Here is a 55,538-nt window from a genome sequence, read left to right as displayed (position 1 = left end):
TCGGCGGGGACTGCTGCATCCCCAGCGCCGTCCGCAGCAGGGACAGCACCACGACGATTCGCACGAAGCTGGTGGTCATGATGACGATGGACGGCGCCAGCGACAGCACGGTCATCAGCCCGACCAGCTGCACGACGCGCTGCGTCAGGCCCGCGCCGCTGCCCAGGTCGATGTTGATGGCCGATCCGCTCTGCGCCGCCTCCTGCGCCAGGGCGCCCAGCGGCCAGACCAGACACAGGGCGGTGGTGATCAGCGACAGCAGGGCCGCGCGCTTCAACTCGGCGCGGGTCGGCATGCCGAACAGGGCCGGGCGCTTCACTTCACGCCTCCCGGCTGGCGCGGCTCGATCAGCTCGCGGCCTTCGCCCAGCAGGATCAGGCGTTCTTCGTCATCGACGCGGATCAGCACCAGGCGGCGCGAGGGGTCCAGCATCAGGGTCTCGATGACCTTCATCCGCCGCACCTGGCCCTGCTGTCCCTGGAAGCGGGCCAGGAATTCGGGCGCATAGCGGCGCGCCGCCCAGGCGGCCAGGCCGATAATGCCCAGGGTGATGGCCAGGCCGAAGATCGCCCGGAACAGATCGAGGAAGTTCATGCGGATGCAGCCCCAGACGCATACGGCGGCGGCGCGCGGACGCGGCGCTTCGAGGGCATGTTTCAACGGACGTGGTTAACGGCGCGTTTAGGGATACGAGATATTAACCATGCAGGCGGCAAATTCTGCCGATCCGTTCGTCCGAGGGATTCGCGTGTCCGTCACCGACCTGCCGCTGCTGAATCAGATCAAGGGCCGCCTGGGCTGGCTGGACGACCGTCAACGGGTGATCGCCCAGAACGTCGCCAACTCCGATACCCCCGGCTATGTCGCGCGCGACCTGAAGACGCCGACCGACTTCGCCGAGGCGATGCGGACGGGCGGCGGGCTGCGCATGATGGCCACCAACGCCCGCCACATCTCGCCGCCCGGCCAGGCCGCGCGGTTCGAGGCGACCAACGCCCCGGATTCCGAGACCACGCTGGACGGCAATTCGGTCGTGGTCGAGGAGCAGATGCTCAAGATGGCCGAGAGCCGCATGGCTTATGACGCCGCCATCGGCTTCTACCAGAAGTCGATGCAGATGATCCGCCTGGCGGCCAAGAAGCCTGGCGCCTGAGGGGGACTGAATCATGCCTGACCCGATCAACGGCCGTCCCGTCACCCCACGCAACACCGCCATGGCCGTCGCCTCGAGCGCGCTGAAGGCGCAGCAGTCGCGGATGCGCATCATCGCCGAGAACATCGCCAACGCGGAATCGACGGCCAACGTCGCGGGCGGTCAGCCTTATCGCCGCCAGACGCCGGTGTTCCAGGCCCGCAACGTCGACGGCGCGACCGGCGTGGTCTTGGCCGAGGTGCGGCCGGACCAGAGCAACTTCCGCATGGACTACGACCCCTCGCACCCGGCGGCCAACGCGGAAGGCTATGTCCAGCGGCCTAACGTCGACACCCTGGTCGAGGCGATGGACATGCGCGAGGCGCAGCGCGCCTATGAGGCCAATCTGAACGTCATCGAGACGGCGCGGAACATGGAGTCCCGCACCCTCGACATCATCAAGAAATAGAGGGCTTAGGGCATGAACCCGATCATGGCCGCCCGCGCCTACGCCGCCGCACAGGGCGGGAGCGGCGTCAGCGTCACCACTTCGGCCAATGCGGCGGCCAGCACCGGCCCGAACGCGGCCGGGGGCTTCGCCGATCTGCTGCAGAACGTCATGACGCAGACGACGCAGCAGACCCGCGCGGCTGAAACCCAGATGGCCCAATCGGTCCAGGGGCAAGGCAATCTGATCGACGTCGTCACCGCCATCTCCTCGGCCGAGGCCTCGTTGGAGACGGTCATGGCCGTCCGCGACCAGGTCATCTCGGCCTATCAGGAAATCATGCGGATGCCGATCTGACGGCGGTTCGGTCTCAGAACCCCAGTTCCGCCCTCAGCGTTTCAGGCGTCAGGCCGCCCTCTCTCAGTTCAGCCAAGGTAACCGAGCGGTCGCGCTTGGCGTAGCGGCGGCCGTCAGGTCCGGCCAGCAGGCGGTGGTGGCGATAGACCGGCGCGGGCCAGTCCATCAGCGCCTGGATCAACCGCTGGATATGCGTCGCCTCGAACAGGTCCTGCCCCCGGATGACGTGGCTGATCGCCTGCAGGGCGTCGTCGTGCGTCACCGCCAGGTGGTAGGCGGTCCCGGCGTCCTTGCGCGCCAGCACCACGTCGCCCGCCGTCTCGGGCCGCGCCTTGACCACGCCGATCTCGCCCTTGGGGCCCGAGCCTTCCTCGACGAAACTCAGGGCGTCCCAGGCCGCGCCGCCCAGCGCCTCCTTGGCCCGATCCAGCGACAGCCGCCAGGCGAAGGGGCGCTCCTCGGCCAGCAGACGGGCCTCTTCCTCGAGCGGATGCGGACCGGGGCGCGCCGCTTCGGCGGGGCCATGGGGGGCGTCGCCGATGGCGTCCAATATCTCCTTGCGGGTACGGAAGCAGCGATAGAGCAGGCCGCGCCGGTCCAGCGCCTCGACCACGGCGGCGTAGTCGGCCAGGTGATCGGACTGACGCCGCACGGGCGTCTCCCAATCCAGCCCCAGCCAGGCGAGGTCTTCGTAGATCGCCGCCTCGAACTCGGGCCTGCAGCGCGTCGGGTCGATGTCCTCGATCCGCAGCACGAAGCGCCCGCCCGCCGCCTTCGCCGCCCGATATGCCGTCAGGGCCGAAAAGGCGTGCCCCTTGTGCAGGCGGCCGGTGGGCGAGGGGGCGAAGCGGGTGGCGAACATGGCGACAGACTAGCGGTTTCCGGCCGTGGTCAGAACCGGGCGGCGAACGGCTCTTTTCGAGGGATGGGGCGCAGGCCTAGCATGGCGTCATGGCCCTTGCTCCGTCACCCGCCTCCGTCGCCGCCGCCCGCGAGGCCCTGGCCGCCGCCGATCCGGCGCTGGCGCGCGCCCACGCCTCGACGCCCGTGTTCGAGTGGCGGCTGCGGCCCGGCGGCTATGAGGGCCTGTTCCGCATGATCGTCGAGCAGCAGGTGTCAGTGGCCGCCGCCGCCGCCATCTGGAAACGGGTGGTCGAGGGGCTGGACGGGCAGGTGACGCCCGACGCCGTGCTGGCGCGGGATGTCGAGACGCTGCGCACCTTCGGCCTGTCGGGCCAGAAGGCGAAATACGGTCATGAGATCGCCCGCGCCCATGCGGACGGCCATATCGACTTCGACCATCTGGAACGGCTGGACGACGCCGAGGCCATCGCCGCCCTGGTCGCCATCAAGGGGGTGGGCAAGTGGACGGCCGAGACCTTCCTGATGTTCTGCGAAGGGCGGGCGGATGTCTTTCCCGGCGGCGACGTGGCTTTGCAGGAGGCCATGCGTTGGGCCGACCGCGCCGAGGACCGCCCGAACGAGAAACAGGCCTATGCCCGCGCCGAGATCTGGCGGCCGCATCGCGCAGTGGCGGCGCATTTGCTCTGGGGGTGGTATGGTGGCGTTCGGCGCGGCGAAATCGCGCTGGACGAGGGCGTCTAGAGCGAAATCGGTTTAGTTGGACGCGGGTCCAACTAAACTCAGATATTCGCTCCAGATAATTCTGGACCATTGTTCTGGGTTCAGTCGATTCCGACTGAACCGAAAATGGTCTAGCCTTCGGCATTCATGAAGGCTGGGGGCGACCCCGAAGACGGCGCCGCACGGCGCCCTGGGGATGATGACGATGTTGGAGCCGATCGCGGGCGCAGACCTGGTTCGTCCGGCTGCGGTGTTGCCGTTGCTGGATTTTGCGGGGGTGGCCGTGTTCGCCGCCACCGGCGCCCTGGCCGCCGCGCGCGAGAAGCATGACGTCCTGACCTTCGCCTTCTTCGCCGCCGTGACCGGCATGGGCGGCGGCACCCTGCGCGACCTGCTGATCGGGGCGCCCGTCTTCTGGGTGCAGGACTGGCGCTATGTCGCCGTCTGCATGGTGGCGGCGGTCGGCTTCTGGATGCTGGGGTCGCGGTCATGGCGTTTCCGCGCCCTGCTGTGGCTGGATGCGGTGGGGCTGGCGGCCTATGGCGTCATGGGGGCGGCCAAGGCGGCCTCTTACGGCGTGACGCCGCTGATCTGCATTGTCATGGGCGTGCTGACGGCCTGCTTCGGCGGCATCGTGCGCGACGTGCTGGCGCACCAGCCCTCCATCCTGTTGCGGCGCGAACTGAACATCACCGCCGCCCTGGTGTCTGCGGCCCTGTTCGTCGGCCTGAAGGCGGTGAGCCTGCCCACATGGCCAGCCGTGGCGGTCGCCGTCGTGGCCGGGTTCGGCGTGCGCGCCGGCGCCCTGAAGTGGGGCTGGAGCCTGCCCGCCTTTCCAACCGCTGCTTCGCGTTATTAAGACCAGTTATTGAGGATGAAGATGAGCGACCTTCCCGCCGCCTATGCGGATGCGCCCCGTTGGCCCTTTGGCGACAGCCCCGAACTGGCTGATGAACTGCTGGCCCTGGTGCTGGCGGGCGGCAAGCGCGCGACCTGTTCGTCGCTGGCGTCATGCGAGGCCGACATCATGCCGACCGTGGGCGAGGTCAGCGTCATTCTGGACGGCGCCGGCGTCCCTCGCTGCGCGATCCGCACGACCGAGGTCGAGATCATGCCCTTCGGGCAGGTCAGCGAGGACTTCGCCCGCGCCGAGGGAGAAGGCGACCTGACCTACGAATGGTGGCGCGACGCCCATGAGGCCTATTACCGTCGCGAAGGCACATGGGCGCCGGGCATGAAGGTGGTCTGCGAGCGCTTTGAACTGGTCGAGGTCTTCTAAGGGCGCGTCACGAAAACGCGCCGTATCTGTCATGGCGATGCGGGAGAATCAGGCGTAGGGTTTCGCCATCAGACCAAGGAAGGAGACGTGTCTTCAGTCCTGTCGCGTCGATAACCCCCCGTATGAGCGGGAGGGCCTGATGCAGGTCCTGTCCCGCCCGCCGTCCGGCTTTCCAGCCTTGGTGCTGAACGCCGATTTCAGGCCCTTGTCCTATTTTCCTCTGTCGCTGTGGCCGTGGGAAGAGGTGGTCAAGGCCGTGTGGCAGGACCGCGTCGACGTGGTCGCCACCTATGACAAGGTCGTCCGCAGCCCCTCGCTGGAGATGCCGCTGCCGAGCGTGGTCTGCCTGAAGTCCTATGTGGACCAGGACCGCAAGCCGGCCTTCACCCGGTTCAACGTCTTCCTGCGCGACGGTTTCGCCTGCCAGTACTGCGGCGCGCCGGGTACGGCCCAGGATCTGACCTTCGACCACGTGATCCCCCGCTCGCGCGGCGGGCGCACGACGTGGCAGAACATTGTCGCGGCTTGCGGTCCCTGCAACCTGCGCAAGGGCGGCCGCACGCCCGGCCAGGCCCACATGCCCCTGCGCCGCACCGCTCACCAGCCCAGCGCCTGGCAGCTTCAGCAGGCGGGACGGCGCTTCCCGCCCCACTTCCTGCACCAGAGCTGGCTCGACTATCTCTACTGGGACATCGAACTGGAGCCGTAGTCGGTTCACCGGCGCTGTATGGTTGGATCAAATATGGTGAATTCTATGACGACGACATATTGTTCATGATGATGTTCGGCTGGTTATAGCTATCGTCATATTAATTTCGGCTCCGTTGTTGTCAGGGCGCGGCTACTTTCATCTATCCAGTATCTGTGTTTTGATTTTTGCTTGTCGTTCCGTGAATAACGCGCAAGGCTTCAATCCTTGGGCGTGGGTAGCGGGCGAGGATTGGAATGGGGTGGTTGCCCTTTGTCGCCGCTGTCGTCATGGGGCAGGGCGGCGCTTCGCTTGATGAGGCGACGAAAAAACCTGACCAGGTCGCACGCGTCGATCCTAGCTTGGGCGAGCCGGTTCAAGTCGAGGATGTCGAGGTGTTCGGGCGCCGTGGGGCGGCGCTGACGCCTCCGGAAATCGAGCTGGACGGTGCAGATATTGACGCCATGGACGCATGGAGCATCGATGATGTTCTGAAGCGGATGGATGAGACGCTGGCTATTGGCGGCCAACCTCTTGTTCTGATTAATGGGCGGCCGACGCCTAATGTCAGCGCCTATACGGGCTTTCCCCCTGATGCCCTGGTGCGGGCGGAAGTCCTGCCGCCCGAAGCGGCAGGACTCTATGGCGCTGCGCCCGGGCAACGCGTCGTCAATCTGGTGTTGCAGCGACAGTTCTCTAGCTACGACGGGCGAGTCGTGGGGTCTCGGCCAACCCAGGGCGGAACGTCGACGCTGTCTGGCGACCTGCGCCGTTCGGGCATAGCAGGACGAAATACGCACCAGCTTGGTTTGCGCGCGTCACGCGATACGGCGCTTCGCGCGAGGGAAAGGGATCGTGCCCTAGTGACAGATGGGCCGGAGGCGGATCGGGTGACGTTACGGCCGCAATCGGATGTCATTTCTGCGAACCTTAGCCTTACTAGGGGGCTCGGGGACTGGTCGGGAGTCTTCGGTCTGAATGGCCAGACTCAGGATAGTCGATCGGTGGCGCAGGTCGGCGTCGGCGTGGTGGAAAGCCGCCGACGTTCAAACAGCCTGGGGGTATCCGGCGGCGCCAGCGGCAATCTCATAGGATGGTTGGTGCAGACGAACCTAAACGGACAGATCGTCCGTAACCGGGAAGACGGCTTGCAGGACATGACGAGCGATACTCTGTCGCTCGGATTGACTGGTTCGGGGCAGCGTTCGCTGATTGAATTGCCGTCTGGGCCTGTAACCGCAAACGTGACTGCTAATTTCCAGGGCAGTCGGTCGACGGTTGAGCGCAACCAGGACAAGACGATCCGCAGTTTCCAGACGAATAGCGCCAGAGGCGCGCTGACCATTCCACTGTCGAGGTCGGGCGGCGCAGGTTGGGCGGACCGTCTGGGAGATGTCGCCGCGACCTTCGGCGCCGGGATGCGAGAGAGCGGCGGCGGTAGTGGCGAGGATGTGAGCGCGGGGCTTACCTGGACGCCGCGCAGAGGCGTGCGGCTGAACGGGGAATGGGCGGTGTCGACGGACAGCGTCCCGGATATTCAACGCTCTGAGCCTCAGTATTACGGAACCCCGATCGTGGTGTTCGACTTCCGAACCGGGGAGGCGGTTGAAGTCCTGCCGATCAGGGGCGGCAATCCAGATCTGACGCCGCCGGAATCTGAGCGGTGGACCGCTTCTGCATCATTGGGCCCTTTCACATCCTGGAAATTATCAGGAAACCTTGGCTACACGCGTGCCGAGTTCACCAATGGCATCGGCTCCCTGCCGGAACTGACCGAAGACGTGGAGGCGGCTTTTCCTGATCGGTTTCATAGGGATGTCGATGGCCGCTTGGTCAGTATCGACTATCGACCGCTGAACCTGAGTTCGACCCTGACCGAAAGCCTGAATACAGGTTTGAACTTCAATCTCCCGCGGCCTGCAGGTGCCGTCGGGCAAGAGGCGACGATCATGCGTGTCGCGCTAAATCATAGCCTCCAACTCTCTAACGTCGCCCGATTGCGTGCGGGGTTGCCTGAGATGGATCGCCTCAAGGGAGACGGTGGAGGGCTTTCGCGACAGAATGCGAGCGTTTTGGTCGACGCCAGGCGGGGGCGATGGGGCGCCAATATTTCGGCTCGCTGGCAGGAGGGCTATCGAACGCGACGGATCGGCGGACAAGATGGGCCGGACGACCTTGTCATGGCTCCCTTTACGACGGTCGACCTGAGGTTCAACTTCCAGATGATGTCCAGCCGCAGCAAGTCGGACGATGAAGCGGGTAATCCGCCGCGTCGCCGCAGTGAGGGCCTGCAGCTAAATCTGGACATCAGCAATCTGTTCGATGCGCGTCGTGAGGCGCGCCGGGGCGATGGATCGACGGCACAGGGCTATGGGCGCGACATGCAGGATCCGCTGGGCCGCACTGTGCGCCTGACGTTGCAGCGCCGCTTCTGATTTGACAGGGTGACTTGACGAAGTCGGCGTGCTTGGAGACAGTGACGGCTTAGCGAACAATGGTCTGGGGAGAGACCATGGTGGAGCGACCAGCACGCGCAACGAAGCCAGATAATCTGGATGAGACCTTTCGGTCGAGCGCCGAAGGCTTGCGCGCTATCACGCGTCGGGTGCATGGCGATGAGGCGGATCTCGCCCAGGACGCCTGTCTGAAGCTTGTTGAAACCGCTGAGCGTGAACCGATCGGCGCCCCGACGCATCTTCTTTTTCGGCTTGCGCGTAATCTGGTGATTGATCGGTTGCGCAGCCGATCGCGCACCATGCGACTGTTCCGTCCGGAAGGCCCCTATGAACAGCAGCCTTGTTCTTCTGCGGACCCGGAACGCGTTCTGCTCGCCACGGAACGGCTGCGCAGGGCCTTGGCGGTCATCGACACCATGCCGGGGCGGCGTCGCGAAGCCTTTCTTCTGCATCGCATAGACGGCCTCAGCTATCTTGAGATTGCGCGGGCAATGGGAATAGGCGTGAAGGCAGTAGAAAAGCACCTTTCGGCCGCCATGCTGGAATTGGTGCAAAAAATGCAGACAGATGAACTGGACGAGTAGGGAATAACGCCTTTCATTCGTCTATGGTGGTAATCGTTCGGTTTTAACACGCCGCCAGCATGCCGGTTCATGATCTTAAGCGACGAAATTCAGCAAGAGGCCGCGAGGTGGTTCGCCGCTCAGCGGAGAGGGCCCATGTCGCTGGACGAGCGACAGGCCTTTGACGCCTGGCGTTCGCATCCACTGCATCAGGCTGCCCTGAACCGCATGCATGAGGTGTGGGGCGAGCTTTCCACCGTCGGCGAAATGGTTCCGGCGCCCCGACGTAGAGCCCCTGTGGGAGGCCGCTGGGCCGCCATTGCGGCTGTGTTGGTGGTGGGCCTGACTGTGAGCTTGGGCGCGGGCGTTCTCTGGCGGCTGGATCGCACTTCCAGCGAGACTGGAGTGGGCGAGCAGCGTAGCCAGGAACTGCCGGACGGCAGCATTGTCGCGCTGAATGTCGTGACACGCGCCCGCTATGATCTCAACGACCGCGAGCGCGTGGTGAATTTGAAGGAAGGCGAGGCGACCTTTGTCGTCAGAAAAGACCCTGAGCGTCCCTTCCTGGTGCGTGCTGGCGGCTATGAGGTGCGGGCCATCGGCACGGCGTTTAATGTCCGTAATCGTGACCGCAGTCTGGACGTCGCCGTTAAGGAAGGCGTGGTCGAGGTGCGCCGAATGGCGAGGGGCGCTAAACCTGTTCTTCTACGCGCGGGGCAGAGATTTCAAGTTCAGGACACGACTGAGCACACCCTGAAGCAGGCGAAGATATCGAATATTCCAACCACATCAGTCGATGAATGGCGCCAGCGTGTTTTGACCTATGAGGACGCGCCGGTTGATCAGGTGATCCGCGACCTCAACCGCTTTTACGAGCGGCCTGTCTCTGCAGATCCGTCCTTGGGCCGTCGTCATGTGACATTGAGGCTGGTGATCGACGACCGTGCTGACACGGTGCAGCGGCTGGCGACCCTGCTCGACGCCCACATCCGCGATGTAGGGCGTGAGGATCGCCTCAAGCCTTCGGATTGAAGTCTCTTTACGATTTCTGAAAAAATGCGCCATAGAAGGTAGGGTATTCGCTGCCTGAAACGTCAATCCCTCAAAACAACCATCTCTTGGGAGGGAGAGGCCTATGGTATTGCAGCCTTCGCGCGCCGGTTTTTCGCGTTTGCGTATGTTGGCGGGGGCGGGATGCGCCGCCCTGATGATTGCGGCGACGCCCATGGGCGCTGCGGCGCAATCTGCGGTGACGTCGTTCAACATCCGCTCCGCTCCGCTGTCGCAAAGTCTGCTTGAGTTCGGTCGTCAGGCTGGAATCTCGATCGCCGCAGACCAATCCCTGACCTTGGGCCTGCGTGGTCGCGCCGTCTCGGGCGACCTGCCGGTGAATGAGGCCCTTGATCGGCTACTCGTCGGCACGGGCCTCAGCGCGGAGTTTGCGGGCCCTAGCGCCGTGCGCCTCGTGCGCGCGGGTCAAGGCGACGCGGGGGGAAACGACCTGCAACTGGCCAGCCAGGAAGCACAGGTTCAGGACGCGACGAGCGTCGCCGACGTGATCGTCACCGCCCAGAAGCGTGAAGAATCCATTCAGAGCGTTCCCATCGCTGTGTCAGCTTTTTCTGCTGAAAACCTCGATGCGATGAAGATCGAGGGCGGTTCGGAACTGATGCGCGCCATCCCGAACGTAGCCTTCTCTAAGGGCAACTTCAGCATGTACAACTTCTCGATCCGCGGGATCGGGACCAAGGCGGTTTCGGCATCGTCTGACCCTGCTGTCGCTGTCAGCTTCAACAACACGCCCCTGATCCGAAACCGCCTGTTCGAGCAGGAATATCTGGATGTGAACCGGGTCGAGGTTCTGCGCGGGCCGCAGGGAACGCTCTATGGCCGGAACGCTACAGCCGGCGTGGTCAACATGTTCCCCAAACTGCCCGGTCCGGACTTTGAGGCGATGCTGAAAGCTGAGACCGGCAATTTCGGAACGATGCGCGGTCAGATGATGGTCAATGTTCCGATCACCGACACCTTCTGGCTTCGGGCGGCTGCGGGCCTGACCAAGCGCGATGGATTTGACTACAACTCCTTCAACGATACGCACGTCAACGGTCGAGATCTGCATTCTGTGCGTCTGTCCGCGGCCTGGGAACCGACGGATCGCTTTCGCGCCAATCTGATCTGGGAACATTTCGGGGAAGACGACAACCGTTCCCGCACGGGCAAGCAACTGTGTACAACTGATGACGGCCCGACGCAGGTAGGAAATTTTACTCTCAAGAGTGAGTACTTGCAGGGGGTTTTAAGCCAGGGCTGTCTGCCAGGGAGCCTTTATGAAGATGCGGCCTATGGCACGCCCAATGGTACTAGTATGGGTCAAATCTGGGCGGCAGGTAGTGTCAGTTATGGGCAGCGTTTCGTAAATGGCGTCAAAATTTCAACACGTGGAGTTGATGTAGGGACAAACCCCTATGAAGGTGTCAGTCAATCAACGAATCTCCGTGAGATATCTACGAGCTATGATCCGAAATTTGTAGCCAATAATGATGTTTACCAGCTAAATATTGAGTACGACTTTACTCCCAATCTTACGTTTGTGTCTCAAACGACATATGCAAAAGACTATTTTTGGTCGACTCAAGATTATATGAGGTATGTTTCTAACGAAATTTTTAACAAGAGCAACTACAATGATATTGTAGATGCATGGGGAAATCCTACTCCTCTTCATAGCAGTATTTATAATGCGGCGCCGGATGGGGTGTATACGGACCCTCAACTTGGTCCATCTAAAAGAATGCTTGCTGTTGACCTCAGCAAGTCAAAAAATGAGCAATTTTTTCAAGAATTCAGGCTGCAGTCAAACTACTCAGGAAGATTTAATTTTAATCTCGGCGTAAACTACCTCAAATTCGATACAAAAGACGATTACTATGTATTCAATAATGTTTTCACGCTTATAGCTGAGTACTGGTATAATAGGATTCCTATAGATCCGTTAAAACCAACCGGCGGTGGCATGTCGATCCCCTGTGTGGATGGAAGCCGGAATGAATGTGTCTACGTTGATCGATCCTCAATAAACAATATTGCGGGCGACGGACATAATTATTTTAGAAGTAAAAATGAGGTAACAACAGAGTCTTATGGCATATTTGGTGAGGCGTATGTTGATCTGTCAGAAGAATTTCGCCTGACGGCTGGCCTGCGCTATACCGACGACAGCAAGACATCAACACCCTATCCGACGCAGCTGCTTTTAGGGACCAGGGATCTTTTTGGTTACGGTCATTTGACCGGAGGTTCGTACTCCAGGGGCTTTGAAGCCTTGCCGGACATTGAACAAAACTGGTCTGAGATGACGGGCCGACTTGTTCTGGATTGGAAGCCGTCTGACAATCTGATGGCTTATGCGTCCTACGCGCGCGGCTATAAAGGCGGGGGGACCAACCCTCCGCGTGCGGGCCTCGACCCGAGGGTGGTGCAGTATCTGCCGCAGTCGAGCATTTTCGATCCTGAGTTCCTGAACGCCTATGAGCTCGGGATAAAGACCAGTCTGTTGGACCGCCGTCTGCGCTTGAACGCAACGGCCTTCTATTACGACTACACCGACTATCAAGTGTCTCAGATCGTTGACCGTATTTCCCTGAATGAGAATTTCGATGCGGAAAGCATGGGGTTGGAGCTTGAGCTCAATTATCAGGTTACGCCACGGTTCCGGATTGATGGCAACTTCGGTTACCTGAAGACGCGGATCGCCGACGGTGAAGGCTCGATCGATGTCATGAACCGCACTCAGGGAAATCCCGACTGGATGGTGTTGAGGCCCTGGGTCCAGGTGCCGTCGAACTGTGTGGCGCCGACTGCGCTTGTCGAGAAGATCGTAAGCAGCAAATTCGGCGACAGCCTGAATCAGCTGGCTCTTCAAGTCCTGTGCGGCGGTTCAAAGAACTATGGTTCGTTCGATCCGAGCTTTGTGGGCGGCACGCCATTCTGGGCATTGTACGGCATTACCTATAATCCACTGACCGATGCGCCGAATAACGGCCGCGGCTTCCTGGCGGACCTCAGTGGAAACGAGCTGCCGAACTCGCCTCGATGGACGGCGAACATCGGCGCTCAATACGTCTGGGATATCGGTTCTTCAAGTATTACTTTCAGAGCTGATTACTATAGGCAAGCAGAAAGTTATTTCCGCGTCTATAATACTGAATATGATAGACTTAAGGGGTGGGGAAACGCGAATTTATCACTCGTTCTAGAGAATCCTTCAACTGGTTTAACTGTAAGTGCATACGTAAAGAATGTCTTTGACGATGCGCCTATTGTTGATGCTTTCACTAACAGTGATGATACTATGTTAACCACAAATGTGTTTACGCTTGATCCGAGAGTATTTGGTTTTTCTTTACAAAAAACCTTCTAAATTAAATTGAAGTATTGTGCTGTTAGGTGTAGTGTATTTCTTGCCAATTTGGGCGACTTATGAAAGATGGAGTTGTATGTTATGACTAAAATGCTTTCTGTAGTTTCCGTCGCTGCTGCGATGTCGATTTCTGGGTTTGGTGTTGCTAGTGCTCAATCTTTTCAAACTGCTCCAGGTACATATACTGCAAGCGGAAATTTAGTTCTTTATCAAACGATAGATGGCGTTGACTGTAATGTTGATGCAGTTATTGAGGTTGATGCTTCTGGTGAAGCCTATGTTACTAGCATGACTTTTTCTCCAGGCCACATGTATTGTGGAACGTTGATTCGCCCTCTTAGCCCGCCTCCTGCCCAGAAGATTAATTTTGTCTCCGGTGGTGTAGACGAGGCTTCTATTAGCATGAATGTCAACATTCAGGCTGGTGCTGGAACTTGCACTGGTGTTCTCGCGCCGTTGAAGCTTTACTGGGGTAGTAAGGGTCCTAATCGTATTGTAACTGATCCAACTGCTACCGTATCTGGTTCTCCGACGACTTGTTATGCAACTGGATACCTCAATATTTCTCCTGTTGCCCCCACTTCCGGTGAGCTTAGGCACTAAATTTAGTTTAAGTTCTTTGCAGGTCGAGTAATGATCTCGACCTGCAATACTTCCTCTATTTATTTCTGTTTTGGACTGGCCGGGTGATTCGCCCGGCCTCTTTTTCATATGTTTTGGAGCGGCAGGCGCATCCCCGCGACGATCAGGCAGGCGGTATCGGCGACGGCGGCGATGCGCTGGTTCAGGCGGCCGGCTTCATCGCGGAAGCGGCGGCCCAGCGGATTGTCGGGCACCAGGGACCAGCCGACCTCATTGCTGACGACCCACAACGCGGCGGGGCAGGCGACCAGGGCCTGTGTCAGGTCGTCGACGGCGGCGACCAGGTCGCGTTCGCCCAGCATCTGATTGCTGAGCCACAGCGTCAGGCAGTCGACCACCGCCACGTCCTCGGCTGACAAGGCGCGCACGGCCTCGGCCAGATCCAGCGGAGCCTCGACCCGGCGCCAGACATCGCCGCGCTCGGCCTGATGGCGGGCGATGCGGTCGCGCATCTCGTCGTCGAAGGCCTCGGCGGTGGCGATGAAGACGGGCGGGCGACGCGCCGCCTCTGCGGCCTGTTCGGCCTGTCGCTGGGCGTAGCCGCTCTTGCCGGAACGGGCGCCGCCGAGAACCAGGGTGAGGGCCATGCGAGGTCTCTCCGGTTGACCTGAACCACACGCGGTCCTACTGCCACGGTCGCGTCAGGTTCCCCGAAAGGGGATTGAAAGGGAACGGAGTGTGAAACTCCGGCTGTTCCCGCAACTGTAAGCGGCTAGCCCGCGCGTCATACGCCACTGGCGGTCCGGAAGGCCACGGCCTGAACGACTTCTGGGAAGGCGACGCGCACCGGCCTTGATCCGCGAGCCAGGAGACCTGCCTGTCGCCGTCGTTCTCCGTGCGGTCGGGATGTGCCGGGCGGTCGAGGCAACTCGTGTGACGACAGTCGTAAACCAGCCGCGTCAGCGGCCGCTTTCGCTCATCCGGGCGACGGGCGGTCCGGCGCGGCGTCGTCATATGGAGACCCGGAATGAACCGGACCGCATTCGCTACCCTGGCCGCCGCCAGCCTTCTGGCCGCCGCCCCCGCCTTCGCCGCTGAAGTCCTCGACCAGCAAGCCGCCGCTCCCGATGTGGCGGGCCGCGCCGGCGCCACCGCCGTCGAGGATGTGGTCGTCACCGCCAACCGTTCGGCCCAGCCGATCGAGCGCGTCGGCGCCTCGGTCACCGTCCTGACCCAGGCCGCCATCGAGGCGCGCCAGACCCCGGCCGTGGTCGAACTTCTGGCCCAGACGCCGGGCGTCAGCTTTACCCGCAACGGCGGCGTCGGCACGTCCACGGGCGTCAACATCCGCGGCGCCGAGAGCCAGCACACCGTCGTCCTGATCGACGGGGTCAAGCTGAACGACCCGTCCTCGACGCAGGGCGGCTTCAACTTCGGCAATCTGCTGGTCGGCGACACGGCGCGCATCGAGGTGCTGCGCGGCGCCCAGTCGACCCTGTGGGGCAGCCAGGCCATCGGCGGCGTGGTCAACATCGTCACGGCCGAACCGACTGAAGCCCTGCAAGGCAGCCTCGACGCCGAGGCCGGCGCGCGCGGCACGACCTATTTCCGCGGCGGGATCGGCGGCGCCAATGAACGTCTGAGCTGGCGCCTGGCGGCCAGCCGCTATGACACCGACGGCTTCTCGGCCTTCGCCAAGGGAACCGAGGACGACGGCTATACCAACACCGGCCTGTCGGGCCGCCTGAACGTCAAGGTGACGGACGCGGTCTCCCTGGATCTGCGTTCGGTCTGGTCCAGCGGTCGCAACGATTTCGACGCCTTCAACGGCGACAGCCGCGAATACGGCAAGACCCAGGAGCTTGTCGCCTACGCCGGCCTGAACTTCGACCTGCTGGACGGCCGTTTCCGCAACCGCATCGGCTACGCCCACACCGACACGGATCGCCGCAACTTCAACCCGGACAACAAGGTCCAGACCCTGACCTTCGACGCCGAGGGCCAGAACCGTCGCTGGGAGTATCAGGGCGCCTTCGCCGTCACCGAGGCGCTGAACGCGACCTTCGGCCTGGAGCACGAGAAGTCGGAGATGAAGACCCGCTCGCCCGGCGACTGGAACCCGAACCCGGCCTTCGGTCGCGGCGAGGCCGAGCTCAACAGCGCCTATGGCCAGGTTCAGTGGACGGTGCTGGACGGCCTGACCCTGACCGGCGGCCTGCGCTACGACGACCACGCCCAGTATGGCGACAACCTGCTGGGCCAGGTCGCGGCGGCCTGGGCCCTGAACGAGGGCGATACGGTGGTGCGCGCCAGCTGGGGCCAGGGCTTCCGCGCGCCGGGCCTGTATGAGCTGTACAGCGAGTACGGCAATCTGAACCTGCAGCCGGAAGAGTTCGACAGCTGGGAGATCGGCGTCGAGCAGCGCCTGTTCGACCGCGCTGTCGTCTCGGCGACCTACTTCAACCGCCAGGCGAACAATGAGATCCGCTACAACGGCTGCTCGACGCCCTCGACGGACCCGCTGTGCACCGTCAACGGCGTGGGCCGCTGGGGCTATTACCGCAACGTCCAGAAGACCGAGGCGCAAGGCGTCGAACTGGTCGGCCGCGTGGATGTGACGGAGCGCCTGAACGTCAGCGCCAACTACACCTGGACCGACGCCAAGAGCGCCTCGGGCGCCACGGACGGCAAGCGCCTGACGCGTCGTCCCGAGCACATGGCGAACTTCGCCGCCGACTACGCCTTCGCCTTCGGTCTGAAGACGGGCGTGGCGGTGCGTTACGTCGGCGAGACGTTCAACAACGACGCCAACACGGTGAAGGTCGATTCCTACACCCTGGTCGATCTGCGCGCCTCCTATCCGATCAACGACACCCTCGAAGTCTACGGTCGGATCGAGAACGCCTTCGACGAGGACTATCAGACGGTCCTGAACTACGGCGCGCCGGGCCGCGGCGTGTTCGGCGGCGTTCGCGTCCGGTTCTGATGTGATGAAGGACGCCGCGTTCCTGACGACGGCGACCCGGCACGGCGGCGGCCTGATGACGGCCGCCGCCGCCTATCCCGACGCGCCGCAGCCCTGGCTGGACCTGTCCACGGGGATTAATCCCGAACCGTGGCGGGGACCGCGCGCGTCGGAGGAGGCGCTGAACCGCCTGCCCGATCCCGCCGCCCTGGCGGCGCTGGAGGCCGTCGCTGCGGCTGCCTTCGGCGCTGCGCCTGAGCGGACGGCGGCGGTCGCGGGGGCCGAGGCGGCGATCCGTCTGCTGCCCCTGCTGCTGGGCGTGCGATCGGTTGAGGTCGTCGGCCCGACCTACGGCGCCCACGCCGAAGCCTGGCGGGCGGCGGGCGTGGCGACGCGCCTGATCGCGCCCGATCAGGCGGCGGCGTCGCAGGCGGGCGTGCTGGTCATCGTCAATCCGAACAACCCCGACGGCCGCCTGACCCGGCGGGCCGATCTGATCGCCATGGCGCGGGCGCGCTCCAAGGCGGGGCGCTGGCTGGTGGCGGACGAGTCCTTCATCGATTGCGCGCCCGGCGACAGCGTGTCGGATCTGGCCGAGCCGGGGCTGATCGTCCTGCGCTCCTTCGGCAAATTCTATGGTCTGGCCGGGGTGCGGCTGGGCTTCATGCTGGCCGCGCCCGAGCTGATCCGGCGTCTGCGCGCGTTTCAGGGCGACTGGCCGGTCGGCGCCGACGCCCTGGCGCTGGGGCGCGGCGCCTACGCCGACGAGGCCTGGCGGCGCCGGACTGAGGCGGCTTTGGCCGAGCGGGCTGACCGGCTGGACGACCTGCTGGCGCGGGCAGGGTTCCAGATTATCGGCGGGACCAGCCTGTTCCGCATGACGCGCACGCCCCATGCCGCGCGCTGGTTCCAGCACCTGTGTCGGGCGGGAATCCTGACCCGGCCGTTCGATCACACGCCCGACGCCCTGCGCTTCGGCGTCCCGGCCGAGCGCGATTTCCCTCGTCTTCAACGTGCGTTGGAGGCCTTCGCATGAGGGCGACCCGGCGACAGGCGTTGGCGGGCGCGGGGGCGATGCTGGTCGCCGGGCCGGCTGCGGCCGGCGCCGCCCCGCGTCGCGTGGTGTCGCTGAACGCCTGCCTCGACGCCATCCTGGTCCACGTCGCCGACCGGGGACAGATCGCGGCCCTCAGCCACTATGCGCGCGAGCCGGTCGGCTCGACCATTTCCGAGGTAGCCAAGACCTTGCCCTTCACCTGGGAGACGGCGGAGGAGGTCATCGCCCTGCGCCCCGACCTGGTGCTGACCAGCCGCCACAGCGCCCTGGCCACCCGCAACGCCCTGGGCCGCATGAACATTCAGACAGAGCTGTTCTCTGTGCCCGACAGCGTGGCGACCAGTCTGGACCAGGTGCGCGAGGTCGCCCGCCTGGTCGGCCGTCCGGCGCGGGGGCAGGCCCTGATCGCGCGCATCGAGGCCGCCATCGCCGCCTCGGCCCCGCCGCCGGGGGCGGCGCCGCTGACGGCCCTGATCTATCAGCCCAACGGCTTCTCCGCCGGGCGCGGCACCCTGATGGACGAGATGATGACCCGCGCCGGGTTCGAGAACGTCGCCGGCCGCTACGGCCTGGGCAAATGGGGCAATGTGCCGGTCGAGCGCCTGCTGGCCGACCCGCCCCAGGTGCTGCTCAGCGGCGTGCCGGTGCGCGGCTCGCGCACCTGGGCCGACCGGGTGATGCGCCATCCGGCGCTGAAGTCCCTGTCCGGCCGGATGGTGCAGGCGCAACTGGAAGAGAAGCTGCTCTATTGCGGCGGGCCGGTGCTGATCCAGACCGCCGCCGCCCTGGCGCGCGCGCGCCGCACGGCGCTGGAGGCCCTGACATGACCTTGCCGCGTCCCCTGGTGATGATCGGGCTGCTGCTCCTGATCGCCGCCCTGTCCGTGGCCAGCATGAGCGCGGGCCGCGTCTGGATTCCGTGGAGCGACTGGGCGAGCCAGCGCGGCGATCCCGCCTGGGCCATCCTGTTCGAGCTGCGCCTGCCGCGTACGGTGCTGGCCCTGATAGTCGGGGCGGTGCTGGGCCTGACCGGGGCGGCGTTGCAGGGTTACACCCGCAATCCTCTAGCCGATCCGACGATCCTGGGCGTCTCGACCATGGCGGCGCTGGGGGCGGTGCTTACCTTCTATCTGGGCGCGGCGGCCAGCGCGCCGTGGGTCTTGCCGGCCGCGGCCATGGTCGGGGCGGGCATCGGCGTGCTGTTGCTTCTGGCCCTGGCGGGCGCGACCAGCAGCGTCGTCACCTTCATCCTGGCCGGGGTGGTGATCCAGAGCATGGCGGGGGCAGGCGTCGCCCTGGCGCTGAACCTGGCGCCCAACCCCTGGGCGGTGAACGAGATCGTCAACTGGCTGATGGGGTCGCTGGCCGACCGCAGCGTGGTCGAACTGAGGCTGGCCGCGCCGGGCATGATCCTGGGCTGTCTGCTGTTGCTGACCCAAGGAAGGACGCTGGACGCCCTGACGCTGGGCGAGGCGGGCGCGCGGTCGCTGGGCGTGCGGCTGGATGCCGGGCGCATGATGCTGGCGCTGGGGGCGGCCCTGGCGGTCGGCTCGGCGGTGGCGGTGACGGGGTCGATCGGCTTCGTCGGCCTGATCGTGCCGCATCTGCTGCGGCCCCTGATCGGCGCCCGGCCCAGCGGTCTGTTGCTGCCCTCGGCCCTGGGCGGGGCGGCCCTGACGCTGGCGGCGGACATTCTGGTGCGGCTGGCGCCCGCCTCGACCGAGATCAAGCTGGGCGTGGCCATGGCGGCCTTGGGCGGCCCCTTCTTCCTGGCCCTGCTGATCAGCATGAGAAGGAAGCTGGCATGAGCATCCTGAGCGCGGAGAACCTGTCCGTCCGCCTGGGCGACAAGGCGGTGCTGAACGGCGTCGGCGCGGCCTTCGCGCCGGGGCTGGTGACGGCGATCGTCGGACCGAACGGGGCGGGCAAGTCGACGCTGCTGGACTGTCTGGCGGCGCTTCGGGCGCCCGACGCGGGCCGAGTGACGCTGGACGGGCGGCCGCTGCACGACCTGGCGCCGCGCGCGCGGGCGCGTCGCATCGCCTACCTGCCCCAGAACGCCGAGATCGCCTGGGCGGTCGAGGGGCGCACCTTCGTCGGCCTGGGCCGCACGCCCTACGTCGGCGCCTGGGGTTTGAGGGCGGACGACCGCGCCGCCGTGGCCCGCGCCATGGCTGTGACGGGGGTGGAGGCGTTCGCCGACCGTGTCGTCTCGACCCTGTCGGGCGGCGAGCGGGCGCGCGTCATGATCGCCCGCGCCCTGGCCGGAGAGCCGCAATGGCTTCTGGCGGACGAGCCGCTGGCGGGGCTCGATCCCGGCCATGTGCTGGACGCCTGCGACCTGTTTCGACGGTTGGCGGATGAAGAGGGGCGGGGCGTGGTCCTGACCCTGCATGACCTCGACGCCGCCCTGCGCGTGGCGGATCGGGTGATCGTTCTGGCCGAGGGGCGAGTGCTGGCCGACGCCGCCCCGGCCGAGGCCCTGTCGCCCGCGGTGCTGAAAGCCGCGTACGGCGTCGAGGCGCGCACCCTGGACGGCGTGCGCGGCCCGGTGCTGGAAATGGTCAGCCGTGCCCGTTAGCAGCCTGCCGCCGCCGTGGATCGTCGTGGGCGCCCTGCTGGTGGAAGGCGTCTTCGGCTGGCCGCGCCGCCTGTCGCACCCGGTGGCGTGGATCGGCGGCCTGATCGTGGTGCTGGAAAGATGGTGGAATAGGGCGGAACGGCCAGAGGGCGCGCGCCGCGCGCTGGGCGTCGTCACGGTGCTGATCCTGATCGCCGTTGCGGGCGGCGCGGGCTGGGGCGTGCAGGCTGTAGCCGTTCAAGCGTCGTTCTGGCCGGGGCTGGCGCTGCTTCTGGTCTGCGGCGCGACGGGGCTGGCGGCGCGTAGCCTGTTCGATCACGTCCGCGCCGTGGCCCTGCCGCTGAAGGCGGGCGACCTGCCCGCCGCGCGTCTGGCGGTCGGCATGATCGTCGGCCGGGACGTCGAGGCGATGGACGAGGGCGAGGTCGCGACCGCCGCCCTGGAAAGCCTGGCCGAGAGCTTCTGCGACGGCGTGGTCGCGCCGGTCTTCTGGTTCGTGATCGGCGGCCTGCCGGGGCTGTTCGTCTATAAGGCGATCAACACCGCTGACAGCATGATCGGCCATATGGAGCCGCGCTGGCGGGCCTTCGGCTGGGCGGCGGCGCGCACCGACGATGTGATGAACTGGATACCGGCGCGGATCGCGGGCGCCTTGATCGCCCTGGGCGGCGGGCAGGGCTGGCGCATCATGTGGCGCGACGCGGGCAAGCACGCCTCGCCCAACGCCGGATGGACCGAGGCGGCCATGGCGGGCGCTCTGCGGGTTCGACTGGGCGGGCCGGTCCGCTATGACGGCGTCATGACCGATCGACCTGTCTTCGGCGACTGGGCGCCGCCGTCCGCCCATGACCTGAAACGCGGGCTGAAGGTTTACGGCGTCGCCTGCGCCCTGTTGCTGATGCTGCTGATCGCCGGGGGCTTCGCATGGCCGCGCTGATGATCCAGGGCTGCGGCTCGGACGTGGGCAAGTCGGTGCTGGTCGCCGGGCTGTGTCGCGTCTTCGCCAATCGCGGTCTGACGGTACGGCCGTTCAAGCCGCAGAACATGTCCAACAACGCCGCCGTCACCGCGCCTGACCAAGCAGGCCGCACCGGCGAAATCGGCCGCGCTCAGGCGCTTCAGGCGCTGGCCTGCCGCACGCCGGCGACGGTCGACATGAACCCTGTCCTGCTGAAGCCGCAGAGCGACACCGGCGCCCAACTGGTCGTGCGCGGTCAGGTCGAGGGGGTGTGGCAGGCCAGAGGCTATCAGGATCGCAAGGCCGCCTTGCTGGACGTGGTGCTGGACAGCTTCCGCCGTCTTCAGGCCGAGGCCGATCTGGTGATCGTCGAGGGGGCGGGCAGTCCGGCCGAGACCAACCTGCGCGCCGGAGACATCGCCAACATGGGCTTCGCCCGCGCGGCGGACGTGCCTGTGGTGCTGGTCGGCGACATCGACCGGGGCCATGTGATCGCCTCTCTGGTCGGCGCCCATGCGGTGCTGGACGACGAGGACCGGGCCATGATCCGGGGCTTCATCATCAACAAGTTTCGCGGCGATCCGGCCCTTTTCGATCAGGGGCGGGCCGAGATCACGCGACGCACGGGCTGGGTCGATCTGGGCATGGCGCCATGGCTGGCGGACGCACGGGCGCTTCCGGCCGAGGACGCCGTGGTGCTGGAGCGTTCGGGCGGCGAGCGCGGGGGCAAGGTGCGGATCGCCGTGCCCATGCTGTCGCGCATCGCCAATTTCGACGACTTTGATCCGCTGAGGCATGAGCCGGGCGTGGATTTCGGCTTCGTGCCGCCGGGGCAGGCCCTGCCGGGCGATGCCGACCTGATCATCCTGCCGGGGACCAAGGCGACGCTGGCCGATCTGGCCTTCCTGCGCGCGCAGGGCTGGGACGTGGACATCGCCGCCCATGTGCGGCGCGGCGGGCGGGTGCTGGGCGTGTGCGGCGGCTATCAGATGCTGGGCCGGACGATCAGCGACTCTGACGGCGTCGAGGGCGTGGCGGGATCGGCGCCGGGGCTGGGCCTGCTAGACGTCGAGACGGTGCTGGCGGGGGCTAAGACCCTGCGCCGGGTCGCTGGAAGGCTGACGCCTTCGAGCGCGGCGATCGAAGGCTATGAGATTCACATCGGCCGCACCGACGGCCCGGACATGGCCCGCCCGGTCGCCATGATCGACGGGGCGGCGCACGGTGCACGCTCTGATGATGGACGGATCGCGGGCCTCTATGTCCACGGCCTGTTCGACCGGACCGAGGCGCGGGCGGCTCTGCTGGCGGAGGTTGGGGCCGTATCCGACGGCGTGGATCAGGGCGCGCGGGTGGATCAGGCGCTGGACCGCATCGCTGCCGTTCTGGAAACCCATTTCGACATTCCGGCGCTGGCCCGGATCGCAGGACTGACATGACCGAACTGACCGACCTTCTTTCCGTGCCGCTGCTGGATCAGGGGCTGCGCGCGCCGCTGCGGCAGGCGCTGGACGGCAAGGCCAAGCCGGTCGGCGCCCTGGGCCGGATCGAGGATCTGGCCCTGACGCTGGGTCTGATTCAGGGGGCGCTTCGCCCGGCCGTGAGCCAGCCGGTGCTACTGGTCTTCGCCGGGGATCACGGCCTGACGTGCTCGGGCGTGGCGGCCTATCCGGCGGGCGTGACCGTGGCCATGGTCGACACCCTGCTGACGGGGCGGGCCAGCGCCAACGCCTTCGCCAAGGTCGTCGGCGCGCAGGTGCAGGTGATCGACGCAGGCGTCGCCGCTGACCTGTCGGACCGCGCGGGGCTGATCCACGCCAAGGTCGCGCCGGGCACGAAAGACGCCTCGGTCGAACCGGCCATGACGCCCGATCAGGCCGAGGCCGCCCTGCTGGAAGGCGCCGCCATGGCGCGCGCCGCCATCGACGACGGCGCCGATGTGATCGCGCTCGGCGAAATGGGCATCGGCAACAGCGCCTCGGCCGCCCTGCTGATGCACCGGCTGGCGCCCGCGCCGCTGATCGACTGCGTGGGGCAGGGGGCGGGGCATTCGCCCGAGGGGCTGGCGCGCAAGCAGGCCGTGCTGGCCCAGGCCGCCGCCCGCTCGGACGCGACGGCGCCGCTGGAGGTGCTGAGCCAGTTCGGCGGCTTCGAGATCGCGATGATGGCTGGGGCCCTGCTGGGCGCGGCCAGGGCGGGCGTTCCGGTCATCGTCGACGGCTTCATCGGCTCGGCGGCGGCCCTGCTGGCGATCCGGTTGGCGCCGAACGCGCGCGACTACTGCATCTTCGCCCACGCTTCGGCCGAGGCGGGGCATCGTCGGATGCTGGAGGCCATGGAGGCGCAACCCCTGCTGGGCCTCGACATGCGGTTGGGCGAGGGGACGGGCGCGCTGCTGGCCGTGCCGCTGTTGAAGGCGGCCTGCGCCCTGCTGTCCGACGTGGCCGAGCTGAAGGACATATTGGAGGCCGCGCGATGATCGGGCGCGAGGCGCGGCTGTTCGTCTGCGCCCTGCAGTTCCTGACGCGCCTGCCGACGCCGCCGCTGCGCGACTTCCAGCCCGAATGGATCCAGCAGAGCGCGCGCTGGTTCCCGCTGGTCGGGCAGGTGGTGGGCCTGATCGCGGCGGCGATCCTGTATGGCGCGGCCCAGGTCTGGAGCCCGTGGATCGCGGCCCTGCTGGCCGTGGCGGCGGGCGTGGCGATGACCGGCGGCTTCCACGAGGACGGGCTGGCCGACACCGCCGACGGCCTCGGCGGCGGACAGACGCGGGCGCGGCGACTGGAGATCATGAAGGACAGCCGTCTCGGTTCTTATGGCGCGCTGACGCTGGGGCTTACGCTGGCGTTGCGGGTCGCGGCGCTGGCGATGCTGGTCGGCCTGTCGCCGTGGATGGCGGTTGTGGCGCTGGTCGCCTCGCATGGCTTGGGCCGGGCGGCGGCGGTCGGAGCGATGGCGCTGATGCCTTATGGCGGCGATCCCGGCATGGCCAAGGAGGGCAAGCCGGACCGCGCCTCGATGACGGGGCTGGCGGTCGCCGTTCTGGTCGCCCTGTGGCCGCTGGCCCTGCTGCCGGTCATGGCGGGCGCGGTCGGCGTGGCGGCGGGACTGGTCGTCGGCGCGGTTCCGGCCTGGCAGGCGCAGCGGCTGATCGGCGGGCGCACCGGCGACGTGTTGGGCGCGGTCGAACAGATGTTCGAGGTCGGCTTCCTGCTAGGCGTCGCGGCGTTGCTGGCGTCATGAGGTTGATCGTATCGCCCCTGCCGCAGGTCGAGCGGCTGTTGGTCGAGCATCGACCGTCGCATCTGGTGACGCTGGCCTCGCCGGGGGCTGACGCGGCCTTTGAGGCCGAGCATCGACTGGACCTACGCTTCAACGACATCGCCGTCCCGCGCGCGGGGCTGGTCGCGCCGTCTCTCGAACACGTCGAGGCCCTGCTTGCCTTTGCAGACGGGTGGAGCGGGGCGAGGCCCCTGCTGATCCATTGCTGGGCGGGGGTCAGCCGCTCGACGGCGGCGGCCTATGTCATCGCCTGCGCCCACACCGCGCCGGGGCGCGAGGAGGCGTGGGCCGCGCGTCTGCGAGACGCCGCGCCGACCGCCACGCCCAACGCCCTGATTGTCGCCCACGCCGACCGCCTGCTGGACCGCGACGGCGCCATGATCCGCGCTGTCGAGGCCATCGGCCGGGGCGCCGAGACCGACTGGGGCGCCCCCTTTGAACTGGACCTGACCGCTGAAGGAGACGACCGCCGATGAGCGATCCGCACGACGCCGAACTGAACGCCCGCCACGCCGAGAAGATGAAGCGCGTCCAGGCCGCCCGCGCCCGGATGATGCAGTCCAAGACGGTCGAGCGCGGCCTGGTCATCGTCCACACCGGGACGGGCAAGGGCAAGTCGACGGCGGCCATGGGCATGGTCTGTCGCATGATCGGCCACGGCATGAAGACCTCCATCATCCAGTTCATCAAGGGGGCGATGGAGACGGGCGAACAGACCCTGTTCGACAGCTTTCCCGATCTGGTCGAGATGCGGCCGATGGGCGAGGGCTTCACCTGGGACACCCAGGACCGCGCCGCCGACATCGCCAACGTCCGCCGCGCGTGGGAGGCCGCAAAGGCCCGCATCATGGACCCGGAATGGAAGATGGTCGTTTGCGACGAGCTGAACATCGCCCTGCGCTACGACTATCTGCCGGTTGAGGAGGTGCTGGAGGTTCTGGCCGCGCGCCCGACCGACACCCACGTCGTCATCACCGGCCGCAACGCTCCGGACGCCCTGATCGAGGCGGCCGACCTCGTCACCGACATGCAGATGGTCAAACACCCGTTCCGCGGCGGGGTGAAGGCTCAGGCCGGGGTGGAGTTCTGATGCGCCAGACGATGGCGCGACTGGTGGTCTGCACCACCTGCCGCCTGTCGCCGGACGAGCCGGTCGATGCGGACGGCGTCTCCGGCGGGCTGCGGCTGCTTCAGGCTGTGGCGGCGGCGGCGGAACGCGCGCCCGAACTGCGGATCGAGGAGCAGGCCTGCCTGTGGGCCTGCCGCAGTCACTGCACAGTCTATCTGGCGCAGGGCGGAAAGCCCGCCTACCTGGCCGGAACCTTCGCGCCGACCGCTGACGCCGCCGAGGCCATCGTCGACTTCGCGCGCCGTTACGCCGCCAGCCCGGACGGCGCCGTGCCGTATCGCGACTGGCCCGAGGGGATGAAGGGGCATTTCATCGCGCGCCTGCCCCAGGACGCCTGATTTAGTGCGCTTGACCTTCCCTTGATGGGAAGGTTTAGAGGTGTCGTCGTCAAAGGTTTACGAGGACGACGTCATGGCCGCCGAAGGCTTGAAAATACTGGATCTGCCCGTCCTGGGCATGACCTGCGCCAGCTGCGTGGGCCGGGTCGAAAAGGCCATCCGCGCCGTGCCGGGCGTGACCGAAGCGCAGGTCAATCTGGCCGCCGAGCGGGCGCAGGTGTCGCTGTCGCCCGACGGTTCCGCCGCCGCCGTCGCCGCCGCCATCAAGAGCGCGGGCTATGAACCGATGGAGGAGGAGGTCGTCTATCCCGTGCGGGAGATGACCTGCGCCTCCTGTGTCGGCCGGGTCGAAAAGGCGCTGGCCGCCGTGCCGGGCGTGCTGTCGGCCAGCGTCAATCTGGCGACCGAACGGGCGACGGTGCGCTTCCTGTCGGGAGCGACGACGTTCCAGGATCTGGCCGCCGCCGTCGAACAGGCCGGCTATGTGCTGGAGGCGCCCGAGGACGCCGGACCAGACGCCAGCGACCGCGAACAGGCCGCCCGCGACGCCGAGATCAAAAAGCTGGGCCGCGCCGTGCTGATCGCGGGCGCGGCGACCCTGCCGCTGTTCGTGCTGGAGATGGGCTCGCACTTCGTGCCGGGGATGCACCACTGGGTCAATGAGACGATCGGCGCCTTCAACTGGAAGGTCATCAGTTTCGTGCTGGCTACCTTCGTGCTGTTCGTGCCGGGGGCCGTTTTCTTCCGTAAAGGCGTGCCTGCCCTGCTGCGCGCGGCGCCGGATATGAACTCCCTCGTCGTGCTGGGCGCGACAGCGGCGTGGGCCTTCTCAAGCGTGGCGACCTTTGCGCCGCAGTGGCTGCCTGAAGGCACGGCCAACATCTATTTCGAGGCGGCGGCGGTGATCGTCACCCTGATCCTGGTCGGGCGCTGGATCGAGGCGCGGGCCAAGGGCCGCACGGGGCAAGCGATCCGTCGCCTGATGTCGCTGCAGGCCAAGACCGCCCGCGTGGTGCGCGATGGGGTCGAGCAGGACGTGGCCGTCGATGCGGTTAAGGTCGGCGACGTGGTCGTGGTGCGCCCCGGCGAGCGGGTGCCGGTCGACGGCGTGGTCACGGACGGCGCCTCCTTCGTCGATGAATCCATGCTGACGGGCGAGCCGATCCCGGTCGAGAAGACCGCCGGCGCTGAGGTCACGGGCGGCACGCTGAACACCACGGGCGCCTTCCGCTTCGAGGCGCGCCAGGTCGGCTCGCAGACCGTGCTGGCCCAGATCGTCAAGATGGTCGAGGCGGCGCAGGGGGCCAAGCTGCCGATCCAGGCGCTGGTGGACAAGGTGACGGGCTGGTTCGTGCCGGTGGTCATGGGCATCGCCGCCCTGACCTTCGCCGTGTGGTTCCTGTTCGGACCCGACCCGGCGCTGGGCATGGCCCTGGTCGCGACCGTGGCCGTGCTGATCATCGCCTGCCCGTGCGCCATGGGTCTGGCGACGCCGACCTCCATCATGGTGGGCGTGGGCCGGGCGGCGGAGCTGGGCGTACTGTTCCGCAAGGGCGAGGCGCTTCAGGCCCTGCAGGGCGTCGAGGTCGTCGCCTTCGACAAGACCGGCACCCTGACGGAAGGCAAGCCGACGCTGACCGATCTGGTCACGGCCGAGGGCTTTGACGAGGCGACCGTGCTGGCCCAGGTGGCGGCGCTGGAGATACGCTCCGAGCATCCGGTGGCCCGCGCCCTGGTCGCGGCGGCCGAGGCGCGCGGCGTGACGGTGGTCGAGCCGCAGGACTTCGCCTCCATTCCGGGCAAGGGGGTGACGGGTCTGGTCGACGGGGCGCGCGTCGCCGTCGGCGCCGACCGCTACATGGCCGAGCTGGGCTGCGACGTGGCCATGTTCGCCGAGGCGGCGGCCCGTCTGGGCGACGAGGGCAAGACGCCGCTCTACGCCGCCGTGGACGGTCGACTGGCCGCCATCATCGCCGTGGCCGATCCGGTCAAGGCGACGACGGCCGAGGCTATCGCCGCCCTGCACGAGCTGGGGCTGAAGGTGGCGGTCATCAGCGGCGACAACCGTCGCACCGCAGCCGCCGTGGCGCGCCGTCTGGGCATTGATGAAGTCCACGCGGAAGTCATGCCGGACGGCAAGGTGGCCGTGATCGAAGAACTGAAAGCGGGCGGGCGCAAGGTCGCCTTCGTCGGCGACGGGGTGAACGACGCCCCGGCTCTGGCGGCGGCGGACGTGGGTCTGGCGGTCGGCGGCGGCTCGGACGTGGCGATCGAGAGCGCGGACGTGGTGCTGACGGGCGGCGACCTGCGCGGTGCGGTCAGCGCCATCGGCCTGTCGCGGGCGACGATGAACAACATCCGCCAGAACCTGGCTTGGGCGTTTGGCTACAACGTCCTGCTGATCCCGGTGGCGGCGGGGGTTCTCTATCCGGTCTTCGGCCTGATGCTGTCGCCCATGCTGGCGGCGGGGGCCATGGCCCTGTCCAGCGTCAGCGTGGTGCTGAACGCCCTGCGACTGCGCGCCTTCAAGCCCCATATCGGTTCGAACAGCGTGAAGGGAGCCGCGTGATGAACATCGGCAAGGCCGCCCAGGCGACCGGCGTCACGGCCAAGATGATCCGTTATTATGAGGCGCAGGGGCTGATCCGTCCGGCGGACCGGACGGATGGCAACTATCGCGACTTTTCCGAGCGCGATCTGAACGATCTGCGCTTCATTCGCCGGGCGCGGGGGCTGGGCTTTTCGATCGAGGAGATCAGCCGCCTGCTGTCCCTGTGGCGCGACAACGCCCGGCCCAGTCGCGAGGTCAAGGCCATGGCCGAGAAGCACCTGATCGACCTGGACGCGCGCATCCTCGAGATGCGCGAGATGGCGGACACCCTGCGCCATCTGGCCAGTTGCTGCGCCGGGGACGAGCGGCCGGACTGCCCGATCCTGTCCGACCTGGCGGGCGATCCGTCGCAGGATGCAGCCGGTGCGACCGCTTGACCTTCCTATGATGGCAAGGGGTCCAATGAACTGTCGCGTACCAAGAAAAGGAGCATCGTCATGATCTCGCTCAACATCCCGAAAATCCGTTGCGGCGGCTGCGTCGCCTCGGTGGAAAAAGCCGTCCTGTCCGTCGATCCGGCGGCCAGGATCACGGCCGACGTCCCGGCGCGCCGGGTCGAGGTCGAGACGACGGCGACCGCGCAATCCCTGTCCGACGCCCTGGCGGCGGCCGGCTATCCCGTTCAGGAGAACTGAAGATGAAGATGCCTGTTAAGCTGGCGGCGATCGCGGTCGGGGCGTTGGCCGTCGGCGGCGGCGTGTTCCTGGCCGAGGGCTTCGCCCGGCCCGCCGAAGCCGCCGAGATGACCGTCTACAAGAGCGACTCCTGCGGCTGCTGTGGCGGCTGGGTCGATCATATCCGGCGCTCGGGCTTCGAGGTGAATGTGATCGCGACCGACGAACTGGTCCCGGTGAAGCAGCGCCTGAACGTGCCGCAGTCGCTGTGGAGCTGCCATACGGCGGTGATCGACGGCAAGGTCATCGAGGGCCACGTTCCGGCGGCGGGCGTGAAGGCCTTCCTGAAAAACCCCGGCCAAGCGCGCGGCATCGGCGTGGGCGGCATGCCGACCGGCTCGCCCGGCATGGAGGCGCCCGGATATGCGCCCGAACGCTATGACGTCATGAGCTTCGGCGCGGGCGCGCCGGCGCGCTTCATGACCTTCGTCGGCGCCGATCCGGCCTGACGACGGTCTTGAACTGAAGACGACGACGGCGGCGTCCCTTGCGGGACGCCGCCGTTTCTCGTTCCGGCCGGGGCAGGAGGCCGGAGCGAAAGCCTTCAGCCGTTAGGCCAGAACCATGATGGCGACGCGGCGGTTCTGGGCGCGGCCTTCACGGGTGTTGTTCGGCGCGACCGGCTTGGCGGCGCCGTAGGAAATGGTCGCCATGCGGTTCAGGGCGATGCCCTGATCGCTCAGGAAGCGACGCACCGCTTCGGCGCGCTCCTGGCCCAGACGCTCGTTGATCTGGTCGTTGCCGGTCGAGTCGGTGTGGCCCTGGATTTCCAGATAGACGTTGGCGTTCTCGGCGCGCAGGCGCTGAACCAGTTCGGCCAGGCGCTGCTCGGCTTCCGGCGACAGTTCGGTGTGGTTGACCGGGAACTTCACCGAGTCGTCCGACAGCACGACCTCATACAGGAACTTGCCCTGGGCCAGTTTGTGCGCGGCGTTGGCGCGGGCCAGGGCTTCGCCCGCCGTGCCTTCCACCTGGGTGACGTGGGCGTCGACGCCGTCGACGCGCTCGTTCACGACCTGGACGTTGTCGCGGACGAACCGGTGGCTGGCGCAGCCGCTGACGGCGACGCCAAGAACGGCGACGGCGCCGATGACAGCGGTCCTAGATGCCAATTTGATCAAATTCAGTCTCCTTCATGCCCGGCCCAACCCCGGGGGATGTTTACGCGCCGCACCGGTGTCGGTTGCAAAACGGCGGAGCAAAGACGCTCGAAGAAGTGAAAAGGTTCAGCTTGACTGTAAAAAAATTTCAATAATCGACGTTCTTGCTGTTTTGAGCCGATTTATGGTCTGGCTTGTTGGCGCCATTTTCCTGACGTGCTGGGATGACCATTATCGAATATCAAAGGGCGAGGAGAATCTATTGAAAGCTTTGGTGTTTGGGGCCGTCAACAACTGCAAGGCCCATGACGGCAAGGCTTGGGGAGCCTTGGGGTGAAGGCGGGGCCTCGCCGCCATCGGAACAAGGCCGGCCCGATCGTCGCCAGCCTGATCGCGCACGGTTTGGTCTTGGCGCTGATCATTGCTGCGCCGGTTGAACGGCCGCCGGAGGCTCCGGTTCCGCCGGCAGTCGAGGTGATGCTGGTCGACCCGCCGGAGCCTCCGCCGCCGCCGCCGCCTTCAGAACCTGCGCCGGGCGACGCGCCTGCGGGCGGTTCGGAGGCTGCGCCTGCGCCGAAGCCGGAACCTGCGCCCGCCGCGCCCGTGCCGGTCCCCGCTCAGACGCCCGAAAAGGCGCGACGCTCCGCGCCTACGCCGCCGACGCCGCGGCCCAGCCGCCCGACGCCGCCCGCGCCTTGATCGGCCGTCAGGGCGCCGCTCAGAGCCCCCTCGCCTAGCAGGACGAAGGAGACGCTGGGCTCCGGCGCGGAGATGGGCAGGGGCTCGACCGGCGTCGGACGCGGCGTCGGGCGGCTGGGCCGCGGCGTCGGCGGCGTAGGCGCGGAGCGTCGCGCCTTTTCGGGCGTCTGAGCGGGGACCGGCACGGGCGCGGCGGGCGCAGGTTCCGGCTTCGGCGCAGGCGCAGCCTCCGAACCGCCCGCAGGCGCGTCGCCCGGCGCAGGTTCTGAAGGCGGCGGCAGCGGCGGCGGGTCCGGTTCGGGCGTGGGCGGCGGCTCGGGGCAGGGCTGCGACATGGTCAAGCGCATCCAGGACGCCCTGCGCAACGACGCGCGCATCAACGCCGCCATCGGCCAAGCCTATCGCACTTCCGGCGCCTCGGGCCGCGCCATCCTGATGTGGAACGGCGACTGGCTGCAAAGCCCCGGCGAAGAGGGCAAGGGGCTGGCCGGGGTGCGCCAGGCCATCGCCGTGACGGTTGGTTTCTCGTCTCGCGCCTGCAAGGCCGAGACGGTGAACGGCTATGTGCTGCTGACGCTCAGCGATCAGCCGGGCGCGCCGCGCGTGGCGCTGGGCGGCGGGCGCTGGCGCTGGTCGGACCTGCTGTCGCTCTAGGCGCCGAAGCCCAGCCCCAACGGACCATAGAGCCAGGTCAGCCAGGCCCCGACGGCCAGGAAGACGCCGAACGGCAGGCGGTCGGTGGCGGTCACGGGGCGACGCAGCACGAGCTTGGCCGCCACCAGGCTGAGGCCGGTCAGGGACGCCCACAGCAGCACGCTGGGCAGGCCCATCCATCCGACCCAGGCGCCGATCGCGCCCAGTAGAAAGGGGTCGCCGCCGCCCAGGCCGTCGCGTCCGCGCAGGCGTTTGTAGAGGAAGGCCAGCAGCCACAGCCCGCCGAAACCCGCCGCCGCCCCGATCAGGGGCGCCTTCAGCGGCCCGATCAGCGACCACTTCAGTCCGCTCTGGACGTTCGCTGGGTCCAGGGCCACGGCGGCGAACAGGCCGCTGAGGAACAGGGGCAGTGTCAGGGCGTCGGGCAGCCAGAAATGCTCGGCGTCGATCACGGCGATCAACAGAAGCTGCCAGCCCAGCACGGCCCCGGCCAAGGCCCAGGCCGGATCGGGAAAGCACAGGGTCGCCCAGACGCCGACCGCGCCGGACGCCAGTTCGATCAAGGGATAGCGCAGGGGAATGACGGCGCCGCAGTCGCTGCACTTGCCGCGCGACAGCGCCCAACTGACTACCGGGATCATCCGCCAGGGCTTGAGCGGCCGCCCGCAGCCGCCGCACTGCGACCGGCTGATCACGATATCCTCCCCGCGCGGCAGGCGCAGGCTGACCAGGCCCAGGAAGCTGCCGACGATCAGCCCCAGCCCGCCCATCAGAAGCGCCAGCATCATCTATTCAATCCCCCGGTCTCAAACGATCTCCCTATTGCGTCGTGAGCCTGGGCGGACGCAATCAAAATGCCGATCGCGCGTCAGTTGTGTCGTTTGGCTGCGACACTTGCAACGGATCGGCGCCGCTAAGGGCGGGAGGACTGGACGCCAGGCGGGTCCGGTAGATAGTCACCAATTGTGAACAGCCCTTCGCCCATCGACAGTCTGACGCCGCGCGAGCTTGAAATTCTGCGCTTCGCCGCCAGCCGTCTGGGCGACAAGGAGATCGCGCAGGAGCTGAATCTCTCGCCCCGAACGGTTCAGAACCATCTGCACCGAGCCTATGAAAAGCTGGGCGTATCCAACCGCATCCAGGCGGCGCGGCTCCTGAGTGATCATTACTCAGGGGAATCGATCGCAATGTCGCCGCCTCTTCCGATCAAGGCAGATAGGGGCGTCAGCGAGGCTCCTGTCGGACTTCTCGAGGACGGGAAGGCGCCGGGGGGCGCGCTCTATCGGCGCTACATTGCGCTGAACGAGTGGCGTCGCCCGCGTAAAATGGGCGGCTCCGTATTGTGGCTGATCCTGCTCTGGGCGTTGGCCTGGCTCATGATCGCCGTGGTTGGAGCCAGCCTGATCAATCCCGTTCTGGAGATGATTCACAGCCTGGCGTGACGTTATCGTCGCTGGAGCTGTGCATGATCCATCAAGCTTAGAATTTCGTCGTGTGAGTAGCGGGTCGAACGCTCTGCAGAGCGAACGGCTGGAGATCGTCTGATGCATCCTGTTCAGATCATTCTGCTGACGGCCAACGCCATCGCCTTTCCGCTTCTGCTGTGGCGGGGGCGTGCGGCGGATCGGCTGGCGACATTGGCCATGATCGTGGCTCCGTTGTTGTCGCAGCTTGCTTTCGATCTGAACTGGAACGGCGTTTATGTGGGCATCTTCGTGGTGGATGTCCTCTTCTTCGTCAGCTTGTGGATGCTGGCTGAGCGCGCCGGGCGCTGGTGGATCGTGTCGGTCGCCAGCTTTCAATTGATCGGGCTGCTGGGACATTTCGCGCCCTTCCTCGCGCATGAGCGCCTGGCCTGGGCTTACTTCACGCTGATGTGGGCGGTTTGGGCGCTCATCAGCCTGACGGCATTTTTTGGCGTCTGGGAGGTCGAGGCCGACCGGCGCTACGCCCTGGAGGGGCGTCATGGCTCAAAAATGGTCGATGGAGGCGGCGCAGGCGCTGCTGCGACAGTGGAATAACCGCGCGGTCGAGGCGTCCGTGCGCGCCGGCGGCCTGACGGCCGACCTGAATGCGGTCGAGGCCTGGCTGCTGGACCAGCGGCCTGACAGCCTGGCTGAAGCCGAGCGGCTGTTGGACCTCATCGTTTCGCACGAAGCGGGCGGCGGCCGGGGTCTGGAGCAGCTTTGCCGCGTCGGCGGCGCGGTTCGCAACGACGTGACGCCGCACCGCAGCCGAGTGGAGCACAGCTTCGCTCCGCGCGCCTCGGGACCGCTGGCCGGGCGGGCCTGAAAGTCATCGTTTGATGATCGTCGGTCGGGGTTCCGCCTCGCCGACGGGGCTGTTACATCCGCTGACAGTCCGCGACGAAGCCTTGCGCCGTCGCTCCGCCAAGCGGTTTTTCCTCCCATGATTTCTGCTGTTCGCGTCGCGTCTCTCGCGTCTGCCTCCTTGTCCGTGCTCGCTTTCGCCGCGCCTGTTTTGGCCGAGGCGCCCGTCGACGCAGGGCCGACCCAGGTGTCCGAGATCGTGGTGACGGCCGAGCGGCGCGAGGCGCCCCTGGCGGCGACGCCGCTGTCGCTGACGGTGGCGAGCCAGCCCCTGCTGGACGGCGTCGGCGTGCGCGACATCAAGGATCTGCAGATCCTGGCGCCGGGCCTGATCGTGGCCTCGACCTCGAACCAGACCTTCACCACCGCCCGCATCCGCGGCGTCGGCACGGTGGGCGACAATCCGGGCGTTGAAAGCTCTGTCGGCGTCATGATCGACGGCGTCTATCGTCCCCGCAACGGCGCCGCCCTGGGCGATCTGGGCGAGGTCGAGCGCATCGAGGTGCTGAAGGGCCCGCAGGCGACCCTGTTCGGCAAGAACACCTCCGCGGGCGTCATCAACGTCGTCACCGCCGCACCGTCGTTCGACACGCGCATGGCGGGCGAGGCGACCTTCGGCGATTATGGGACGCACGGCGGCTCGGTCTCCCTGACCGGCCCGATCGTGGACGAGGTTCTGGCCGGGCGGCTGTATGTCGCCGCGCGCCGCCGCGACGGCCTCTATGCCGTCAAGACAGGCGACGGCCCGCGCACCTCGACCGACGATCAGACCGAAAACTATGACACCGTGCGCGGTCAGTTGCTGTGGCGCGCCACGCCGAACCTGACCGCCCGTTTGACCGCCGACTGGACCGAGCGGGACGAGCGTTGCTGCGTCGGCGTGCAACTGGTCACGGGCGCCACCGGGCCTCTGCTGGCGACCTTTGCGCCAGACGGCGGCGTCGCGGCGACGCCGAAGCCGTGGGATCGCGTGGCCTACTCGAACCGTGACACCAACACCCGCATCCGCGACAAGGGCCTGGCCCTGCACCTGAGCGCCGACCTGGGCTGGGCAAGGCTGGACAGCACCTCTGCGGTGCGCGACTGGCGCGGCGTCATCAGTCAGGACTGGGACTTCACCTCGGCCGATCTGGCCTATCGCCCGGACGACGGCAGCTGGTCGAACCGCTTCCGCACCCTGACGCAGGAGTTCCGCCTGTCGGGCCAGCGTGGAAAGCTGGACTGGTCGGCCGGCGCCTTCTTCGCCGATGAGAAGCTGACCCGCCGCGACAGCCTGTTCTACGGCGCCGACTACGAAGGCTACGTTAGCCGCCTGCTGTCGCGCTCGGCGTCCAACCCGCTGGGTGATCCGACCTTCGTATCGGGACTGACCGGCCTGCCCGTCGGCGCGAGCTTCGTCGAGGGCGAGGGCCAGCTGGACCGCTATTGGCAGACGGCCCGCAGCGCCGCCCTGTTCGGCCAGGTCTCCTACGCCGTGACCGACCGCCTGACCCTGACCGGGGGCCTGCGCCGCACCCATGAGAAGAAGGAGATGACGGCCGCCTATCACAACACCGACGGCGGCCGCGCCTGCGCCGCCGCCCTGGCCAACGGCGTCCGCAACGCCATTCTGTGCCTGCCGTGGTCCAACCCGGCCTTCAACGGTCTGAGCCAGTCGGAGACGGTCAAGGACGAGGCGTGGACCGGCATGGCCCGCGCCGAGTTCAAGGCGGTCGAGGGCGTGCGCCTCTACGCCTCATGGTCGCGGGGGCGCAAGAACGGCGGCTTCAACCTGGACCGGGGGCAGACCAATCTGGTCCCCGACGCCTCGCGCGCCTTCCCGGCGGAAAGCGCCGACGCCTTCGAGGCGGGGGTGAAGAGCGTGCTGCTGGACCGGCGCCTGCTGGTCTCGGCCGCCGCCTTCCGCCAGACCTATGACGACTTCCAGCTGAACACCTTCCTGGGCACGACCTTCCTGGTCCGCTCCATCCCCGAGGTGCGGGCCAAGGGCGTCGAGGCGGACTTCATGTTCCTGCCGTTCGAGGGCCTGTCGCTGCAGGGCGGCCTGACCTACGCCCAGACGGAATACGGCCACGACGCCGTGCCGGGCCTGCCGTTGCTGGCGGGCAAGCGGATGAACTTCGCCCCCCTGTGGAGCGGATCCCTGGCCGGAACCTATGAGCGGCCGGTGGCGGCAGGGCTGACGGGCCGCGTCACCCTGGCGGCCAAATATTCGTCGGAATACAACACCGGATCGGACCTGGACCCGGCCAAGAGCCAGCCGGGCTTCTGGCTGGTCGACGGCCGCGTCGCCCTGGCGCGGGACGACGCCTGGAGCGTCGAGCTGTGGGGCCGGAACCTGTTCGATCAGGACTACCGCCAGGTGGCCTTCGGCGCCCCGTTCCAGACGGGCACGCTGGGCGCCTTCCTGGGGGCGCCGCGCACGGTGGGCGTGACCCTGCGGGTCATGCGCTAAGGCCGGAAGGAATGGCTAGGGGAGCGGGCGAACCGTCGCCTGCTCCCGCCCACTGAGGCAATTTTGCTTCCACTTGACCGCATATTGCGCCTGCGAGAAAAGAAGGCGGGCGCAAGGCTTGACTTCAGCACCCCCTGTCCCAGATAGGCGGGCTCAGAGGACGACCTCTCCCATCATTGGGCATGACGCTGGGACGACCCGGCCTGCCATGTAAGGGAGCAAGTCATGGCCTGGATTTTCCTTCTTCTCGCCGGTCTGTTCGAGATCGTCTGGGCCTTCCTGATGAAGGCGTCCGAGGGCTTCACCAAGCCCTGGCCGACGATCGGCACCATCGGCTTCATGATCATCAGCTTCGGCCTGTTGTCGATCTCGATGAAGACGCTGCCGCTGGGCACCGCCTATGTGATCTGGACCGGCATCGGCGCCGTGGGCGCCTTTGTTGTCGGCATCGCCGTCCTGGGCGAGCCGGTCACGCCGATGCGCGTCATCGGCGCCGTCCTGATCGTCAGCGGCCTGGTTGTGCTGAAGCTCGCCTCCAGCCATTAATCGCGGCGACAGCCTCGGAGCTTCGCCATGGAATTGATCGTCGGACCGCGCCTCTTCTCCACCTGGTCCTTGCGGCCGTGGCTGGTGTTGAGGCGCGCAGGCGCCGTCTTCGAGACGCGCGAGGTCTGGTATCGCTCCGAGGCTGAAAAGGCGGAACTGCGGCGTCTGTCGCCCTCGGGCTTCGTGCCGCTGCTGAAGGTCGAGGGCGAAACCCTTTGGGACACTTTGGCCATCAGCGAATGGGCGGCTGAACGCTATCCCGAGGCGAAGCTGTGGCCGGTCGATCCGACCGCGCGCGCCCTGGCGCGTTCGGCGACGGCGGAGATGCACTCCGGCTTCCACGCCCTGCGCGACCTGTGCGGCATGGGGCCGGATCATCCGATGGCCGGAGAGGCGCGAGCCGAGGCGCCGTCCGATCCGGGGCTGGACCGCGATCTGGCGCGGCTGGTCGTGCTGTGGACGCAGATGCGCGAACGCTTCGGCGCGGGCGGGCCGTGGCTGTTCGGCGACTGGTCGATCGCCGACGCCTTCTTCACGCCCGTGGCGGCGCGGGTGCGCCATTTCCAGATCGACCTGTCGGCGCACGGCGACGACGGGACGGCCGCCGCCTATGTCGCCGCGCTGCTGGACCAGCCGCATTTCCGCGAGTGGGAGGCGGCGGCGCTGTCATCTAACGTTGATTAACTGATTCTGAGAACGCTGGTTTAAGAGTGCGTCCCTATAGTTCAGCTTGTTCTCGGAGGGGCGGAGCCATGCGTGCGATCAGCAGGAACACCGACTGGGGCCGCACGGCCAGAGCCTACGCTCTGGCGGCGGTGGTCATGGCCCTGGTGTGGACGTCGCTTCTGACCCTGATGGTCTGAGGCTTCAGCCTTAATGCGGGCCTCAGCGCGAGCCGCCGCCCAGCACGGCCTCGGCGACCTGCAAGGGCGCGGGGGGCGGCGCGACGTAATCCAGGCGGATCGGCACGGCGCGCGCGCCCGAGGCCACGGCGTCCAGCGTCTTCACCGGCCCGCCCATCATGCGCTGATAGATCCAGTAGGCGGCGACGACCTTCTCCACGTATTCGCGCGCCTGGGGCACGTCGATGGTCTCGATCAGCAACAGCGGATCGGCGTCGGCGCCCAGCTTGCGGATCGCCGCCAGCATCGGCCCCGGCCCGGCGTTGTAGGAGGCCACCGCCTTCAGCAGGTCGCCCTGGAAGGACTCGATCTGGAACAGGCGGTTCACATAGTCTTGACCCAGCTTCATGTTCACCGCCGGGTCCAGCAGGCGCTGGGGCGTGCGGACATAGCCCTGGTCGCCGGTCATGTGGGCGGCCGTGGTCGGCATCACCTGCATCAGGCCATAGGCGCCGGCGCCCGAACGCGCGCTGGCGTTGAAGTCCGTCTCCTTGCGCGCGATGGCGTAGACGAGGGCCTTCTCGATGGTGAAGCCGCCCATCGGCTGCAGGTCCGGCATCGGATAGCGGGCGGCGTCGATGCGGCTGGCCTCGGACTGGGCCGCGCGGCCAGGCGCGACCAGGCGATACAGGCCGACCCACATCTGGCGCGCGGCGCTGTCGCCGCTGGCGGCGCGCAGGCCGTTGCGGGCCGCCTGTTCGGCGTCGTTGCGGCGGCCGACCTCGTACAGGGCGACGGTGCGGCGGGCGTCTTCGTCTGAGCGGATAAAGGCGTTTAGTTCGCGCGCATCGACGCCGATCGGTTCGGGCGTGAAGGAGGCGCGTTGCAGCGTCGCTTCATAGGGGCGGGGCCCCTGGTTCTCGATCACCGGCTCCTCGCCCAACTGACGCAGGGCGATCTGGCCGTAGAAGGTGGCCGGCCAGCGCGCGGCCTGGCGCAGATATTCGGTGGCGCGGTCCTGGCGGCCTGACTGGCCCGCGGCTCGCGCCGCCCAGAAGGCGCCGCCCGAGCGGACCCAGGGATCCTCGGTCGGGTCCTGGGCGACGTGCTCGAAGGCCTGGAAGGCGTCGGCGTGCTGCTCCATGCGCCAGGCGGCCAGGCCTGCGGTCCACCAGTCGCCGATCTGCTGGCCCGTGGCGTAGGCGCCGGCCAGGTCGTCGTTGTTCAGGGCCACGCGCGCGGCCTTGGCCGGGTCGTTGACGCCGCCGTCGCTGGGGCCGGTCAGGCTGGCCCAGGTGCGGGTCAGAAGGCCGCCGGGGCGCTTGGGCTCGGGCGCGCCGTCGGGCAGGCGCCGCATCGCCAGGGTGTAGACCCGCTCGGCCATCGGCAGGTCGGAGTAGGTCTCGAGCCAGGCCGCCAGTTCGTCATAGCTGGCGACGTGGCTGGGGTGGAACAGGCGCTCGAACTCGACCTGACCCAGCAGGACGCGGTCCTTGGCCTGGCGCGCCGAGGCGCGGGCCAGCTCCAGGTCGCCGCGCCGCAGGGCGTCGAAGGCCGTGGTGTAGCTGAGCCGGTCTTCGCTGCTCAGCGCCGTAGGCGAAGGCGAGGCGTCTGCGCCGGCGTCGGCATAGGGTCGGGAGGTGTCGACATCTTCAGCCTGGGCGAGGGGCGCAGCCATGGCGCAAAGCGCGAAGGCGAACAGGGACGCATGACGCGCCCGACGGATAGAATACATGACGCGGCGGCCCCCTTCGTCGGCGTCGGCCCCGTCTCGATCCGGGATTCTACGACGCTCTGCGGACTGGTCTCCAAGGGTTCAGGATGCCTGAATCAGGCGCCCGGCTCAACCACTTCGCCGCGCAGTCGAGCGGACAAATCTAGAATGTCCTTCCAAACCAAGCCCTTGGCCTGCGGCTGACGCAGCAGGAAGGCGGGGTGGAGGGTGGCCATGACGGGCGCGGCGATTCCGCCTTCGGACAATCGCCATTCGCGCCACTGGCCGCGCGTACGCATGATGCCGTCGTCGGTCTTCAGCACGGCCTTGGCGGCGGCCGCGCCGACCAGCAGCACGGCCTTGGGCTTCAGCAGAGCCAGGGCGCGCTCGACGAAGGGGGCGCAGACCGCCTGTTCCTGCGGCGTCGGGGTGCGGTTGCCGGGCGTCTTCCAGAAGACGGTGTTGGTGATGAAGGCTTCGTCCAGCAGGTCCGCCGCCGTCAGGATGCGGTCCAGCAACTGGCCCGCCTGGCCGACGAAGGGCTGGCCGCGCACGTCCTCTTCGGCGCCGGGGCCTTCGCCGACGATCATCAGTGAGCCTTGCGGATTGCCACGCGCGAAGACGGACTGGCGGGCGCCCATGGCGCGCAGGGGGCAGCCCTCGAAGGCGGCGATGGCCTCGGCCAGTTCGTCCAGGGTGGTCGCCGCCGCCGCCAGGCGTCGCGCTTCGGCCGCCGCTTCGCCGGGTGCGGGCGCGGCGCCGGGGGCGCGCAGGGGCGTGATCGTGGCCGGTCCCTTGGCCGCGACGGGGGCGACGAAGACGGTGCGGTCGACCGGCGCTTCCTCGAAACAGGCGTCCACGCCTGCGTCGCGCCAGAAGGCGAACAGGGCCTCTGCGGCAGCCATGTCGAGGGAAGGGGCGTTCATATGACCATAGGCAATAGGCCTTGACCGCCCCCGCGTCACCTCCCGATAAGGCGGATAACCACGACGACAACGAGGATTCAGGGGACATGGCCGAGGAAATGATCGAAGGCGGCGCCAGGAACGCATGGCAGGAAGCCGTCATCGACAACCTGCCGCCGCTGGAGGCCCTGTCGGGCGTCGAGCGTGAGGTCATGGAATATGACGTCGTCATCGTCGGCGGCGGCCCCGCGGGCCTGTCCGCCGCCATCCGCCTGAAACAGCGGGCCGAGAAGGACGGGAAGGAGATTTCCGTCGCCGTGCTGGAGAAGTCGGCCGAGATCGGCGGCCACGTCCTGTCGGGCGCCGTCATCGACCCCAAGGCGCTGAACGAGCTGTTCCCCGACTGGAAGGAACGCGGCGCCCCGCTGGAGACGCCGGTGACCAAGGACAAGTTCCTGGTCCTGGGCCCGCAGGGGCAGGCGTCCCTGCCGATGTTCGCCCTGCCGCCCTTCATGCACAACGACGGCTGCTACATCGCCTCGCTGGGCAATGTCGCGCGCTGGCTGGCCGAACAGGCCGAGGCGCTGGGCGTCGAAGTCTATCCCGGCATGGCCGCCAGCCACGTCGTCTGGGAAGAAGAGACGGGCCGGGTGAAGGGCGTCGTCGCGGGCGTCTTCGGCATCGACCGCGAGGGCAAGCCGACCGGCGAGTTCCAACCGGGCCTCGAACTGCACGGCAAATACGTCTTCATCGCCGAGGGCGTGCGCGGCTCGCTGGCCAAGACCATCATGGCCCGCCACAACCTGTGCGACGCCGCCGATCCGCAGAAGTTCGGCATCGGCCTGAAGGAGCTGTGGCAGATCCCCGCCGAGAAGCACCAGCCCGGCCTGGTCCAGCACACGACCGGCTGGCCGCTGGACGACAAGACGGGCGGCGGATCGTTCCTGTACCACTTCGGCGACCGTTATGTGTCCGTCGGCTTCGTCGTCCACCTGAACTACAAGAACCCCTTCCTGTCGCCGTTCGACGAGTTCCAGCAGTTCAAGCACCACCCGGCCATCGCCGAGCATCTGGAAGGCGGCACGCGCGTCTCCTACGGCGCCCGCGCCATCACCGAGGGCGGCTTCCAGTCGGTGCCGAAACTGGCCTTCCCCGGCGGCGCCCTGATCGGCTGTTCGGCGGGCTTCGTGAACGTGCCGCGCATCAAGGGCAGCCACAACGCCATGAAGACCGGCATGCTGGCCGCCGACGCCGCCTATGACGCCGTCATGGAAGGCCGCGAGGGCGACGTGCTGAGCGCCTATCAGGCGGCCTACCTGCGCTCTTGGGTCTATAAGGAGCTGAAGGTCGTCCGCAACGCCAAGCCCCTGCTGTCCAAGCTGGGCACCATGATGGGCGGGGCGGTCGGCATGTTCGACCTGTGGGTCAACCACCTGACGGGCGGCTTCTCCTTCTTCGGCACCATGCGCCACGGCAAGACCGACGCGGCCTCGACCGAGCCCGCCTCGCAGCACAAGCCGATCGCCTATCCCAAGCCGGACGGGAAGCTGTCGTTCGACAAGCTGTCGAGCGTCTTCATCTCCAACACCAACCACGCCGAGGACCAGCCCGCGCACCTGAAGCTGCTGGACCCGTCCGTGCCGATCACCGTCAACCTGCCGAAGTACGGCGAGCCGGCGCGGCTGTATTGCCCGGCGGGCGTGTATGAAGTCGTCTATGCGGACGAGGCGAACCGCGCCGATCCGCGCTTCGTCATCAACGCCCAGAACTGCGTCCACTGCAAAACCTGCGACATCAAGGACCCGTCGCAGAACATCGTCTGGACCACGCCGGAAGGCGGCGGCGGCCCGAACTATCCGAACATGTAAGACACGCGCGCGGCTTTTCCCTCCCCATCATGGGGAGGGTGGCTGAGGCCGTCAGGCCGACCCGAAGGGCGGCGCGGAGCAGCCAAGTCGGGTGTGGGCGGCAAGGCAAATCAAGCGCGGCGCCCAGGATCACCTGGCCCTCCCCACCCGCTCGTCGCTTCGCTCCGACCACCCTCCCCATGAAGGGGAGGGTGAAGCGTTGCGCTGCTTTTCCTCCACATGATCTTGCGGGCGAAAGGGAAAGCGTGAAGGGTCCGACCATGCGTTTCGTCTCTTCTCGCCCTGTCCTGTTCCTGGCGGCTTCCGCCCTTGCGCTGTCGCTGGCCGCGCCGTCCCTGGCGCAGGAGGCTCCCGAGCCCGCCCCGGAAACGCCGGCCGAAGCTCCGGCGGACGCGCAGGACGCTGAAGCGCAGGACGCCGAGCCGAACGGCGATCCCGTTCCGCACATCATCATCGCGGACGAGCCGGAAACGCCCGAAGACCCCAAGGTCGCGCCCATTCCCGCCGAATGGGCGCCGATCCCGCTCGACGCCCATAAGAACAGCGCCTTCGGCCTCTATCTGGCGGGCCGCAACGCCCTGACCAGCGGCGAGAGCGCGATCGGGGCCGATTATCTCAGCCGCGTCTACGCCCTGACGCCGGAACAGCCGCGCGTGCGCGAACAGGCCTTCACCGCCGCGCTTCTGGCTGGTGATCTGGACGAAGCGGGCCGCATCGCCCCGACCGATCCCGAGGTTTCGCCTGTCATCGTCCAGGCGGGACGCCTGGTGCAGGCGGTTCAGATCTACGTCGGCGGCGACGCTCGCCGCGCCGACGCCTTGCTGACCAACGCCCCGGTCGGCGAGCCGCACGACCGGGCGGGCTTTTACGTTCAGGGCTGGATCGCCGCCGCCGCCAAGGACTGGGACCGCGCCCTGGCCATGCCGCCCGCCGATTTTGATCCTGTCAGCGCCATGGTGGCGCGCGCCAATCGCGCCCGCCTGCTGGAACAGCGCCGTCGCTATGACGAAGCCGATGCCGAATGGCGCGACCTGACCAGCCACGCCATCGCCGGGGCCCTGTTCCGCCAACCGTATGGCGAGTTCCTGGAGCGGCGCGGTCGCCGAGAGGACGCCCTGGTCCAGTATGACGCCGCCATCACCGCTGGAACGGCCGACCGGCGCGTGATCCAGGGGCGTGAGCGGGTGCTGGCCAAGGGACGTCCGCCCGCCTTGCCGAACTTCCGCGAGGGCGCCGCCCAGGCGCTGCGCACCGCCGCTGACCAGATGATCGCCCAGCGCGCCCATGAGTTCGGCGTCGTCTACCTGCGCCTGGCTCAGAATCTGTCGCCCAGCGACAACACCCAGCTTCTGGTCGGCCAGACCCTGATCCAGGGCGGAATCGAGCCGGCAGGCCGGGCCGCCCTGGCGGAGGTCAGCGAGGCTTCGCCCGCCCTCTACGCCGCCGCCCGCATCCAGACGGCCATGAGCCTGGCCAAGGCGGGGCGGGATGAAGAGGCCCTGGTCGAACTGCGCCGCGCCGCCGCCGTGCGTCCGGATGAGGCGGGCGTGGCCTATATGCTGGCCGGCCAGCTGATGCAGATGGAGCGGCACGAAGCCGCGCTGGAGCTGTTGAACGGCCCGCTGCTGAACACGGCGGATCAGGGCTTCGAGGTCCATTTCCTGCGCGGCGCCGCCTATGAATCCCTGGACCGGGACGCCGAGGCGGAGGCCGAGCTGTGGGCCGCCCTGCAGATGCAGCCCGACAATCCGACCCTGTTGAACTATCTCGGCTACCTGTGGGTCGACACTGGGACGCGGGTGCAGGAAGGCTCCGCCATGATCGCCCGCGCCCACGCCGCTGAGCCCAAGGACGGCAACATCCAGGACTCGCTCGGCTGGGCCCAGTTCCGTCAGGGGCAGTATGAGGCGGCGGTGGTCAATCTGGAGGGCGCCGTCGACAAGGAGCCCGCCAACGCCGAGATCAACGACCACCTGGGCGACGCCTATTGGGCCGTGGGCCGTCAGCGCGAGGCGGGCTTCCAGTGGAACCGCGTCCTGACGCTGGAGGTCGACGACAAGCGCCGCAGCGAGGTCGAGGGCAAGTTGCGCGATCGCCTGGGCCAGGATCCGACCGGGGACAAGGGACTGGGGTCTGCGGGCGGCGCGGCCGACTGACGCCGCCATGTCTGTTTCCGATGCTCTGAGCGGCCTGGCGCCGGCCAAGATCAACCTGCTGCTGCATGTCGGGCCGGTGCAGGCCGACGGCTATCATCCGCTGGTCAGCCTGGCCGCCTTCGCCGACGTCGGCGACCGGGTGACGGTGCGCCGCGTCGAGGCCCTGTCGCTGATGGTCGAGGGGCCGTTCTCGGCCGGTCTGGACGGGGAAGGGGACAATCTGATCCTCAAGGCCCTGCGCGCCCTGGGCGGGGCGGCCGGGATCGGCGATCCGCCCGTGGCCGTGACCCTGGACAAGCGCCTGCCCATCGCCGCCGGTCTGGGCGGCGGTTCGGCGGATGCGGGGACGGCGCTGCGGCTGACGGCGCGTCTTCTCGGCCTTGATCTGACGGAGGGCGAGTTGGAACGCCTGGCCCTGGCCGCGGGGGCGGACGGACCCATGTGCCTGCGCGCGCGCCCGGCCTGGGCGTCGGGCGTCGGCGAGGTGCTGGAGGACGAACCGCGCCTGCCCACGCTGCACGGCGTGCTGCTGAATCCCGGCCTGCCGTCGCCGACGGGGGCGGTCTATCGCGCCTATGACGCCGCGCCCGCCGGGGCTTCGGATCGGCCGTCGGGGCCAGCCGACTGGTCCGTCTCCTCTGTCATCGACTGGCTGTCTGCTCAGCGGAACGACCTGGAGGCGCCCGCCCTGGCCGTCACGCCGGGCATCGAAGGGGCGCTGGCCGCCATGCGCGCCGCGCCGGGCTGTCGGCTGACGCGGATGTCGGGATCGGGGGCGACGGTTTTCGGCCTGTTCGACGACCGCGCGGCGGCGATTGAGGCGGCCTTCGCCCTGGATCGGCCGGGCTGGTGGTCGCGGCCTGTGGTGTTGGGCGCGCCCGATATCGAACCGCGTGCGGTTATTTAACCGGATTTACAGCCCCTGCGGCCAAGCTGGCGGTCATGACCCAGCTCACGCCCGAACAGACCGCCGCCTTTGAACGCGCCCTGTCGCATCTGTCGCCCGCCGACCGCGCCCGTGTGGACGAGCTCAAGGACGCCGCGGCCCGCGCCGCCGCCGAGGTCGCGCCCCACTGGGATTTCGAGCTGGCCGCCCGCACCGTGGACGGCTTGCTGGGCGCGGAGGCGAACGACGACCAGAGGCGCGGCCTGATCGCCGCCTGGGCGCTGGAGCTGCCCGGCCGCATCGCCGCCGAGCGCCTGCCGCAGGCCGTGCTGGCGGGCTATCCGTCCTATATCGACCGGCTGGCCGCCTATCTGGACAGCGGGGCGGATCCCTATGACCCCGACTTCTGGGCCAAGGACGTGCGGGTGGCACTGGCGCTCAGCGTGCCGGGCAGCAAGACGCAGATGCTGGACCTGTCCTCGCCCGTCGGGCCGGGGTTGGTCGTGCGGCACATGCTGGGCGGGCGCGGTCCCCGTCCGCTGATCGCCTGGGTTCAGGCGGGCGGCTGGCGACCCTGGCTGGAGACCCACACCGAGGCGCGCGATTTGTCGGACTTCAACGAGGCGGGTTGGGAACGCAACTGGGCCGCGGCGGCGGCCCTGCTGCAGACGCGGCCAGAGCTGGCGGGCGTCATCGGCTCCAGCTGGTTCTTCGATCCGCCGCTGGAGACCATAAGCTCGCGCCTGACCTATCTGCGGACCACGCCGACGAGCCACGGCGCCTTCATGATCCATCAGGGCGGCGGCGAGATCCACGATGAGCGCGCCTCCGCCTCTTCGCCCACGCGCCGCGCCATGATCGAGACGGGTGAATACAGCGCCTGCTCCTGGCTGTTGTGCTGGCCTCGCAAGCCGTTGATTCGCTGGGCCCAGGCTCGAGGACTGCTTCAACCCTAAGGCGAGAACTGCGACAGAATGACGCGGCTGTGGTTCAATTCGGGCGAAGAAAAGACTGATTGAGGCGGCGGTCGGGCCCTTGTGAGTCATGACGCGCGGGGGTTGGAGGGAAATTCCAATTTCGGGACACTCAAGCGTTACCGTTTTGGTCCAGGCGCGCGTGAGCGAATGATCTTCGTTCCATGATTGACAGTAGGCGGAGGTTTCCGTCTCAAATGCTTCAGAGAGGGGTGCGTGGAGCGGCGGTCATAGGGCTGCCGAGACGGAGGCGACCCCTCTTCGAATAGCTATGTCGCTTTTGTGGGGATCTATGATTAACGCGTTCAAGGCTGGCCTCTTGGTTGCAGCCGCTGGTTCCGCCCTGGTTTGGGCGAGTGATGTTTCCGCTCAGACGAGTGTCACGCCGCCGCCGGGCGGGTTCTACATGGCGGACGGGTCGCGCACTGCGGACTACGACGCGGCGTTGACGTCCTGGCGTGAAGACGCCCAGTTCACGGTGGACTATTCCAAGGCCTATCTGGGTCTGGAGCATGCTTACGCCCTGGGCCTGTCGGGCAAGGGCCTGACGGTCGGCGTCAATGACGCGGGCGTCTACATGGATCACCCGCTGTTCGGCGGGGAAGGCAAGATCAAGGGTCTGAACACGGTCGTCTCGGGCGACTACGGCAACGACGGCCGCATCAACCCGCGTCGCGGCTGGGAAGGCCACGGCACCCACGTCGCCGGCACCATCGGCGGCGCCCGCATCGAAGGCGAGGCCATGTTCGGCAACGCCTTCGGCGCCAACATCTATTCGGCCACGACCAACTTCGCCGCCGGCGACTTCCTATGGTACCGCGACGTCCTCATCAACGGCGACACCGTCAGCACGCCGTTGGAGAACATCATCGACCTGGCCAATACGGGCGAAGTGCGGATCATCAACAACAGCTGGGGCTCGGGGAACAACATTCCCTATAATGCGCCGGCTGACGTCGTGAAGAACCTCCTCGGCGAGGATCTCGGCGACCTCTATAAGCCGGTTCTGGACCACGACGTCCTGGTCGTTTTCTCGGCGGGCAACGGCTACGGCGTCCACGCCAGCATTGATGCGCTCGCCCCCATGTCGGATGCGCGCCTGCGTTCCAACTGGCTGTCCGTCGCCAACTATACGGGCGCCTTGACGCCCAGCGCCTCGACCAGCTTCTGCGGCCAGAGCGCGACCTGGTGCGTCGCCGGACCGGGCCATCAGATCGTGTCGGCGGTGCCGGGCTTTGAATTCGATTTCAACGCCATCGTGGCCCAGTACCGTCCGGCGGACTACCGCCCGCTCTATGCGGCGACGACGGTCGCGGCGCTGCAGACCGCTTCGGTGAACCGCTTCCTGGGCGCGTTGAATACCTATCTGAACGCCAAATACGCGGCCGAAGACGCCGGGCTTCCGTTCGACGAGGCCGCCGCACGTCGTCGCGTGGCCGAAGAGGCCGTGGCCATCACCCTGATTTCCGGCGGCCGTCTCGGCGACCCGGACGGCTTCACCTCGCAGCTGGCAGGGCTGCTGGTCTCGTCCGGCAATATGGCGATCCTGACGCCGGAGTTCTCGGCCGACGTGCTGACCCAGGCCAACGCTCTGCTGGTCAAGCGCCTGGAGACGTTGGTCACCTACACGGGGCCGGGCTACGACGCCTACACGGGCACCTCGATGGCGGCGCCGAACATCTCGGGCTTCGCCGCCCTGCTGATGGAGCATTTCGCCGAGTACGACACGGCCCTGATCGGCGACATCCTGGTGTCCAGCTCGCTGGATCTGGACACGCCGGGCGTGGACCTGAAGTCCGGGTGGGGCGCGCCGCAGATGGAGGTTGCGCTGAAAGGCCCGACGGCCCTGCGTGACGTGCGCGACGTCAACGTTCGCGTCGGCACGGTCGACGTGTGGAGCAATGACATCGGCGATGCGCGCGACCGCTACTCGGCCGAGGTTCTGGCCGAATACCCCGACGACATCGGCGGTATCGTCAAGAAGGGCGGCGGCGAGCTGATCCTGACCGGCGCCAATGACTACACCGGCGCGACCCGCGTCGAGGGCGGCCTGCTGACCGTCAACGGCAGCCTGATCAACTCGACCTCGACCGTGGCCGATCTGGGCATGTTGGGCGGCGTGGGCCGTCTGGCTGACGTGGTGGTCGACAAGGGCGGCGTCCTGTCGCCGGGCGACAAGGCCAACCCGTTCGGCACGCTGACCATCGCCGACAACCTGGTGTTCAAGGACGGCTCCTACCTGTGGATCCGCTCCAGCGTGAACGGCGCCCAGCACTCGCGCGTCGCCGTTGAAGGCGCGACGACGCTGGAGGGCGGCAAGGTCATCCTGAAAGCCGACCAGGGCGAGTGGAACCTGCGCACGCGGATGAACATCCTGCAGTCCGAGGGCGGCGTCACCGGCGTCTTCGCGGGCGCGGAAAGCGATCTGGCCTTCCTGAAGCCGATCCTGACCTACAGCGACAAGGCCGTGCAACTGACGCTGGCGCGCAACGACGTGACCATCGCCTCGGTCGGCGTCACGCCGAACCAGACATCGGTCGGCGCGGCGCTGGATGTCATGACAGGCGAGGTTCTGACCGCAGCGCCGCAAGCGACCACGGCGTCGACGCGCGCAGCTACGCCTTCAGCGGTTCGCAACACGGCTCTGGAAGACGCCATCCTGGACGGCAGCGTCGCTAACGTCCGTGGCGCTCTGAACAGCCTGACGGGCGAAGTTCACGCCACCCTGGCGGGCGTCGCTTCGGGCGACTCGCGCTTCATCCGTGACGCCATGCTGACGCGCGGCCGCAACGGCACGACCGAGGCGATCGACGGTCGCGGCGTCGCCGTCTGGGCCTCGGGAGTCTTCGGCAGCGGGCGTCAGGACAACGGCGAACTGGCCGGCTTCCGCAGCGAGGCCACCGGCTATCTGGCCGGCGTCGAGAAGACGCTCAACAGCCGCGCCCACATCGGCGTCGCCGTCGGTGAAAGCCAGTCGGAAATCCGCGCCAACCGTCTGCACTCGACGGGCGAGGTCAAGACCCAGCACATCGGCGTCTACGGCGCCGCGACGCTGGCCGGCTTCGACTTCCGTCTGGGCGGCGCCTGGATGGACTCGCGCACCCGCACGGACCGTTCGGCCTCGCTGAACCGCTTCAATGAGCAACTGACCGGCCGTTACGACGGCGAAGCCTGGCAGGCCTACGGCGAAGTATCGTGGCGCAAGCCGGTGATGGGCTCGACCGTGCTGGAGCCGTACCTGAACTACACCCGCGTCGAATATGATGCGGACGTGGTCGAGCGCGGCGGCGATGCGGCCCTGTCGGGCGACGTCTCCCAGACTTCGGACCTGCTGACGGCGGGTCTGCGTTCGGAGACGCACCTGGCGGGCGGGAACGGCCGCCCGGCGCTGTCGGCGATCGGCCACCTGGCCTGGACCGAAGACCTGAGCGGCGACGGCCCCGTGTTCAACGCGGCCTTCTCGGACGGTCCGGTGTTCCGCGTCGAAGGCGCCGACCTGAACTCGGGCGCGCTTCAGGCGGGCCTGGGCTTCAACATCGAAGCAAGCAAGTCGACCAACATCGAGGTCGGCTACTCGGGCGTCTTCAACGACGACTACAAGGACCACCGCCTGACCGGCCGCGTCAGCTTCCGGTTCTGATAAGGCGGGCGCCGGGGCTTCGGTCCCGGCGATCCTGACGGACAGACGCCGTCGCCCTCAGCGGGCGGCGGCGTTTTTGTTTGGGCGGGATGAGCGGTGAGGAAGGTTCAGACTCCGCCCAACCGCTCCCACGCTTCGCCGACCGGCAGGATCTCCAGCCCGGCCGCCTTGGCCAGGCGGATCAGGCGGTCCAGGTCTTCGGGCGTGCAGCCGTAGGGGGTGGGGTCGCTCTCGACGTCGTGGCCATAGGCGATCAGCCAGCCGGGCGCCTCAGCCGCGCGGGCGACCAGCGCCTCCAGGTCGTAGTGGGGCAGGCGGCGGGACTCCAGGCCGATGGCCTGCAGATTGGCACGGTCGGCGCGTCCGGCGTTGACCCCGTCGCGCACGCCGCGTCCCAGCAGGAACCGCTCGTCGATCACGGCCTTGGCGCCCAGGGCCACGTCGCCGAAAGGCCAGGCGAAGGTGGTCATGACGTGGCCGTCCAGCCGCTCGCCCACCCAAGCGGCGTTGCGCGCCAGTTGGTCCGTCAGCTCGGCGGGGCTCAGGCGCAGGGCGCTGACGTGGTCGAAGGTGTGGCAGCCGACTTCATGCCCGACCTCATGCGCGGACTGAAGATGCTCGACCTCGAACTGGGCCTTGCCGATGTTCTCGCCGCCGCACAGACCGCCCGCGACGTAATAGGTCGCCCTGATCCCATGCTCGGCCAGGATCGGCCCGGCCTCGGTCCAGGCGCTGGCTGGGAAGTCGTCGAAGCTGAGGCTGAGAATCCCGCGCGCAGGCGCCACCGTCACCGGCCGCACGCCCAGGTAGCGCGCCGCCCGGCGGCGCATTTGATCGATCCGTTGCTGCATCATGGCCGCCTTCTAGCGCATCTGCGCTTGCAGAAGGGTGAAGGTTTCGGCCGCCTCGCCTTGCTGGCGAAGCGTGGCGGCCCTATGGTCCGCGCCTCCCGAAATCGGACCGAAATGTCGACCGTGGCCGCTGCTGAACCTCTCTCGTTTCAGGACCTGATCCTGACCCTGCACCACTATTGGAGCGATCAGGGCTGCGCCATTTTGCAGCCGTATGACATCGAGGTCGGCGCCGGCACCTTGCACCCCGCGACCGTCTTGCGCGCCCTCGGTCCCAAGCCGTGGAAGGCCGCCTACGTCCAGCCCTCGCGCCGCCCCGGCGACGGTCGCTACGGCGAGAACCCCAACCGGCTGCAGCACTATTACCAGTATCAGGTCATCCTGAAGCCGAACCCCGACAACCTGCAGGAGCTGTATCTCGGCTCGCTGGCCGCCATCGGCATCGACCCCAGCCTGCATGACATCCGCTTCGTCGAGGACGACTGGGAGAACCCCACTGTCGGTGCCTGGGGGCTGGGCTGGGAAGTCTGGTGCGACGGCATGGAGGTGACGCAGTTCACCTATTTCCAGGGCGTCGGCGGCATCGAGGTCGACGTGGTCTCGGGCGAGCTGACCTACGGGCTGGAGCGTCTGGCCATGTATGTTCAGGGCGTCGACAACGTCTATGACCTGAAGTTCAACAAGGAAGGCCTGACCTACGGCGAGGTCTTCCTCGAGAACGAGCGTCAGCAGTCCGAAGCCAACTTCCACGGCTATGACGTCGCCGCGTTGAAGCGCCGCTTCGAGGACATGGAGCGCGAGGCCGCCCACTTCCTGACCATGAAGGGTCCGCAAGGCCAGCCGCTGGTCCTGCCTGCCTATGATCAGGTGCTGAAGGCCTCGCACCTGTTCAACCTGATGGACGCCCGCGGCGCCATCGCCGTCGCCGAACGCCAGAGCTACATCGGCCGCATCCGCGACCTGTGCAAAGCCTGCGCCGTTGCCCAGACAGAATGGGCTCAAGTCGAACACGAACGGGCGACCGCCTGATGTCCCAGCTTCTCCTCGAAATCTTCTCTGAAGAAATCCCCGCCCGTATGCAGCCCGGCGCCGCGCGCGATCTGGAGCGCATGGCGTCTGACCGCTTGAAGGCCGCAGGCCTGACCTGGGACGCGCTTACGACCTACGCCGGGCCGCGTCGCCTGACGCTGGTGATCGACGGCCTGCCCGCCGCCACGCCCGACCGCAATGAAGAGCTGAAGGGGCCGAAAACGTCCGCCCCGGCGCAGGCGCTGGAAGGCTTCCTGCGCAAGACCGGCCTGACGCAGGACCAACTGGTCGAGCGCGACGGCGTCTGGTTCGCCGAAATCAGCAGTAAGGGCCGGGCGACCACCGAGGTCGTGGCCGAGAGCGTCGACGACATCATCCGCCACTTCCCCTGGCCCAAGTCGATGCGCTGGGGCACGGGAACCCTGCGTTGGGTGCGACCGATCAAGCGCATCCTGGCCCTGTACGATGGGGCGGTGATTCCGTTTGAAGTCGACGGCATCCCGTCGGGCGACGTGACCGAGGGCCACCGCTTCATGGGCGCGGGCCAGCCGTTCGCGGTCAAGGACTTCGCCGACTATCGCGCCAAGCTGGAGCGCAACTTCGTCCTGCTGGACGCCGCCGACCGCAAGCTGCGCATCCTCGAAGGCGCCAAGGCCGTCTGCGCGGCCAAGGGGCTGGCCCTGGTCGATGACGACGGCCTGCTGGACGAGGTGTCGGGTCTGGCCGAATGGCCGACGCCGATCCTGGGCGACATGGACCCGCAGTTCCTGGCCCTGCCGCCGGAAGTGGTCCAGCTGTCGATGAAGGTGCACCAGAAGTATTTCGCCGTGCGCGAACCGGGCAAGGAAGGCTTGGCCCCGCACTTCGTCGTCGTCGCCAACGTCGAGGCGACCGACGGCGGCGCGGCCCTGGCCGCCGGCAACGCCAAGGTGCTGTCGGCCCGCCTGAGCGACGCGGAGTTCTTCTGGACCGAGGACCAGAAGGTCGGCTTCGACGCCTGGAACGCCAAGCTGAAGGACGTCACCTTCCACGCCAAGCTGGGCACGCTGTCCGAGCGGGTGGACCGCATCGCGGCGTTGGCGCGCGAGATCGCCCCGCTGGTGGGCGCCGATCCGGCTCAGGCCGAACAGGCCGCGCGCCTGTCCAAGGCCGACCTGGCCTCGGGCATGGTGGGCGAGTTCCCGGAACTGCAGGGGATCATGGGCGGCTACTACGCCCGTCTGGCCGGTCAGCCCGACGCCGTGGCCGACGCCATCCGCGACCACTACAAGCCTCAGGGACCGGGCGACACCGTCCCGACCGCCCCGGTCACGGTCGCCGTCGCCATGGCCGAAAAGCTGGACACCCTGGTCGGCTTCTTCACCATCGACGAAAAGCCCACGGGCTCGAAAGACCCCTATGCGTTGCGCCGCGCTGCGCTGGGCGTGATCCGGCTGGTGCTGGAGAATGGGACGCGGATCTCCTTGTCGGCAGTCGGACGTGTGCAGGGCGCGCGTGTGAAGCTGGATAGCTTGATCGTCGAGGCTCGTACTCAAACGCTAACTTCGATTGCAGATGTCAGCGCACTGCCGGCTGAACTTGTTGGTGAGTTGTCGGGCAAGGTCGAGGAACTTGTCAAAGCTCGCGATGATATGCTCGCAGAGAGCTTCCCGTTGGGACAACGGATTGGTGAGGGTCGCGATGCGCATGGCCTCCTCGCATTCTTCGCCGACCGTCTGACCGTCCTTCTGCGCGACAAGGGCCAGCGTCACGATCTCGTGGCGGCCGTCTTCGCACTGGGCGACGACGATCTTGTGCGGATCGTGCGTCGGGTGGAGGCGCTGGCCGCCTTCCTGGCGACGGACGACGGAGCCAACCTGCTGGCGGGCTACAAGCGCGCCGCGCAACTGCTCAAGGCTGAGGAGAAGAAGGGACCGCTGCCTGAGGGCGCCGTCGCCACCGGCCTGCCGAACCAGCCGGCGGAAGAGACCGCCCTGGCCTTCGCCGCCGCCGCCGCCGCCTCGGCCGTGGACGCGGCGCTGGAGGCCGAGGACTTCGCCGCCGCCATGACGGCCCTGGCCGCCCTGCGCGGTCCGGTGGACGCCTTCTTCACCGCCGTCATGGTCAACTCCGACGTGGCCGAAGAGCGTGAAAACCGCCTGAAGCTGCTGGTTCAAGTGCGCGGCGTCATGAACCGCGTCGCCGACTTCGGCCAGATCGCGGGCTGATCCATCGTCCTTCTCCCCTTGTGGGAGAAGGTGGCAGGCGGAGCCTGACGGATGAGGGGTTGCGGGACATTCGCCTCGCAACCTCATTCACCGTCGCAAGACCCCTCATCCGGCCCTGACGGGCCACCTTCTCCCACAAGGGGAGAAGGGAGGATTACGCCGTGAACGGTCCCAGCATCTCGGCTGGAATACGGGCAGGACGCAGGGTCTGGGCGTCGACCAGGCACCATTCGGACAGGCCTTGCGCGCACAGGCGGCCTTCGGCGTCCTCGATGCGGACATAGCGGTTGAAGCGCGGGCCCTGCGGATCGCCGACCCAGGTGCGGGCGACGACGCCGGTCGCGCCCGGCTCGATGGCGCGCAGATAGTCGATCTCGTGTCTCAGGGCGATCCACGACCAGCGGGCGCGCGTCTCGTCGTCGAAGCGCGCGTTCCAGTGGGCCGTGCCCACGTCCTGCAGCCAGCCGACGTAGACGACGTTGTTGACGTGGTTGTTCTCGTCGATGTGTTCCGGCCGCACGTCCAGCGGGACGACGAAGACCTCGCGGTCCTCACGCGGTTGCAGCTGCGGCCGGGCCATCGGGTTAGGCTTCGCCCAAGGCTACGCCTTTTTCGGCCATCAGGGCGGCCAGTTCGCCCGACTGGAACATCTCGCGCACGATGTCCGAGCCGCCGACGAATTCGCCCTTCACATAAAGCTGGGGGATGGTCGGCCAGTCGGTGAAGGCCTTGATGCCTTCGCGCAGGGCTTCGTCCTGCAGCACGTCGACGCCGACGAAGGCCGCGCCCACGTGGTCGAGGATCTGAACCGTGACCGAGGAGAAGCCGCAGCGCGGCGAATCCGGCGTGCCCTTCATGAAGAGCACCACGTCATGCTCGGCCACCGTCTGGGCGATGAAGGCGTGGACGGGATCGGCGGCGGTTTGTTCGGTCACTGTGTCGGAACCCTTCTGCGAAGCCCGTGAGCTAGGCGCCCAATGGGGCCGGGTCAAGGCCGCGCGTGCGCTCGCCCCGGCGCGCTCAGACGGTTTGCGGGCGCGGCGTCAGGCGTTCGGCGCGTTCGGCCAGGCTGGAGGCGCCGTGCTCGCGCGCGGTCTGGGCCGCCTCGGCCAGCATCAGGCCCACGGCGCGGGGCGTTTCGCCGGTCCAGCGGGCGCGGGCCAGGGCGATGCGCGCCAGGCCGATCTGCTCGGCCGCCCAGTCCAGCGGCGTGGCCGAGACCGAAGGCCGCACCAGGCGCCGCCGCAGGGCGCCCTCGATCTCCAGCAGGGCCGTCAGATCGCCGACGGCGCCCGCGCGCGCGGCCTCCTGGGCCACCCGCTGTTCATGGGCCAGGGCGCCCAGGATCAGGCCCCCGCCCTCGGTTAGGGTCTCGGCCTGGACCAGCACCAGCGGCGGCAGGGTCTCGCGCTCGGCGCGCATCACCTGGATGGCGGCCCAGTCCAGCGGGCTGTGGTCGGGCGTGAACAGCTGGGCGGCGGCGTCGAACAGGGCGTGGGCCTGATCGCGGGCGGCGGCGTCCTCGGCCACGGCGGCCAGGGCGGCCATGCCCGCGCCGCACAGGGCCAGGGCGCGG

At 67.3% G+C, this 55,538-nt stretch carries 55 protein-coding genes, 1 pseudogene and 1 riboswitch (1 of these 57 running past the window's edge); of the genes and pseudogenes, 43 read left to right on the top strand and 13 right to left on the bottom strand.

Features of this window, described 5'->3' with window-relative positions:
• A protein-coding gene (gene fliP / locus FM111_RS14000) for a flagellar type III secretion system pore protein FliP (protein WP_087141549.1) crosses the window boundary here: on the bottom strand, positions 1 to 295 show its start. Its footprint begins 497 nt before the window's first position; only the first 295 of its 792 coding nucleotides appear in the window; the start codon lies at positions 293 to 295; the stop codon falls past the left edge of the window.
• A gap of 20 nt (positions 296 to 315) precedes the next feature.
• Positions 316 to 594, bottom strand: a complete 279-nt coding sequence (locus FM111_RS13995; RefSeq protein WP_087141550.1) for a FliO/MopB family protein — start codon at positions 592 to 594, stop codon at positions 316 to 318.
• A gap of 154 nt (positions 595 to 748) precedes the next feature.
• Here FM111_RS13995 and flgB point away from each other — a divergent pair, with 154 nt between their 5' ends.
• From flgB to fliE, 3 genes are read left to right on the top strand one after another with little or no spacing between them, the layout of a single operon-like run.
• Positions 749 to 1,153 carry a flagellar basal body rod protein FlgB gene (gene flgB / locus FM111_RS13990; RefSeq protein ID WP_087141531.1) on the top strand — a complete coding sequence of 135 codons (405 nt, stop codon included), beginning with the start codon at positions 749 to 751 and terminating at the stop codon, positions 1,151 to 1,153.
• A 13-nt stretch (positions 1,154 to 1,166) separates the two neighbouring features.
• Positions 1,167 to 1,601, top strand: coding sequence for a flagellar basal body rod protein FlgC (gene flgC / locus FM111_RS13985; RefSeq protein ID WP_256968325.1), 435 nt, complete (start codon positions 1,167 to 1,169; stop codon positions 1,599 to 1,601).
• Positions 1,602 to 1,613: 12 nt separating this feature from the next.
• Positions 1,614 to 1,937 (top strand): flagellar hook-basal body complex protein FliE, encoded by a 324-nt coding sequence (gene fliE, locus FM111_RS13980; protein ID WP_087141530.1) that lies wholly within the window; start codon positions 1,614 to 1,616, stop codon positions 1,935 to 1,937.
• 13 nt (positions 1,938 to 1,950) lie between these two features.
• Here the strand turns inward: fliE and gluQRS are convergent, their stop codons facing one another.
• Positions 1,951 to 2,799 (bottom strand): tRNA glutamyl-Q(34) synthetase GluQRS, encoded by an 849-nt coding sequence (gluQRS, locus tag FM111_RS13975; protein WP_087141529.1) that lies wholly within the window; start codon positions 2,797 to 2,799, stop codon positions 1,951 to 1,953.
• A gap of 89 nt (positions 2,800 to 2,888) precedes the next feature.
• On the opposite strand from gluQRS, the gene FM111_RS13970 reads away from it, so the two are divergent.
• From FM111_RS13970 to FM111_RS16255, 9 genes are all read left to right on the top strand, one after another.
• Positions 2,889 to 3,542, top strand: a complete 654-nt coding sequence (locus FM111_RS13970) for a DNA-3-methyladenine glycosylase family protein (RefSeq protein WP_087141528.1) — start codon at positions 2,889 to 2,891, stop codon at positions 3,540 to 3,542.
• A gap of 175 nt (positions 3,543 to 3,717) precedes the next feature.
• Positions 3,718 to 4,380: a trimeric intracellular cation channel family protein gene (locus FM111_RS13965; protein ID WP_087141527.1), complete on the top strand. Its 663-nt coding sequence runs from the start codon at positions 3,718 to 3,720 to the stop codon at positions 4,378 to 4,380.
• A 21-nt stretch (positions 4,381 to 4,401) separates the two neighbouring features.
• On the top strand, positions 4,402 to 4,800 hold the full coding sequence (locus FM111_RS13960) for an ASCH domain-containing protein (RefSeq protein ID WP_179205114.1): 399 nt from the start codon (positions 4,402 to 4,404) through the stop codon (positions 4,798 to 4,800).
• A gap of 136 nt (positions 4,801 to 4,936) precedes the next feature.
• Positions 4,937 to 5,509 (top strand): HNH endonuclease, encoded by a 573-nt coding sequence (locus FM111_RS13955; RefSeq protein WP_179205116.1) that lies wholly within the window; start codon positions 4,937 to 4,939, stop codon positions 5,507 to 5,509.
• A 236-nt stretch (positions 5,510 to 5,745) separates the two neighbouring features.
• On the top strand, positions 5,746 to 7,923 hold the full coding sequence (locus FM111_RS13950; RefSeq protein ID WP_087141524.1) for a TonB-dependent receptor: 2,178 nt from the start codon (positions 5,746 to 5,748) through the stop codon (positions 7,921 to 7,923).
• A gap of 77 nt (positions 7,924 to 8,000) precedes the next feature.
• Positions 8,001 to 8,528: an RNA polymerase sigma factor gene (locus tag FM111_RS13945; protein WP_179205113.1), complete on the top strand. Its 528-nt coding sequence runs from the start codon at positions 8,001 to 8,003 to the stop codon at positions 8,526 to 8,528.
• 69 nt (positions 8,529 to 8,597) lie between these two features.
• On the top strand, positions 8,598 to 9,539 hold the full coding sequence (locus FM111_RS13940) for a FecR family protein (RefSeq protein ID WP_087141522.1): 942 nt from the start codon (positions 8,598 to 8,600) through the stop codon (positions 9,537 to 9,539).
• Positions 9,540 to 9,642: 103 nt separating this feature from the next.
• Positions 9,643 to 12,930: a TonB-dependent receptor domain-containing protein gene (locus FM111_RS13935; RefSeq protein WP_256968324.1), complete on the top strand. Its 3,288-nt coding sequence runs from the start codon at positions 9,643 to 9,645 to the stop codon at positions 12,928 to 12,930.
• Positions 12,931 to 13,011: 81 nt separating this feature from the next.
• Positions 13,012 to 13,533 (top strand): hypothetical protein, encoded by a 522-nt coding sequence (locus FM111_RS16255; protein WP_143276131.1) that lies wholly within the window; start codon positions 13,012 to 13,014, stop codon positions 13,531 to 13,533.
• Between the two features lie 104 nt (positions 13,534 to 13,637).
• Here the strand turns inward: FM111_RS16255 and cobU are convergent, their stop codons facing one another.
• Positions 13,638 to 14,159 (bottom strand): bifunctional adenosylcobinamide kinase/adenosylcobinamide-phosphate guanylyltransferase, encoded by a 522-nt coding sequence (gene cobU, locus FM111_RS13930; protein WP_087141521.1) that lies wholly within the window; start codon positions 14,157 to 14,159, stop codon positions 13,638 to 13,640.
• Positions 14,160 to 14,198: 39 nt separating this feature from the next.
• Positions 14,199 to 14,407: riboswitch (cobalamin riboswitch) on the top strand.
• Positions 14,408 to 14,539: 132 nt separating this feature from the next.
• Here cobU and FM111_RS13925 point away from each other — a divergent pair.
• The 16 genes from FM111_RS13925 to FM111_RS13850 all read left to right on the top strand — a co-directional run bounded on the left by FM111_RS13925 (position 14,540) and on the right by FM111_RS13850 (position 29,555).
• Positions 14,540 to 16,498 carry a TonB-dependent receptor plug domain-containing protein gene (locus FM111_RS13925; RefSeq protein ID WP_087141520.1) on the top strand — a complete coding sequence of 653 codons (1,959 nt, stop codon included), beginning with the start codon at positions 14,540 to 14,542 and terminating at the stop codon, positions 16,496 to 16,498.
• A gap of 4 nt (positions 16,499 to 16,502) precedes the next feature.
• On the top strand, positions 16,503 to 17,513 hold the full coding sequence (cobD, locus tag FM111_RS13920) for a threonine-phosphate decarboxylase CobD (protein ID WP_087141519.1): 1,011 nt from the start codon (positions 16,503 to 16,505) through the stop codon (positions 17,511 to 17,513).
• Positions 17,510 to 18,361 (top strand): ABC transporter substrate-binding protein, encoded by an 852-nt coding sequence (locus FM111_RS13915; protein ID WP_256968322.1) that lies wholly within the window; start codon positions 17,510 to 17,512, stop codon positions 18,359 to 18,361. The genes cobD and FM111_RS13915 overlap by 4 nt, the downstream gene beginning before the upstream one ends.
• On the top strand, positions 18,358 to 19,341 hold the full coding sequence (locus tag FM111_RS13910) for a FecCD family ABC transporter permease (protein WP_087141517.1): 984 nt from the start codon (positions 18,358 to 18,360) through the stop codon (positions 19,339 to 19,341). The genes FM111_RS13915 and FM111_RS13910 overlap by 4 nt, the downstream gene beginning before the upstream one ends.
• Positions 19,338 to 20,114, top strand: a complete 777-nt coding sequence (locus FM111_RS13905; RefSeq protein WP_087141516.1) for an ABC transporter ATP-binding protein — start codon at positions 19,338 to 19,340, stop codon at positions 20,112 to 20,114. The genes FM111_RS13910 and FM111_RS13905 overlap by 4 nt, the downstream gene beginning before the upstream one ends.
• A complete protein-coding gene (gene cbiB / locus FM111_RS13900; protein ID WP_256968319.1) occupies positions 20,104 to 21,051 on the top strand; it encodes an adenosylcobinamide-phosphate synthase CbiB in 948 nt (315 codons plus the stop codon). The genes FM111_RS13905 and cbiB overlap by 11 nt, the downstream gene beginning before the upstream one ends.
• Positions 21,039 to 22,511: a cobyric acid synthase gene (locus FM111_RS13895; RefSeq protein ID WP_087141515.1), complete on the top strand. Its 1,473-nt coding sequence runs from the start codon at positions 21,039 to 21,041 to the stop codon at positions 22,509 to 22,511. Before cbiB ends, FM111_RS13895 begins: the two co-directional genes overlap by 13 nt.
• Positions 22,508 to 23,551: a nicotinate-nucleotide--dimethylbenzimidazole phosphoribosyltransferase gene (gene cobT, locus FM111_RS13890; RefSeq protein ID WP_087141514.1), complete on the top strand. Its 1,044-nt coding sequence runs from the start codon at positions 22,508 to 22,510 to the stop codon at positions 23,549 to 23,551. The genes FM111_RS13895 and cobT overlap by 4 nt, the downstream gene beginning before the upstream one ends.
• Entirely contained in the window at positions 23,548 to 24,315 is a 768-nt protein-coding gene (gene cobS, locus FM111_RS13885) for an adenosylcobinamide-GDP ribazoletransferase (RefSeq protein ID WP_087141513.1), read from the top strand. Before cobT ends, cobS begins: the two co-directional genes overlap by 4 nt.
• Positions 24,312 to 24,830 (top strand): tyrosine phosphatase family protein, encoded by a 519-nt coding sequence (locus tag FM111_RS13880; protein WP_087141512.1) that lies wholly within the window; start codon positions 24,312 to 24,314, stop codon positions 24,828 to 24,830. The genes cobS and FM111_RS13880 overlap by 4 nt, the downstream gene beginning before the upstream one ends.
• Positions 24,827 to 25,444 (top strand): cob(I)yrinic acid a,c-diamide adenosyltransferase, encoded by a 618-nt coding sequence (gene cobO, locus FM111_RS13875; protein WP_087141511.1) that lies wholly within the window; start codon positions 24,827 to 24,829, stop codon positions 25,442 to 25,444. Before FM111_RS13880 ends, cobO begins: the two co-directional genes overlap by 4 nt.
• The gene (locus tag FM111_RS13870) at positions 25,444 to 25,821 is read left to right on the top strand and encodes a DUF1636 domain-containing protein (RefSeq protein ID WP_087141510.1); all 378 of its coding nucleotides are present in this window, start codon (positions 25,444 to 25,446) and stop codon (positions 25,819 to 25,821) included. Before cobO ends, FM111_RS13870 begins: the two co-directional genes overlap by 1 nt.
• Before the next feature lie 73 nt (positions 25,822 to 25,894).
• Positions 25,895 to 28,390: a heavy metal translocating P-type ATPase gene (locus tag FM111_RS13865; protein ID WP_087141545.1), complete on the top strand. Its 2,496-nt coding sequence runs from the start codon at positions 25,895 to 25,897 to the stop codon at positions 28,388 to 28,390.
• The gene (gene cueR / locus FM111_RS13860) at positions 28,390 to 28,809 is read left to right on the top strand and encodes a Cu(I)-responsive transcriptional regulator (RefSeq protein ID WP_087141509.1); all 420 of its coding nucleotides are present in this window, start codon (positions 28,390 to 28,392) and stop codon (positions 28,807 to 28,809) included. Before FM111_RS13865 ends, cueR begins: the two co-directional genes overlap by 1 nt.
• Before the next feature lie 60 nt (positions 28,810 to 28,869).
• On the top strand, positions 28,870 to 29,067 hold the full coding sequence (locus FM111_RS13855) for a heavy-metal-associated domain-containing protein (RefSeq protein ID WP_087141508.1): 198 nt from the start codon (positions 28,870 to 28,872) through the stop codon (positions 29,065 to 29,067).
• 2 nt (positions 29,068 to 29,069) lie between these two features.
• Positions 29,070 to 29,555 carry a DUF411 domain-containing protein gene (locus FM111_RS13850; RefSeq protein ID WP_087141507.1) on the top strand — a complete coding sequence of 162 codons (486 nt, stop codon included), beginning with the start codon at positions 29,070 to 29,072 and terminating at the stop codon, positions 29,553 to 29,555.
• A 102-nt stretch (positions 29,556 to 29,657) separates the two neighbouring features.
• On the opposite strand, the gene FM111_RS13845 is transcribed toward FM111_RS13850, so the two are convergent.
• Positions 29,658 to 30,218, bottom strand: a complete 561-nt coding sequence (locus FM111_RS13845) for an OmpA family protein (RefSeq protein ID WP_087141544.1) — start codon at positions 30,216 to 30,218, stop codon at positions 29,658 to 29,660.
• 1 nt (position 30,219) lies between these two features.
• Between FM111_RS13845 and FM111_RS16250 the strand changes: the two genes are divergently transcribed.
• Positions 30,220 to 30,543, top strand: a complete 324-nt coding sequence (locus FM111_RS16250) for a hypothetical protein (protein WP_143276130.1) — start codon at positions 30,220 to 30,222, stop codon at positions 30,541 to 30,543.
• A gap of 280 nt (positions 30,544 to 30,823) precedes the next feature.
• Here the strand turns inward: FM111_RS16250 and FM111_RS16415 are convergent, their stop codons facing one another.
• Positions 30,824 to 31,240 (bottom strand): hypothetical protein, encoded by a 417-nt coding sequence (locus tag FM111_RS16415; RefSeq protein ID WP_087141506.1) that lies wholly within the window; start codon positions 31,238 to 31,240, stop codon positions 30,824 to 30,826.
• Here FM111_RS16415 and FM111_RS13835 point away from each other — a divergent pair.
• The gene (locus tag FM111_RS13835; protein ID WP_088410203.1) at positions 31,239 to 31,559 is read left to right on the top strand and encodes a hypothetical protein; all 321 of its coding nucleotides are present in this window, start codon (positions 31,239 to 31,241) and stop codon (positions 31,557 to 31,559) included. The two genes, FM111_RS16415 and FM111_RS13835, sit on opposite strands and share 2 nt — an antisense overlap.
• On the opposite strand, the gene FM111_RS13830 is transcribed toward FM111_RS13835, so the two are convergent.
• Entirely contained in the window at positions 31,556 to 32,347 is a 792-nt protein-coding gene (locus tag FM111_RS13830; protein WP_306299156.1) for a prepilin peptidase, read from the bottom strand. The two genes, FM111_RS13835 and FM111_RS13830, sit on opposite strands and share 4 nt — an antisense overlap.
• A gap of 177 nt (positions 32,348 to 32,524) precedes the next feature.
• Between FM111_RS13830 and FM111_RS13825 the strand changes: the two genes are divergently transcribed.
• From FM111_RS13825 to FM111_RS13800, 6 genes are all read left to right on the top strand, one after another.
• Positions 32,525 to 33,001 (top strand): helix-turn-helix domain-containing protein, encoded by a 477-nt coding sequence (locus FM111_RS13825; RefSeq protein ID WP_256968315.1) that lies wholly within the window; start codon positions 32,525 to 32,527, stop codon positions 32,999 to 33,001.
• Positions 33,002 to 33,103: 102 nt separating this feature from the next.
• Complete coding sequence (locus tag FM111_RS13820; RefSeq protein WP_256968313.1) at positions 33,104 to 33,580, top strand: hypothetical protein; 477 nt, start codon at positions 33,104 to 33,106, stop codon at positions 33,578 to 33,580.
• Complete coding sequence (locus FM111_RS13815) at positions 33,525 to 33,851, top strand: hypothetical protein (protein WP_256968312.1); 327 nt, start codon at positions 33,525 to 33,527, stop codon at positions 33,849 to 33,851. The genes FM111_RS13820 and FM111_RS13815 overlap by 56 nt, the downstream gene beginning before the upstream one ends.
• 117 nt (positions 33,852 to 33,968) lie before the next feature.
• Entirely contained in the window at positions 33,969 to 36,344 is a 2,376-nt protein-coding gene (locus FM111_RS13810; RefSeq protein WP_087141503.1) for a TonB-dependent receptor, read from the top strand.
• Between the two features lie 225 nt (positions 36,345 to 36,569).
• Positions 36,570 to 36,890, top strand: a complete 321-nt coding sequence (locus FM111_RS13805; protein WP_087141502.1) for a DMT family transporter — start codon at positions 36,570 to 36,572, stop codon at positions 36,888 to 36,890.
• 27 nt (positions 36,891 to 36,917) lie between these two features.
• On the top strand, positions 36,918 to 37,574 hold the full coding sequence (locus FM111_RS13800; RefSeq protein WP_087141501.1) for a glutathione S-transferase: 657 nt from the start codon (positions 36,918 to 36,920) through the stop codon (positions 37,572 to 37,574).
• 201 nt (positions 37,575 to 37,775) lie between these two features.
• On the opposite strand, the gene FM111_RS13795 is transcribed toward FM111_RS13800, so the two are convergent.
• Complete coding sequence (locus FM111_RS13795) at positions 37,776 to 39,467, bottom strand: lytic transglycosylase domain-containing protein (RefSeq protein ID WP_087141500.1); 1,692 nt, start codon at positions 39,465 to 39,467, stop codon at positions 37,776 to 37,778.
• 95 nt (positions 39,468 to 39,562) lie between these two features.
• Positions 39,563 to 40,372: a uracil-DNA glycosylase gene (locus FM111_RS13790; protein ID WP_087141499.1), complete on the bottom strand. Its 810-nt coding sequence runs from the start codon at positions 40,370 to 40,372 to the stop codon at positions 39,563 to 39,565.
• A gap of 191 nt (positions 40,373 to 40,563) precedes the next feature.
• Here FM111_RS13790 and FM111_RS13785 point away from each other — a divergent pair, with 191 nt between their 5' ends.
• The 5 genes from FM111_RS13785 (at position 40,564) to FM111_RS13765 (ending at position 49,875) form a co-directional block, all read left to right on the top strand.
• Positions 40,564 to 42,219 carry an electron transfer flavoprotein-ubiquinone oxidoreductase gene (locus FM111_RS13785; RefSeq protein WP_256968331.1) on the top strand — a complete coding sequence of 552 codons (1,656 nt, stop codon included), beginning with the start codon at positions 40,564 to 40,566 and terminating at the stop codon, positions 42,217 to 42,219.
• Positions 42,220 to 42,479: 260 nt separating this feature from the next.
• Entirely contained in the window at positions 42,480 to 44,375 is a 1,896-nt protein-coding gene (locus tag FM111_RS13780) for a tetratricopeptide repeat protein (RefSeq protein WP_087141540.1), read from the top strand.
• Positions 44,376 to 44,382: 7 nt separating this feature from the next.
• Positions 44,383 to 45,282, top strand: a complete 900-nt coding sequence (locus tag FM111_RS13775; protein WP_087141497.1) for a 4-(cytidine 5'-diphospho)-2-C-methyl-D-erythritol kinase — start codon at positions 44,383 to 44,385, stop codon at positions 45,280 to 45,282.
• Positions 45,283 to 45,317: 35 nt separating this feature from the next.
• On the top strand, positions 45,318 to 46,217 hold the full coding sequence (locus FM111_RS13770) for a hypothetical protein (RefSeq protein WP_087141496.1): 900 nt from the start codon (positions 45,318 to 45,320) through the stop codon (positions 46,215 to 46,217).
• Between the two features lie 424 nt (positions 46,218 to 46,641).
• Positions 46,642 to 49,875, top strand: coding sequence for an autotransporter domain-containing protein (locus tag FM111_RS13765; RefSeq protein ID WP_087141495.1), 3,234 nt, complete (start codon positions 46,642 to 46,644; stop codon positions 49,873 to 49,875).
• A gap of 107 nt (positions 49,876 to 49,982) precedes the next feature.
• Here FM111_RS13765 and FM111_RS13760 read toward each other — a convergent pair whose 3' ends face one another.
• Positions 49,983 to 50,729, bottom strand: coding sequence for a polysaccharide deacetylase family protein (locus tag FM111_RS13760; RefSeq protein ID WP_087141494.1), 747 nt, complete (start codon positions 50,727 to 50,729; stop codon positions 49,983 to 49,985).
• Between the two features lie 111 nt (positions 50,730 to 50,840).
• Between FM111_RS13760 and FM111_RS13755 the strand changes: the two genes are divergently transcribed.
• The gene (locus FM111_RS13755) at positions 50,841 to 51,755 is read left to right on the top strand and encodes a glycine--tRNA ligase subunit alpha (RefSeq protein WP_087141539.1); all 915 of its coding nucleotides are present in this window, start codon (positions 50,841 to 50,843) and stop codon (positions 51,753 to 51,755) included.
• Positions 51,755 to 53,962, top strand: a complete 2,208-nt coding sequence (gene glyS / locus FM111_RS13750) for a glycine--tRNA ligase subunit beta (protein ID WP_087141493.1) — start codon at positions 51,755 to 51,757, stop codon at positions 53,960 to 53,962. Before FM111_RS13755 ends, glyS begins: the two co-directional genes overlap by 1 nt.
• Positions 53,963 to 54,116: 154 nt before the next feature.
• Here glyS and FM111_RS13745 read toward each other — a convergent pair whose 3' ends face one another.
• The 3 genes and pseudogenes from FM111_RS13745 to FM111_RS13735 form a co-directional block, all read right to left on the bottom strand.
• On the bottom strand, positions 54,117 to 54,542 hold the full coding sequence (locus FM111_RS13745) for an acyl-CoA thioesterase (protein ID WP_087141492.1): 426 nt from the start codon (positions 54,540 to 54,542) through the stop codon (positions 54,117 to 54,119).
• Between the two features lie 4 nt (positions 54,543 to 54,546).
• Positions 54,547 to 54,897: a Grx4 family monothiol glutaredoxin gene (grxD, locus tag FM111_RS13740; RefSeq protein WP_087141491.1), complete on the bottom strand. Its 351-nt coding sequence runs from the start codon at positions 54,895 to 54,897 to the stop codon at positions 54,547 to 54,549.
• A gap of 85 nt (positions 54,898 to 54,982) precedes the next feature.
• Positions 54,983 to 55,538 (bottom strand): annotated as a pseudogene (locus FM111_RS13735) (hypothetical protein); the annotation flags it as partial.

The organism is Brevundimonas diminuta 3F5N, assembly GCF_900163625.1.
In the GTDB taxonomy this organism is placed as follows: Bacteria; Pseudomonadota; Alphaproteobacteria; order Caulobacterales; family Caulobacteraceae; genus Brevundimonas; species Brevundimonas diminuta_A.
This window is presented reverse-complemented; position numbering and strand designations above follow the sequence as displayed.

Bases quoted from the DNA above. Each gene is read 5' to 3' on its own strand.
- FM111_RS13915 (WP_256968322.1), top strand. From the start codon at position 17,510: ATGAGGGCGACCCGGCGACAGGCGTTGGCGGGCGCGGGGGCGATGCTG.
- glyS (WP_087141493.1), top strand. From the start codon at position 51,755: ATGTCCCAGCTTCTCCTCGAAATCTTCTCTGAAGAAATCCCCGCCCGT.
- FM111_RS13830 (WP_306299156.1), bottom strand. From the start codon at position 32,347: ATGATGCTGGCGCTTCTGATGGGCGGGCTGGGGCTGATCGTCGGCAGC.
- cobD (WP_087141519.1), top strand. From the start codon at position 16,503: ATGAAGGACGCCGCGTTCCTGACGACGGCGACCCGGCACGGCGGCGGC.
- FM111_RS16415 (WP_087141506.1), bottom strand. From the start codon at position 31,240: ATGTCGCAGCCCTGCCCCGAGCCGCCGCCCACGCCCGAACCGGACCCG.
- FM111_RS13965 (WP_087141527.1), top strand. From the start codon at position 3,718: ATGATGACGATGTTGGAGCCGATCGCGGGCGCAGACCTGGTTCGTCCG.
- FM111_RS13865 (WP_087141545.1), top strand. From the start codon at position 25,895: ATGGCCGCCGAAGGCTTGAAAATACTGGATCTGCCCGTCCTGGGCATG.
- FM111_RS13765 (WP_087141495.1), top strand. From the start codon at position 46,642: ATGGCGGACGGGTCGCGCACTGCGGACTACGACGCGGCGTTGACGTCC.
- FM111_RS13815 (WP_256968312.1), top strand. From the start codon at position 33,525: ATGGCTCAAAAATGGTCGATGGAGGCGGCGCAGGCGCTGCTGCGACAG.
- FM111_RS13800 (WP_087141501.1), top strand. From the start codon at position 36,918: ATGGAATTGATCGTCGGACCGCGCCTCTTCTCCACCTGGTCCTTGCGG.
- FM111_RS13760 (WP_087141494.1), bottom strand. From the start codon at position 50,729: ATGATGCAGCAACGGATCGATCAAATGCGCCGCCGGGCGGCGCGCTAC.
- FM111_RS13755 (WP_087141539.1), top strand. From the start codon at position 50,841: ATGTCGACCGTGGCCGCTGCTGAACCTCTCTCGTTTCAGGACCTGATC.
- gluQRS (WP_087141529.1), bottom strand. From the start codon at position 2,799: ATGTTCGCCACCCGCTTCGCCCCCTCGCCCACCGGCCGCCTGCACAAG.
- FM111_RS13810 (WP_087141503.1), top strand. From the start codon at position 33,969: ATGATTTCTGCTGTTCGCGTCGCGTCTCTCGCGTCTGCCTCCTTGTCC.
- FM111_RS13940 (WP_087141522.1), top strand. From the start codon at position 8,598: ATGATCTTAAGCGACGAAATTCAGCAAGAGGCCGCGAGGTGGTTCGCC.
- FM111_RS13770 (WP_087141496.1), top strand. From the start codon at position 45,318: ATGACCCAGCTCACGCCCGAACAGACCGCCGCCTTTGAACGCGCCCTG.
- FM111_RS13910 (WP_087141517.1), top strand. From the start codon at position 18,358: ATGACCTTGCCGCGTCCCCTGGTGATGATCGGGCTGCTGCTCCTGATC.
- cobU (WP_087141521.1), bottom strand. From the start codon at position 14,159: ATGGCCCTCACCCTGGTTCTCGGCGGCGCCCGTTCCGGCAAGAGCGGC.
- FM111_RS13880 (WP_087141512.1), top strand. From the start codon at position 24,312: ATGAGGTTGATCGTATCGCCCCTGCCGCAGGTCGAGCGGCTGTTGGTC.
- cobS (WP_087141513.1), top strand. From the start codon at position 23,548: ATGATCGGGCGCGAGGCGCGGCTGTTCGTCTGCGCCCTGCAGTTCCTG.
- FM111_RS13855 (WP_087141508.1), top strand. From the start codon at position 28,870: ATGATCTCGCTCAACATCCCGAAAATCCGTTGCGGCGGCTGCGTCGCC.
- FM111_RS13850 (WP_087141507.1), top strand. From the start codon at position 29,070: ATGAAGATGCCTGTTAAGCTGGCGGCGATCGCGGTCGGGGCGTTGGCC.
- FM111_RS13925 (WP_087141520.1), top strand. From the start codon at position 14,540: ATGAACCGGACCGCATTCGCTACCCTGGCCGCCGCCAGCCTTCTGGCC.
- cueR (WP_087141509.1), top strand. From the start codon at position 28,390: ATGAACATCGGCAAGGCCGCCCAGGCGACCGGCGTCACGGCCAAGATG.
- cobT (WP_087141514.1), top strand. From the start codon at position 22,508: ATGACCGAACTGACCGACCTTCTTTCCGTGCCGCTGCTGGATCAGGGG.
- FM111_RS13950 (WP_087141524.1), top strand. From the start codon at position 5,746: ATGGGGTGGTTGCCCTTTGTCGCCGCTGTCGTCATGGGGCAGGGCGGC.
- FM111_RS13905 (WP_087141516.1), top strand. From the start codon at position 19,338: ATGAGCATCCTGAGCGCGGAGAACCTGTCCGTCCGCCTGGGCGACAAG.
- FM111_RS13795 (WP_087141500.1), bottom strand. From the start codon at position 39,467: ATGTATTCTATCCGTCGGGCGCGTCATGCGTCCCTGTTCGCCTTCGCG.
- FM111_RS13785 (WP_256968331.1), top strand. From the start codon at position 40,564: ATGGAATATGACGTCGTCATCGTCGGCGGCGGCCCCGCGGGCCTGTCC.
- flgC (WP_256968325.1), top strand. From the start codon at position 1,167: ATGCCTGACCCGATCAACGGCCGTCCCGTCACCCCACGCAACACCGCC.
- FM111_RS13835 (WP_088410203.1), top strand. From the start codon at position 31,239: ATGGTCAAGCGCATCCAGGACGCCCTGCGCAACGACGCGCGCATCAAC.
- FM111_RS13960 (WP_179205114.1), top strand. From the start codon at position 4,402: ATGAGCGACCTTCCCGCCGCCTATGCGGATGCGCCCCGTTGGCCCTTT.
- cobO (WP_087141511.1), top strand. From the start codon at position 24,827: ATGAGCGATCCGCACGACGCCGAACTGAACGCCCGCCACGCCGAGAAG.
- FM111_RS13970 (WP_087141528.1), top strand. From the start codon at position 2,889: ATGGCCCTTGCTCCGTCACCCGCCTCCGTCGCCGCCGCCCGCGAGGCC.
- FM111_RS13895 (WP_087141515.1), top strand. From the start codon at position 21,039: ATGGCCGCGCTGATGATCCAGGGCTGCGGCTCGGACGTGGGCAAGTCG.
- FM111_RS16255 (WP_143276131.1), top strand. From the start codon at position 13,012: ATGACTAAAATGCTTTCTGTAGTTTCCGTCGCTGCTGCGATGTCGATT.
- FM111_RS13790 (WP_087141499.1), bottom strand. From the start codon at position 40,372: ATGAACGCCCCTTCCCTCGACATGGCTGCCGCAGAGGCCCTGTTCGCC.
- FM111_RS13935 (WP_256968324.1), top strand. From the start codon at position 9,643: ATGGTATTGCAGCCTTCGCGCGCCGGTTTTTCGCGTTTGCGTATGTTG.
- FM111_RS13820 (WP_256968313.1), top strand. From the start codon at position 33,104: ATGCATCCTGTTCAGATCATTCTGCTGACGGCCAACGCCATCGCCTTT.
- fliE (WP_087141530.1), top strand. From the start codon at position 1,614: ATGAACCCGATCATGGCCGCCCGCGCCTACGCCGCCGCACAGGGCGGG.
- FM111_RS13745 (WP_087141492.1), bottom strand. From the start codon at position 54,542: ATGGCCCGGCCGCAGCTGCAACCGCGTGAGGACCGCGAGGTCTTCGTC.
- FM111_RS13945 (WP_179205113.1), top strand. From the start codon at position 8,001: ATGGTGGAGCGACCAGCACGCGCAACGAAGCCAGATAATCTGGATGAG.
- FM111_RS13780 (WP_087141540.1), top strand. From the start codon at position 42,480: ATGCGTTTCGTCTCTTCTCGCCCTGTCCTGTTCCTGGCGGCTTCCGCC.
- FM111_RS13870 (WP_087141510.1), top strand. From the start codon at position 25,444: ATGCGCCAGACGATGGCGCGACTGGTGGTCTGCACCACCTGCCGCCTG.
- FM111_RS13805 (WP_087141502.1), top strand. From the start codon at position 36,570: ATGGCCTGGATTTTCCTTCTTCTCGCCGGTCTGTTCGAGATCGTCTGG.
- FM111_RS13995 (WP_087141550.1), bottom strand. From the start codon at position 594: ATGAACTTCCTCGATCTGTTCCGGGCGATCTTCGGCCTGGCCATCACC.
- FM111_RS13775 (WP_087141497.1), top strand. From the start codon at position 44,383: ATGTCTGTTTCCGATGCTCTGAGCGGCCTGGCGCCGGCCAAGATCAAC.